The 54,454-nt window shown below is 73.7% G+C and carries 45 protein-coding genes, 3 pseudogenes and 1 riboswitch (1 of these 49 running past the window's edge); of the genes and pseudogenes, 27 read left to right on the top strand and 21 right to left on the bottom strand.

The window, feature by feature from the left end; all coding sequences use genetic code 11:
- Positions 1–662 carry the 5' portion of a 4'-phosphopantetheinyl transferase family protein gene (locus RND61_RS19440; RefSeq protein ID WP_315879321.1) on the bottom strand. Its footprint begins 4 nt before the window's first position, so the window shows 662 of its 666 coding nt (coding positions 1–662); it begins with the start codon at positions 660–662; its stop codon lies off the left edge, out of view.
- 184 nt (positions 663–846) lie between these two features.
- Here RND61_RS19440 and RND61_RS19445 point away from each other — a divergent pair, with 184 nt between their 5' ends.
- On the top strand, positions 847–1,995 hold the full coding sequence (locus tag RND61_RS19445) for a calcium-binding protein (protein WP_315879276.1): 1,149 nt from the start codon (positions 847–849) through the stop codon (positions 1,993–1,995).
- A gap of 229 nt (positions 1,996–2,224) precedes the next feature.
- Here the strand turns inward: RND61_RS19445 and RND61_RS19450 are convergent, their stop codons facing one another.
- Positions 2,225–2,422 carry a hypothetical protein gene (locus tag RND61_RS19450; protein WP_315879277.1) on the bottom strand — a complete coding sequence of 66 codons (198 nt, stop codon included), beginning with the start codon at positions 2,420–2,422 and terminating at the stop codon, positions 2,225–2,227.
- A 148-nt stretch (positions 2,423–2,570) separates the two neighbouring features.
- A complete protein-coding gene (locus RND61_RS19455) occupies positions 2,571–3,947 on the bottom strand; it encodes a GH1 family beta-glucosidase (protein WP_315879278.1) in 1,377 nt (458 codons plus the stop codon).
- 213 nt (positions 3,948–4,160) lie between these two features.
- Here RND61_RS19455 and RND61_RS19460 point away from each other — a divergent pair, with 213 nt between their 5' ends.
- The 3 genes from RND61_RS19460 to RND61_RS19470 all read left to right on the top strand — a co-directional run bounded on the left by RND61_RS19460 (position 4,161) and on the right by RND61_RS19470 (position 8,494).
- Positions 4,161–5,120: an ROK family protein gene (locus RND61_RS19460; RefSeq protein WP_315879279.1), complete on the top strand. Its 960-nt coding sequence runs from the start codon at positions 4,161–4,163 to the stop codon at positions 5,118–5,120.
- Positions 5,121–5,239: 119 nt separating this feature from the next.
- Positions 5,240–6,430, top strand: a complete 1,191-nt coding sequence (gene manA, locus RND61_RS19465) for a mannose-6-phosphate isomerase, class I (protein ID WP_315879280.1) — start codon at positions 5,240–5,242, stop codon at positions 6,428–6,430.
- A gap of 426 nt (positions 6,431–6,856) precedes the next feature.
- Entirely contained in the window at positions 6,857–8,494 is a 1,638-nt protein-coding gene (locus RND61_RS19470) for a cellulase family glycosylhydrolase (protein WP_315879281.1), read from the top strand.
- A 67-nt stretch (positions 8,495–8,561) separates the two neighbouring features.
- Here the strand turns inward: RND61_RS19470 and RND61_RS19475 are convergent, their stop codons facing one another.
- Together RND61_RS19475 and RND61_RS19480 are read right to left on the bottom strand one after the other, a co-directional pair.
- Positions 8,562–9,608 carry a LacI family DNA-binding transcriptional regulator gene (locus RND61_RS19475; protein ID WP_315879282.1) on the bottom strand — a complete coding sequence of 349 codons (1,047 nt, stop codon included), beginning with the start codon at positions 9,606–9,608 and terminating at the stop codon, positions 8,562–8,564.
- On the bottom strand, positions 9,605–12,037 hold the full coding sequence (locus RND61_RS19480) for a glycoside hydrolase family 2 protein (RefSeq protein ID WP_315879283.1): 2,433 nt from the start codon (positions 12,035–12,037) through the stop codon (positions 9,605–9,607). The genes RND61_RS19475 and RND61_RS19480 overlap by 4 nt, the downstream gene beginning before the upstream one ends.
- 273 nt (positions 12,038–12,310) lie before the next feature.
- Here RND61_RS19480 and RND61_RS19485 point away from each other — a divergent pair, with 273 nt between their 5' ends.
- The 4 genes from RND61_RS19485 to RND61_RS19500 all read left to right on the top strand — a co-directional run bounded on the left by RND61_RS19485 (position 12,311) and on the right by RND61_RS19500 (position 17,547).
- Positions 12,311–13,630, top strand: a complete 1,320-nt coding sequence (locus tag RND61_RS19485; RefSeq protein WP_315879284.1) for an ABC transporter substrate-binding protein — start codon at positions 12,311–12,313, stop codon at positions 13,628–13,630.
- A 77-nt stretch (positions 13,631–13,707) separates the two neighbouring features.
- Positions 13,708–14,709 (top strand): carbohydrate ABC transporter permease, encoded by a 1,002-nt coding sequence (locus RND61_RS19490; RefSeq protein ID WP_315879285.1) that lies wholly within the window; start codon positions 13,708–13,710, stop codon positions 14,707–14,709.
- The gene (locus RND61_RS19495; protein WP_315879286.1) at positions 14,706–15,569 is read left to right on the top strand and encodes a carbohydrate ABC transporter permease; all 864 of its coding nucleotides are present in this window, start codon (positions 14,706–14,708) and stop codon (positions 15,567–15,569) included. Before RND61_RS19490 ends, RND61_RS19495 begins: the two co-directional genes overlap by 4 nt.
- A 211-nt stretch (positions 15,570–15,780) precedes the next feature.
- Positions 15,781–17,547, top strand: a complete 1,767-nt coding sequence (locus tag RND61_RS19500; protein WP_315879287.1) for an ABC transporter ATP-binding protein — start codon at positions 15,781–15,783, stop codon at positions 17,545–17,547.
- A 32-nt stretch (positions 17,548–17,579) separates the two neighbouring features.
- Here the strand turns inward: RND61_RS19500 and RND61_RS19505 are convergent, their stop codons facing one another.
- Entirely contained in the window at positions 17,580–18,170 is a 591-nt protein-coding gene (locus tag RND61_RS19505) for a GNAT family N-acetyltransferase (RefSeq protein ID WP_315879288.1), read from the bottom strand.
- Positions 18,171–18,212: 42 nt separating this feature from the next.
- On the bottom strand, positions 18,213–18,692 hold the full coding sequence (locus RND61_RS19510; RefSeq protein WP_315879289.1) for a GNAT family N-acetyltransferase: 480 nt from the start codon (positions 18,690–18,692) through the stop codon (positions 18,213–18,215).
- Between the two features lie 413 nt (positions 18,693–19,105).
- On the opposite strand from RND61_RS19510, the gene RND61_RS19515 reads away from it, so the two are divergent.
- Positions 19,106–20,752, top strand: coding sequence for a hypothetical protein (locus RND61_RS19515; protein ID WP_315879290.1), 1,647 nt, complete (start codon positions 19,106–19,108; stop codon positions 20,750–20,752).
- Between the two features lie 49 nt (positions 20,753–20,801).
- On the opposite strand, the gene RND61_RS19520 is transcribed toward RND61_RS19515, so the two are convergent.
- Positions 20,802–20,987, bottom strand: coding sequence for a DUF397 domain-containing protein (locus tag RND61_RS19520; RefSeq protein WP_315879291.1), 186 nt, complete (start codon positions 20,985–20,987; stop codon positions 20,802–20,804).
- Positions 20,984–21,868, bottom strand: a complete 885-nt coding sequence (locus RND61_RS19525) for a helix-turn-helix domain-containing protein (RefSeq protein WP_315879292.1) — start codon at positions 21,866–21,868, stop codon at positions 20,984–20,986. Before RND61_RS19525 ends, RND61_RS19520 begins: the two co-directional genes overlap by 4 nt.
- 183 nt (positions 21,869–22,051) lie before the next feature.
- Between RND61_RS19525 and RND61_RS19530 the strand changes: the two genes are divergently transcribed.
- Positions 22,052–22,552 (top strand): ATP-binding protein, encoded by a 501-nt coding sequence (locus RND61_RS19530; protein WP_315879293.1) that lies wholly within the window; start codon positions 22,052–22,054, stop codon positions 22,550–22,552.
- A gap of 121 nt (positions 22,553–22,673) precedes the next feature.
- Here RND61_RS19530 and RND61_RS19535 read toward each other — a convergent pair whose 3' ends face one another.
- From RND61_RS19535 to RND61_RS19545, 3 genes and pseudogenes are all read right to left on the bottom strand, one after another.
- Complete coding sequence (locus RND61_RS19535; protein WP_315879294.1) at positions 22,674–23,171, bottom strand: iron chaperone; 498 nt, start codon at positions 23,169–23,171, stop codon at positions 22,674–22,676.
- A 427-nt stretch (positions 23,172–23,598) separates the two neighbouring features.
- Positions 23,599–23,829 (bottom strand): annotated as a pseudogene (locus RND61_RS19540) (AraC family transcriptional regulator); the annotation flags it as partial.
- A gap of 53 nt (positions 23,830–23,882) precedes the next feature.
- Complete coding sequence (locus RND61_RS19545; protein ID WP_315879295.1) at positions 23,883–24,293, bottom strand: VOC family protein; 411 nt, start codon at positions 24,291–24,293, stop codon at positions 23,883–23,885.
- A gap of 1,821 nt (positions 24,294–26,114) precedes the next feature.
- On the opposite strand from RND61_RS19545, the gene RND61_RS19550 reads away from it, so the two are divergent.
- From RND61_RS19550 to RND61_RS19585, 8 genes and pseudogenes are all read left to right on the top strand, one after another.
- The gene (locus RND61_RS19550; protein WP_315879296.1) at positions 26,115–28,424 is read left to right on the top strand and encodes a beta-L-arabinofuranosidase domain-containing protein; all 2,310 of its coding nucleotides are present in this window, start codon (positions 26,115–26,117) and stop codon (positions 28,422–28,424) included.
- Between the two features lie 285 nt (positions 28,425–28,709).
- Positions 28,710–29,219, top strand: coding sequence for a hypothetical protein (locus RND61_RS19555; protein WP_315879297.1), 510 nt, complete (start codon positions 28,710–28,712; stop codon positions 29,217–29,219).
- 372 nt (positions 29,220–29,591) lie between these two features.
- Entirely contained in the window at positions 29,592–30,518 is a 927-nt protein-coding gene (locus RND61_RS19560) for a phosphorothioated DNA-binding restriction endonuclease (protein WP_315879298.1), read from the top strand.
- A gap of 851 nt (positions 30,519–31,369) precedes the next feature.
- A riboswitch (cobalamin riboswitch) is annotated at positions 31,370–31,549 on the top strand.
- A gap of 30 nt (positions 31,550–31,579) precedes the next feature.
- On the top strand, positions 31,580–32,623 hold the full coding sequence (locus RND61_RS19565) for an ABC transporter substrate-binding protein (RefSeq protein WP_315879299.1): 1,044 nt from the start codon (positions 31,580–31,582) through the stop codon (positions 32,621–32,623).
- The gene (locus RND61_RS19570; RefSeq protein ID WP_391653762.1) at positions 32,620–33,732 is read left to right on the top strand and encodes a FecCD family ABC transporter permease; all 1,113 of its coding nucleotides are present in this window, start codon (positions 32,620–32,622) and stop codon (positions 33,730–33,732) included. Before RND61_RS19565 ends, RND61_RS19570 begins: the two co-directional genes overlap by 4 nt.
- A complete protein-coding gene (locus tag RND61_RS19575) occupies positions 33,729–34,547 on the top strand; it encodes an ABC transporter ATP-binding protein (protein ID WP_315879300.1) in 819 nt (272 codons plus the stop codon). Before RND61_RS19570 ends, RND61_RS19575 begins: the two co-directional genes overlap by 4 nt.
- Before the next feature lie 298 nt (positions 34,548–34,845).
- Positions 34,846–35,241, top strand: a complete 396-nt coding sequence (locus RND61_RS19580; RefSeq protein WP_315879301.1) for a substrate-binding domain-containing protein — start codon at positions 34,846–34,848, stop codon at positions 35,239–35,241.
- An 84-nt stretch (positions 35,242–35,325) separates the two neighbouring features.
- Positions 35,326–35,581 (top strand): annotated as a pseudogene (locus tag RND61_RS19585) (substrate-binding domain-containing protein); the annotation flags it as partial.
- Between the two features lie 277 nt (positions 35,582–35,858).
- On the opposite strand, the gene RND61_RS19590 reads toward RND61_RS19585, so the two are convergent.
- Positions 35,859–36,776, bottom strand: coding sequence for a LysR family transcriptional regulator (locus RND61_RS19590; protein ID WP_315879302.1), 918 nt, complete (start codon positions 36,774–36,776; stop codon positions 35,859–35,861).
- Between the two features lie 126 nt (positions 36,777–36,902).
- On the opposite strand from RND61_RS19590, the gene RND61_RS19595 reads away from it, so the two are divergent.
- The 9 genes and pseudogenes from RND61_RS19595 (at position 36,903) to RND61_RS19635 (ending at position 45,500) form a co-directional block, all read left to right on the top strand.
- Positions 36,903–37,904: a fumarylacetoacetate hydrolase family protein gene (locus tag RND61_RS19595; protein ID WP_315879303.1), complete on the top strand. Its 1,002-nt coding sequence runs from the start codon at positions 36,903–36,905 to the stop codon at positions 37,902–37,904.
- Complete coding sequence (locus RND61_RS19600; RefSeq protein ID WP_315879304.1) at positions 37,901–38,893, top strand: cyclase family protein; 993 nt, start codon at positions 37,901–37,903, stop codon at positions 38,891–38,893. Before RND61_RS19595 ends, RND61_RS19600 begins: the two co-directional genes overlap by 4 nt.
- 34 nt (positions 38,894–38,927) lie before the next feature.
- The gene (locus RND61_RS19605; protein WP_315879305.1) at positions 38,928–40,058 is read left to right on the top strand and encodes an FAD-dependent oxidoreductase; all 1,131 of its coding nucleotides are present in this window, start codon (positions 38,928–38,930) and stop codon (positions 40,056–40,058) included.
- On the top strand, positions 40,055–41,104 hold the full coding sequence (locus RND61_RS19610) for an amidohydrolase family protein (RefSeq protein ID WP_315879306.1): 1,050 nt from the start codon (positions 40,055–40,057) through the stop codon (positions 41,102–41,104). Before RND61_RS19605 ends, RND61_RS19610 begins: the two co-directional genes overlap by 4 nt.
- A 3-nt stretch (positions 41,105–41,107) precedes the next feature.
- A complete protein-coding gene (locus tag RND61_RS19615; RefSeq protein WP_315879307.1) occupies positions 41,108–42,040 on the top strand; it encodes a VOC family protein in 933 nt (310 codons plus the stop codon).
- Positions 42,041–42,204: 164 nt separating this feature from the next.
- Positions 42,205–43,175: pseudogene (locus RND61_RS19620) on the top strand (fumarylacetoacetate hydrolase family protein).
- Entirely contained in the window at positions 43,172–44,002 is an 831-nt protein-coding gene (locus RND61_RS19625) for an SDR family NAD(P)-dependent oxidoreductase (protein ID WP_315879308.1), read from the top strand. Before RND61_RS19620 ends, RND61_RS19625 begins: the two are co-directional and overlap by 4 nt.
- Before the next feature lie 14 nt (positions 44,003–44,016).
- Positions 44,017–44,853: a CoA transferase subunit A gene (locus RND61_RS19630; protein ID WP_315879309.1), complete on the top strand. Its 837-nt coding sequence runs from the start codon at positions 44,017–44,019 to the stop codon at positions 44,851–44,853.
- A complete protein-coding gene (locus tag RND61_RS19635) occupies positions 44,850–45,500 on the top strand; it encodes a CoA transferase subunit B (RefSeq protein ID WP_315879310.1) in 651 nt (216 codons plus the stop codon). The genes RND61_RS19630 and RND61_RS19635 overlap by 4 nt, the downstream gene beginning before the upstream one ends.
- 350 nt (positions 45,501–45,850) lie before the next feature.
- Here RND61_RS19635 and RND61_RS19640 read toward each other — a convergent pair whose 3' ends face one another.
- The 8 genes from RND61_RS19640 to RND61_RS19675 are packed head-to-tail and all read right to left on the bottom strand — an operon-like array spanning position 45,851 to position 53,620.
- The gene (locus tag RND61_RS19640; protein WP_315879311.1) at positions 45,851–47,155 is read right to left on the bottom strand and encodes an NADase-type glycan-binding domain-containing protein; all 1,305 of its coding nucleotides are present in this window, start codon (positions 47,153–47,155) and stop codon (positions 45,851–45,853) included.
- The gene (locus RND61_RS19645) at positions 47,152–47,709 is read right to left on the bottom strand and encodes a phage tail protein (protein ID WP_315879312.1); all 558 of its coding nucleotides are present in this window, start codon (positions 47,707–47,709) and stop codon (positions 47,152–47,154) included. The genes RND61_RS19640 and RND61_RS19645 overlap by 4 nt, the downstream gene beginning before the upstream one ends.
- Complete coding sequence (locus RND61_RS19650; protein ID WP_315879313.1) at positions 47,706–49,664, bottom strand: putative baseplate assembly protein; 1,959 nt, start codon at positions 49,662–49,664, stop codon at positions 47,706–47,708. The genes RND61_RS19645 and RND61_RS19650 overlap by 4 nt, the downstream gene beginning before the upstream one ends.
- Positions 49,664–50,104 (bottom strand): GPW/gp25 family protein, encoded by a 441-nt coding sequence (locus tag RND61_RS19655; protein ID WP_315879314.1) that lies wholly within the window; start codon positions 50,102–50,104, stop codon positions 49,664–49,666. The genes RND61_RS19650 and RND61_RS19655 overlap by 1 nt, the downstream gene beginning before the upstream one ends.
- Positions 50,105–50,141: 37 nt before the next feature.
- Positions 50,142–52,046: a VgrG-related protein gene (locus RND61_RS19660; protein WP_315879315.1), complete on the bottom strand. Its 1,905-nt coding sequence runs from the start codon at positions 52,044–52,046 to the stop codon at positions 50,142–50,144.
- Positions 52,046–52,777 (bottom strand): CIS tube protein, encoded by a 732-nt coding sequence (locus tag RND61_RS19665; protein ID WP_315879316.1) that lies wholly within the window; start codon positions 52,775–52,777, stop codon positions 52,046–52,048. The genes RND61_RS19660 and RND61_RS19665 overlap by 1 nt, the downstream gene beginning before the upstream one ends.
- Before the next feature lie 13 nt (positions 52,778–52,790).
- The gene (locus tag RND61_RS19670) at positions 52,791–53,216 is read right to left on the bottom strand and encodes a phage tail protein (RefSeq protein ID WP_315879317.1); all 426 of its coding nucleotides are present in this window, start codon (positions 53,214–53,216) and stop codon (positions 52,791–52,793) included.
- A 59-nt stretch (positions 53,217–53,275) separates the two neighbouring features.
- Positions 53,276–53,620 carry a hypothetical protein gene (locus RND61_RS19675; RefSeq protein WP_315879318.1) on the bottom strand — a complete coding sequence of 115 codons (345 nt, stop codon included), beginning with the start codon at positions 53,618–53,620 and terminating at the stop codon, positions 53,276–53,278.
- Positions 53,621–54,454 lie beyond the last annotated feature (834 nt).

Here is a 54,454-nt window from a genome sequence, read left to right on the forward strand (position 1 = left end):
CCCTGCGGGGGCGGCTCGTGCGGCGGCACCGTCACGGCGGTGACCGCGAGGGCCCCGTCGACGGCCCACCGTCCGGTGAACCCCTCCGCCGGCACCCGCGGGTCGTGCGCCAGGAGCCGCGCCGCGAACGTCCCGTCGGCCGCGAAGACCAGCTCGGCCTCGTCGTGGCCCAGCCAGCGGCGGGTCAGCGGGAACCACGCCTTGTACACCGATTCCTTCGCACTGAACAGCAGCCGGTCCCAGTGGACGCCGGGCCGTACCCGGGCCAGCTCCGCGAGGTGCTCCCGCTCGCCCTCCGACGCGACCAGGCCCAGGACGCCGTCCGGCAGCGGCAGGTGCTCCTCGGCGTCGATCCCGAGGGACCGCAGGTCGGTGTCGCGCGCCACGGCCGCCGCCCGATAGCCCTGGCAGTGCGTCATGCTGCCGACGATCCCGTCCGGCCACACCGGCGCCCCGCGCTCACCGCGCGGTATCGGTACGGGTCCGATGCCCAGCCCGGCGAGGGCCCGCCGCGCGCACCACCGGGCGGTGGTGAACTCCCGGCGCCGCTTGTCCACCGCGCGGCTCACCTCCTCGGCCTCCGTGCCGAGCAGCGGCAGGTCGGGCGGGTCGTGGAAGGCCTCGGCGACGGACACCCCGGACGGCAGCAGCAGGTCGATCACAGACGTTCGTCCCCCCATGGCACGGCGGTGGCGCCCCGGCGGGGCGCCTTCGCACACGGACACGCGTACCGATTGTTCAGATCATTATCTGAACGGATGAAAACACTGGGCGTCTTGCGGTGGCGCCCCCCGGTGATGGAAGGGATCACGCGGCAGTGACCCCACCACCCCCAGGGAGTGAACCATGCTGTGCGAGCAGGGAAGAAGACCCGGCCGCCGGGGCGTCCTCGCCGTCTGCGTCCAGATCGTCGCCGCGGCCGCCCTGATCGGTTCCGCCGCGCCCGGCGCCGGGGCGGCCGACACCGGGGCGACCGACGCGCGGACGTGCTTCGGCGCTGCGGCCACCACCCCCGGCACCACGGGCACGCCCGGTGACGACGTGATCGTCGGCACACCGGGCGCGGACGTGATCGACGGCGGCGGGGGCGACGACGTGGTCTGCGGCGGAGGCGGCGACGACCGCCTCACCGGCGGCACGGGCGACGACCGGCTGTTCGGCGACGCCGGGGACGACCGGCTGGACGGCGGTGCGGGCCACGACGTCCTGGTCGGCGACCACGGGGCGAGGGCCGGCGACACGACCGGTCCGGCCGGCGCCGACCGGCTGGACGGCGGCCCGGGCGTGGACACGGTGGTGGGCGACGCCTACGCCCCGCAGGGCACCGCCTCCGGCGCCTCCCCCGACGTGCTCCTCGGCGGCCCGGACGACGACTCGCTGGTCGGTGACAGCCGCGGCGAGCACGCGGCCGGCGGCGGCGACGACATCCTGGAGGGCGGGGAGGGCCACGACAGCCTCGTCGGTGACGCGCTCGGCGTGTACGGGGCGTCCGGGGCCGGCGACGACGTCCTGCGGGAGGGGCCCGGCGAGTTCGGTGACGCGACCGGGGACAGCGCCGCCCAGGCGGGGGGCGCCCGGGGCGCGGGCGGTGACGACTTCATCGACCTGGGCGAGGACGGCGGCTTCGGCGCGTGGGGCGACCACAACGCGCCCACCGGCACGGCGGTCGGCTCCGGCGACGACCGGATCCTGGGCGGCTCGGCGGCCGAGTACGTCCTCGCCGGGGACAGCGCCTTCGGCGACCCCGCCGGCGCGACGGGCGGGAAGGACCTGGTGCAGGGCCGCGGCGGCGACGACCGGCTGTTCGGCGACAACGTCGACGGCGCCACCTTCGCGTCGGCCGCCGCGGGCGGCTCGGCCGACCGCATCGAGGGCGGTGCGGGGGACGACCTGCTGCGCGGCGGCCCCGCCGACGACCGCCAGGACGGCGCGGTCGGCAGGGACGACTGCGACGGCGAGGCCGGCGCCGACACCGAGATCGCCTGCGAGACCTGACGCGCCGGGACCGGACGCGCGCCGGCCGTGCCGGGGCCGGACACACGCCGGACGCGCCGGGACCGGCCGTGCGCCCGTCGGCACGGGAACCGGCCCGGACGGCCCGGACGGCCCGAACCGCTCGACCGGGCCTGCCCGGACCGGGCGGCCCGAGCCGAACCGGCCGGTCCGGGCAGCCCCGGCCGGGCGGCGCCGCCGCGGTACGGTCCGCCCCGGGGCCCGCGTCGCGTCAGGTGATGTTCTTCTTCGCGGCCTCCGACCCCAGTTCCGTCTCGCCCTCCTCGGCGCTCCGCTCGCCCTCCGCCTGGGACGGGGTCGACCGGGCCACGTCGGGGTGCTCCTCGGCACCGGGATCCCGCTCCCGCTCGCCCTCCGCCTGGGACGGGGTGGGGTAGCCCCACGGGTCGCTCGTGCGGTCGCTGCTCATGTCTCGCCTCCGGGAATTCGCCGGGTTCCACCCGCCCCGGCACGGGGCGGCGGAGGCACGGGTACCCGGGCCGGCGGCTTCCCCACCCCCTCACCTCCGGTCACTTCCGCCCCTCACCCCGGGCCGCTTCCGCGCCCGCCGCCCCGGATCACCTCCGCGCGGCGATCAGCCGCCGGTACCAGTGGTAGCTGTCCTTCGGGGTGCGCCGCTGCGTCGCGTAGTCCACGTGGACGATGCCGAAGCGCTTGCTGTAGCCGTGGGCCCATTCGAAGTTGTCGAGGAGCGACCACACGTAGTAGCCGCGCACGTCGACGCCGTCCGCGAGGGCGGCGGCCACGGCGCGCAGGTGCCCGTCGAGGTAGGAGATCCGGTCGGTGTCGTGCACCGTGCCGTCGGGGGCGGGCTCGTCGTGCTCGGCCGATCCGTTCTCGGTGATGTGGATCGGCGGGAGGGCGTCGCCGTAGCGGTCCCGCAGGGAGACCAGCAGCGCGTGCAGGGTGTGCGGGGCGACGGGCCAGTCCATGGCGGTGTGGCGGACGCCCGGCATGCCGACGGCGGCGAACCGGTTGTCGTCGGCGGTGCGCAGCCGCGGGTCCGGCTCGCGGTGGGGGGCGTCGCGGACGACGGCCGGCGTGTAGTAGTTGATGCCGAGGAAGTCCATCGGCGCGGAGATCAGTTCGAGGTCGCCGGGGCGGCGGAACGTCTGCCGGGTGATCAGCTCGCCCCAGGTGTCCTCCTCGGACTCCGGGTAACGGCCCGCCAGCAGGGGCTCGGTCCAGACGAGGTTGCGCTGCGTCTCGGCGCGCAGGGCGGCGGCGGTGTCCTCGGGGCCGGGGGTCGCGGGGGTGACGTGGTCGGGGTTGAGGGTGATCCCGGCCTCCCGCACGCCGGCGGCGCGCAGGGCGCCCATGGCGTGGCCGTGCCCGACGAGCAGGTGGTGGGCGGCGGCGAGGGCGGGGGTGCCCTCGCGGGCCCCGGGGGCGTGGTGGCCGTTGGCGTAGCCGAGGAAGGCGCTGCACCACGGTTCGTTGAGGGTGATCCAGCGGGGCACGCGGTCCGCGAGGGCCTCCGCGACCACGGAGGCGTACTCCGCGAACCGCAGCGCCGTGTCCCGGTTCCGCCAGCCGCCCCGGTCCTCCAGGGCCTGGGGCAGGTCCCAGTGGTAGAGGGTGACGGCCGGTTCGACACCGGCCTCCAGGAGGCGGTCGACGAGGCGCGCGTAGAAGTCGAGCCCGGCGGGGTTGGCGGGGCCCGTGCCGGTCGGCTGGACGCGGGGCCAGGCGATGGAGAAGCGGTACGAGTCGACGCCCAGCTCCTTGAGCAGGGCGATGTCCTCGGCGTGGCGGTGGTAGTGGTCGCAGGCGGTGTCACCGGAGTCGCCGCCGTCGACGCGGCCGGGGAGCCGCACGAAGGTGTCCCAGATGGAGTCCCCGCGCCCGCCCTCGCGGACGGCGCCCTCGATCTGGTACGCGGCGGTCGCGGCGCCGAAGACGAAGTGGCGGGGGAAGGAGGGGAAGTCGGTCATCGGGGTGTCGGTGCCCTTCGAGCGGTGGGGACGGCCCTCCGATACTGAACCGATCAAGTGGCGTCGTAAAGGGTGGTCCGACCCATGGGAGAGGGATTTACTAAACCTATGCTGAACTCCGCCGACCGGCTAGACAACGTTGTCACCTTCCAGGCACAGTGATCCCTCGCGGGGCGCCCGGCCCCGCGCTACCCGTGACGAAAGGCTGACGCGATGGTGTACGGGGCTCTGGACATCGGCGGTACGAAGATCGCCGGGGCGCTCGTCGACCCGGAGGGCCGTCTCGTGGCCCGGGCGCAGCGGCCGACGCCCGCCCGCGAGCCGGCCGAGGCGCTGATGGGAGCCGTCACCGCCGTCCTGGACGAGCTCTCCGCGCACCCGGCCTGGGCGTCCCTGGACCGCGTGGGGATCGCCTGCGCGGGCCCGGTCGACACGGCCGCCGGGACCGTCAGCCCGGTCAACATCGCCGGGTGGCGCGCGTTCCCGCTGGTCGAGCGGGTGCGGACCCATCCGCGGATGCCCGCCGGCATACGGCCGGTGCTGGTCGGCGACGCGGTCGCCATGACCGCCGCCGAGCACTGGATGGGCGCGGCGCGGGGCAGGGACAACGCGCTGTGCATGGTGGTGTCCACGGGCGTCGGCGGCGGGCTCGTCCTCGACGGGCGGCTGCACACCGGCCCCTCGGGCAACGCCGGGCACATCGGCCACATCTCCGTGGACCTCGACGGCGATCCGTGCCCGTGCGGCGCGCGCGGGTGCGTGGAGGGCCTGGCGAGCGGTACGGCGATCGCCGCCCGCGCCCTGGCCGCCGGGTGGACGCCTCCCCCGGGCACCGCGGCGACCGCCGCCGCCGTCGCGGACGCCGCCCGCGCGGGCGACGCGACGGCCCGGGCCGCGTACGACCGGGCCGCGCAGGCCCTGGCCGCCGGGATCGCGGCGACCATCACCCTCGTCGAGCTGGACGTGGTGGTCATCGGCGGGGGCGTGGCGCAGGCCGGTGACACGCTGTTCGCCCCGCTGCGGCGGTGGCTGGACGCGTACGCGGTGCTGGGCTTCGCGCGCGGCGTGCCGGTCGTCCCCGCGGAACTGGCCCTCGACGCCGGGCTCATCGGCGCGGCGGCCGCGGCGGCCCGCACCGGATCCGTCCCCGCGCCGCGCGTACCGGCGGGCTGACCGCGCCCGCCGGCGGGCCGGCCCCCGGCCCGCCCTGCCCGTAGTTCCCCGTCTCCCCCCTCCCTCCCGCCGCCCCGGGTGGCACGTCCCTCGGCCGGCCGGTCGAAAGGAACCCACCCGTGGACCTCCTCAGCAACACCGTCCGCCCCTACGCCTGGGGCTCCCCCACCGCGCTGCCCGAACTGATGGGGACCGTCCCCGACGGCACGCCGCAGGCGGAGCTGTGGATGGGCGCCCACCCCGCGGCCCCCTCCCGGGTGTCGCGCGGGGGCCGCCCGTCGCCGCTCGACGAGGTCATCGCCGCCGACCCCGGTGCCGAGCTGGGCGACGCGACCGTGCGCCGGTTCGGGCCGCGGCTGCCGTTCCTGCTCAAGCTCCTCGCGGCCGACGCGCCCCTGTCGCTCCAGGTGCACCCCGACGCGGCGCAGGCGGCGGCCGGTTACGCGCGCGAGAACGCCGCCGGCGTCCCCCTCGACGCGCCGCACCGCACCTACCGGGACGCCCACCACAAGCCGGAGATGATCGTCGCGCTCAGCCCGTTCGAGGGCCTGTGCGGCTTCCGTCCGGCCCGCGAGTGCGCCGAGCTCCTCGACGCACTCGGGGTGGCCGGCCTCGCCCCGTACGCGCACGCCCTGCGCTCCGGCACCGAGGAGGACGCCCTGCGCGAGGTGTTCTCCGCGTTCCTCACCTCCCCCGACCCGGCCCTGCTCGCCGAGGTCACCCGCGCGCTGGGGCGCGTGGCGCGGGGCGGGGGCGCGTGGGGGCGGGAGTGCGCGGTCTACGAGGACGTGGCCCGCGTCCACCCCGGCGACCCGGGGGTGCTCGCCGCCCTGATGGTGCGGCAGGTCCGGCTCGCCCCCGGCGAGGCGCTGTTCCTGGGGGCGGGTGTGCCGCACGCGTACCTGCGGGGGCTCGGCGTGGAGGTCATGGCCGGCTCGGACAACGTGCTGCGCTGCGGGCTGACGACCAAGCACGTGGACGTGGAGGAGCTGTTGCGCGTGGTGCGCTTCGCCGCCGGGCCGACCGGCGCCGTGCGCCCGGTGGTCCTCGACGGGGGCGAGGAGGTCTACCCGGCGCCGGTCGGCGACTTCCGGCTGTCCCGGCTCCGGCCGGGCACGGCCCGCGCCGCGTACCACCTCGACGGGGCCGGCCCGCAGATCCTCGTGTGCACCCACGGCCGCGTCCGGCTGGCGGGCCGGGAGGGCGAACTCGCCCTCGGGCCGGGCGCCTCGGCGTACGTCCCGGCCGGCGAGGAGATCGAGGTGACCGGGGACGGAACGGTCTTCAGGGCCACCGCCACGGCGGGATGAAACACCCCGACCGGACATCCGGAACACCTCCGCAAGGTGAACGACAACTAAACTTAACCGGTTTCGCCCCAACGGTTGTCCCGGTCGTGACTGCGTTCTAGCCTCTCTTCCAGTCGCCGGTCGGACCATGAACCACCGTCGGTCACACGCCCTTTACCCGGGGCGCGTGCCGCGTTCCCCGCCGGCGCCCGCTCCCCCGCTGTCCGGTCTTGGAGCCGCAATCTCGGACCGGACAGCGGGAATCCATCCCGGCTCTCCGACGCACCATTTTCGTGAATGCGCGACACCCACCGGACATTCTCCGCCCCAAGTACCTCCGGGGAATGTCCGCGGGGGCCGGGAGCACAGCCCCGCAAGGGAACCGCCAGCCGTACGCCGGGAACGCACGCGTCCGCGGCGTACGTGCGACCACGTTGGGAGCAAGCGATGAGAAACAGACTGGCCACCGCGGCGGGAGCGCTGCTGGCCATGGCGGCCTCGGTGTTCACCGCCCCCTCCGCCGCCCAGGCGGCCGACGCCGGGGCGACTGCGGCACCGGGCTTCCAGGTCAGCGACGGCCGACTGCTGGACGCGAACGGCAACGACTTCGTCATGCGCGGCGTCAACCACGCCCACACCTGGTACACGGCCACGACGCCGAAGGCCCTGAAGGACGTCAAGGCGCTCGGCGCCAACACGGTCCGCGTCGTCCTCGCCACGGGCGACCGCTGGACGAAGAACGACACCGCCGACGTGGCGGCCGTCGTCGCCCAGTGCAAGGAGAACCGGCTCGTCTGCGTCCTGGAGGCGCACGACACGACCGGGTACGGCGAGCAGGCCGGCGCGGTGTCGCTGGACCGCGCCGTGGACTACTGGGTCAGTGTGCAGAGCGCCCTCAAGGGCCAGGAGAAGTACGTCGTCCTGAACATCGGGAACGAGCCGCACGGCAATTCCGGATACACGGCGTGGACCTCGGACACGTCCGCCGCGATCAACCGGCTCCGCACCGCCGGATTCACCCACACCCTGATGGTGGACGGCCCGAACTGGGGCCAGGACTGGTCCTTCACCATGCGGGACAACGCCCAGCGGGTGTTCTCCGCCGACCCGGCGCGGAACACGGTGTTCTCCATCCACATGTACGGCGTGTTCGACACGGCGGCCGAGGTGCGGGACTACCTGAACCGGTTTGTCTCCGCCCGACTGCCGATCGTCGTCGGCGAGTTCGGCCACGACCACTCCGACGGCAACCCCGACGAGAACGCGATCATGGCCACCACCGAGGAGCTCGGCCTCGGCTACCTGGGGTGGTCGTGGAGCGGCAACGGCGGCGGCGTCGAGTACCTCGACATGGCCGTCGGCTTCGACCCCTCCCGCCTCTCCTCGTGGGGCGAGCGGATCTTCAACGGCGCGAACGGCATCAAGGCGACCTCCCGCGAGGCGAGCGTCTACGCCGGTGGCGGCGGTGGCGACACCAAGGCCCCCACCGCGCCGGGCACCCCGACCGCGTCGGACGTCCGTTCCACCAGCGTGACGCTCGGCTGGGCGGCCTCCACCGACGACACTGCGGTCACCGCGTACGACGTGGTGCGCCTCGACGGCACCGCGGAGACCCGCGTCGCGACGGCCGCCGTGAACAGCGCGACCGTCACCGGCCTGACGCCGTCCACCGCGTACTCCTTCGCCGTCTACGCCCGCGACGCCGCCGGCAACCGCTCCGCGCGCTCCGCCCCGGTCGCCGTCACCACGGCGCCGGCGCAGTCCACGGGCGCCTGCGCGGTCACGTACCGGATGAACGAGTGGAGCGGCGGCTTCAACGCCGACGTGACCATCCGCAACACCGGGACGACGGCCGTCAAGGGCTGGCAGCTCGACTTCGCCTTCCCCGGCTCCCAGACGGTGCACTCCGCCTGGAACGCCAAGGTCGTCCAGCAGGGCGCCCAGGTCCGGGCCACCCCCGAGTCGTGGACCGAGACCATCCCGGCGGGCGGCTCGGTGAGCTTCGGCATCAACGCCTCGTTCACCGGTACGAACGGCGTGCCGGCCGCCTTCACCCTCAACGGCGCCCCCTGCGCCAAGGGCTGACCCGGCGCCGCGGAAGCCGGGTACGACCAAGGGCCGCGCCCCCTCCGGGGCGCGGCCCTCCGCCGTGTCAGGCCGGCCGGCCGTGCGACGCGGGCGCCGGCGCGGTGGAGCCGCGCGGAGTCAGCGTCGGCGTCGGCACCTGGTGCGGGCCGGTGTGCGTGCCCTCGATCACCTCGAACAGGACGCGCGCCACCTCCGCGCCGAAGCGGTGCACGTCGTGGCTCATCGCGGACAGCGTCGGATGCGTGATCCGGCAGAGCTGCGAGTCGTCCCACGCCAGCAGCGACAGGTCGTCCGGTACGACCAGCCCCATCTCCGCGGCGACGCCCGCGCCCGCGACGGCCATGATGTCGTTGTCGTACACGATCGCCGTGGGCCGGTCCGCGGCGAGCAGCAGGGACCGGGTGGCCCGGGCGCCCTCCTTCTCGTCGAAGCCCGTCGCGATCTGCCGGCCCTCCTCCAGTCCCAGCCCGCGCACCGTGGACCGGAACGCCTCCGCGCGGATCGCGCTGTGGCCGAGCTCCGCCGGACCGCCGACGCGGGCGATCCGGCGGTGCCCGAGGGCCGCCAGGTAGCGGACGGCCTCGCCGACCGCCGTGGCGTCGTCCGTCCACACGGCGGGGAAGGAGCCCGTCAGGGACGGGTGGCCGACGGCGACGGCGGGCAGCCCGATGGCCTGGAGCGACGGGACGCGGGGGTCGTTCTGCCGGAAGTCGACGAGGACGGCCCCGGCGATCATGCGACCGCGCCACCAGTTCCGGTAGAGCGCGATCTCCTCGTCGACGTCGCGGACCAGCCGCAGCAGCAGGGAACAGGAGCGGTCCGCGAGGACGCTCTCGATGCCGGAGATGAAGTCCATGTAGAACGGCTCTATGCCCAGCAGCCGGGCCGGCCTGCACAGCGCCAGCCCGACGATGTCGACCCGCTGGCTGGAGAGGCTGCGCGCGGTCGCGCTCGGTGCCCAGCCCAGCTCGCGGGCGACCGCGAAGATCCGCTCGCGGGTGGCGTCGGACACGCCCGGCTTGTGGTTGAACGCGAGCGACACGGCGCCCTTGGACACCCCGGCCCTGGCCGCGACGTCCTTGATGGTGACGCGCTCCGGCGGGCCGCTCACATCACGTCCACGCAGAACAGGGCGGAGCGGACGTCCGTGACCTCCGGGGCGCCGCAGCCGGAGACCCGGATGCGGGTCTGCTCGCCGGGCAGCAGGGTCTGCGGGCCGCGGTCGGCGGTCGCCGTCGTGCCGAGCCGGTCGGCCTGGAGCAGGAGGTCTCGGACAAGAGTGTGCGCGCTCACCACGACGTCGACTCTATCCTCCTGGCCCGGCACCGGCTCCACCGCGACGTCGAACCGGGGCCGCAGGTAGGCGAAGTCCTTGTCGGGGACCGGGAAGTGCACGGCGCGCAGCCCGTCGGCGTCGGCGACGAGGAACTCCTTCGCGGACCCCGCGGCGGGCGCGGCATCGGCGGGCACGGGCAGGCGGACGACGGAGCGCGGTTCCACGGCCACGTCGACGGTGGTGCGGTGGAGGGCGGTGCCGTCCGCCGCCAGGCGGCGCAGCGTCACCGCGGCGCGCCAGGGCTCGGCGGACTGGTTGACCACGGCGAGGGTCGGCCCCTCGGCGTCGGGCAGCAGGGTGAGGAGCCGGTCGGCGTAGACGCGGCGCAGCTCGTGGTAGAGCGGCTTCAGGTGGCCGTCCCCGTCGATCGCGGCCCAGGAGCTGACGGGCCAGCAGTCGTTGAGCTGCCAGACGACGGTGCCGGCGCAGACGGGCCAGTGGGCCCGCCAGTGCTCGATGCCGGCGGCGACGGCGCGGGCCTGGACGATCTGGGTGAGGTAGTGCCAGCGGTCGAAGTCGTCCTCGGGGAGCGGGAAGTGGCGGGCGACGCCCCGGTTCAGCTTGCCGTTGCCGTCCTCGGCCTTCTGGTGGTGCAGCATGCCGGGCGAGTCGGGCGCGAGCCGCTCGCCGGGCAGGGCGCGCCGCAGGGTGGCCAGGGCGGGCGGCGCCTGCCAGCCGAACTCGGCGACGAACCGGGGCACGCTCGCCCGGTACTCGGCGTAGTCCTGGCGGTTCCACACCTCCCACGAGTGGTGGGTGCCGTGGGCCGGGTCGTTGGGGTGGTGGTCCCAGGAGCCGGACCAGGGGCTGCCGGCGGCGTAGGGGCGGGTGGGGTCCAGTTCGGCGACGATCCGGGGCAGCAGGCCCAGGTAGTAGCCCTCGCCCCAGGAGTCGCCGGCCAGGGCGGGCTCCCACTCCCAGTCGCGGAAGCCCCACAGGTTCTCGTTGTTGCCGTTCCACAGGACCAGGCTGGGGTGCGGCATGAGCCGGACGACGTTGTCCCGCGCCTCGGCGTCGACCTCGCCGCGCAGCGGCTGCTCCTCGGGGTAGGCGGAGCAGGCGAAGAGGAAGTCCTGCCAGACCATCAGGCCCAGCTCGTCGCAGGCGTCGTAGAAGGCGTCGTCCTCGTAGATGCCGCCGCCCCACACCCGTACGAGGTCGATGTTGGCCTCGGCGGCCTGGGTGAGGCGGGTGCGGTACCGCTCGGGGGTGATGCGGGAGGGCAGGACGTCGTCGGGGATCCAGTTGACGCCGCGGGCGAAGACGCGGACGCCGTTGACGACGAAGGTGAAACCGGTGCCGTGCTCGTCGGCGGAGCGGTCCAGCTCGACGGTGCGGAAGCCGATCCGGCGCTGCCACGCGTCGAGCGGGCCGTCGTCGTCGGCGAGGGTGACCTCCAGGTCGTACAGGGGCTGCTCGCCGTAGCCGCGGGGCCACCACAGGCGCGCGTCGGGCACCTCCAGCCGCAGGACGGCGCCGTCGCCGGTGGCGACGGCCTCCGCCTCCGCCGCCTCCGTCTCCGTCTCCGTCTCCGCGCCGGTGCCGGTGACGCGGGCGCGGACGGTCAGCGGGCGGCCCTCGCCCCGCGCGGTGCGCTCCAGGTCCAGCCGGACCTCGACGCGGCCGGTGCCGCCGTCGACCGTGACGAGGGGGCGGACGTCGGCGATGCGGGCGGTCGACCAGTGCTCCAGCCGGACGGGGCGCCAGATGCCGGCGGTGACCACGGTCGGCCCCCAGTCCCAGCCGAAGCTGCAGGCCATCTTGCGGATGTACTGCGACGGCTCGGGGTAGACGTTGGGCCGCTCCCCCGTCACGGCGCGGACGGCGGCCGCCTCGTCGTAGGCGGAGGCGAAGCGGACCTGGAGCTCGCCGGTGCGTCCGGTGACGTCGAAGCGGTAGCGGCGGTGCATGTTGCGGGTGGTGCCGACCGGTTCGCCGTCGAGGGTGATGTGCGCGGCGGTGTCGAGGCCGTCGAAGACCAGGTCGGTGCGCTCGTGGGCGCTGTCGTGGGCGAGCCGCGTGGTGTAGGTCCACTCCTGCCGGCCGACCCAGGCGACCTCCTTCTCGTTGAGGCCGATGAACGGGTCGGGGATGACCCCGGCGGCCAGCAGGTCGGTGTGGACGCAACCGGGTACGCGGGCGTCGAGGAGCGCGTCGCCGTGGCGCAGGCTCCAGCCCTCGGTGAGCTGCGTGATGTCCTTCATGGTGCGGCTCCAATCGCCTGACTCAGGCCGGGTCGGATGTACGACGGCGGACAACCTAACCTGCCGATCACCCTCTGTCCATAAACCGGTCTAGCTCCCGACAACCAGGGCGGGGCCCGGCCGCTGCACGGCCGAGACCTGCTCGGACACCGGGTCGAGAGTAACGATTAGGCATCACGCTGGAAACCGGAGCTTTACCGGTTCACATCCGACTGACATAGTGCCGACATCCCACCGGCAGAGTTGAGCCGCAATCCTGAAGGAGCTGGGCACATGGGGAAGAAGAAGACGCTCACGGGGGCGCTTCTCGCCACCGCGATGCTGACCGTCGCGGGGTGCAGTGGCGGGGGCGCCCCCTCCGGGGAGACGGCTGCCGCGCCGTCCTCCCCGGGTGACGTCTCCGGCGAGATCAAGGTCCTCACGCACCGTACGGACCTCGTCCAGAACGGGACGATGGACAAGTACGCCGCCGAGTTCAACAAGACCTACCCCAAGGTGAAGGTGTCCTTCGAGGCGCTCACCGACTACGAGGGCGAGGTCAAGATCCGGATGAACACCGAGGACTACGGTGACGTCCTCATGATCCCGGCCGCCGTCGCCAAGAACGACTACCCGAAGTTCTTCGCCCCCCTGGGCACCCGTGAGGAGCTCGGCTCGAAGTACCGCTTCAGCGACAAGACCGAGGTCGGCGGCAAGGTCTACGGCATCGCCCAGTTCGGCACCGCCAACGGCTTCGTCTACAACAAGGCCGTCTGGAAGAAGGCCGGCATCACCGACTGGCCGACCACCCCGCAGGAGTTCCTCGCCGACCTCCAGGCGATCAAGGCGAAGACGGACTCCGTCCCGTACTACACGAACTTCAAGGACAACTGGCCGATGACGGCCTGGAGCAACAACATCGGCTCGGTCACCTGCGACGCCAAGGCCAACGACAAGCTGGCCGGCCCGGTCTCCCCCTGGAAGGAGGGCAGCGAGCTGCACGTCATCGACTCGCTGCTGCACGACATCGTGAAGGGCGGCCTGTCGGAGAAGGACCCCAACACGACCAACTGGGAAGCCTCCAAGGGCATGATCGCCAAGGGGAAGATCGCCACCATGCACCTGGGCTCCTGGGCGATCACGCAGATGCAGGACGCGGCGAAGAAGGCCGGCGCCGACCCCGCCGAGATCGGCTTCATGCCGTTCCCCGTCCAGAAGGACGGCGTGTTCTGCGCGACGGCCGCCTCGGACTACCAGCAGGCCGTCAACGCCCACTCGGAGCACAAGTCCGCGGCGCGCGCCTGGATCGACTGGTTCACCGAGAAGTCGGGCTACTCGGCGAAGGAGGGCGCCATCTCCGCGGTGAAGGCCGCCGCCATGCCGGACACCCTCAAGGACTTTGGTGACAACGATGTCAAGGTGGTGGAGCGCTCGGAGGCGGAGACCGGGAAGGTGAACGCCATCGACAACGCCGCCGAGATCGGGCTGGCCAAGCCCGACTACCGGCAGAAGCTGGTCGACATCGCCCGCGGCGCGCAGAAGGGCAACCTCCAGGAGTTCTTCGCCGACCTCGACAAGCGGTGGAACGAGGCCGCGAAGACCGCCGGCTCCTGACACCGGCGGACCGGGCCCCGGCCGCACGACACCGGCCGGGGCCCTTCCGCCCGCAGACGCGGACACGAAAGGCCGACATGACCGAAACAACCGACACCGCCCCCGGGCGCGCCGCCACGACCGGGCGGTCCGCTCCGGAGAAGACCCGTACGGCGGGCCGGCGGGCCCGCCGCGGCGGCGCGCCCGAGGCCCCCCGGCAGCGCTCCTGGCGCGACAGCCCGCTGCGGCGGGTCACGCCGTGGCTCTTCCTGGTGCTGCCGCTCGCGCTGCTGATCACGTTCACCTACGTCCCCGTGGCGAACATGGTCTACTACGGCTTCACCGACTGGGACGGGGTCAGCCCGGACCGGAACTTCACGGGCTTCGACAACTACGTACAGATCTTCACCCGCCCCGAGCTCTTCCGCGTCTTCTTCGTCAGCGGCTACTACCTCGCGGCGTCCTTCTTCCAGATCGCCGTCGCGCTCTACTTCGCCACCGTCCTCAGCTTCAACCTGCGGTTCCGCAACTTCTTCAAGGGGATCCTCTTCTTCCCCTACCTGATCAACGGCGTCGCGATCGGCTTCGTCTTCCTCTACTTCTTCCAGGACGGCGGCACCCTGGACTCCGTGCTGTCCTGGCTGGGCGTGACCACGGACCACTCGTGGCTCGGCGACCCCACCTCCGCCAACACCTCCCTCGCGGGGGTGTCGATCTGGCGCTACACCGGGCTGAACTTCGTCCTCTTCCTCGGTGCCATCCAGTCCATCCCCGGCGAGCTCTACGAGGCCGCCCAGTTGGACGGCGCGAGCAGGTGGCAGCAGTTCCGCCACATCATCGCCCCGAGCATCAAGCCCGTCCTCAGCCTCAGCGTCATCCTGGCGATCTCGGGCTCCCTGTCCGTGTTCGAGATCCCCTACATCATGACCGGCGGCGCGACCGGCACCTCGACCTTCGTCATCCAGACGGTCAAGCTCGCCTTCCAGTTCAACAAGACCGGCCTGGCCTCCGCCGCCGCCGTGGTACTGCTCGCGATCATCCTCCTGATCACGTGGATCCAGCGCCGGCTCGTGCCCGACGACAAGGTGGATCTCGTATGACCTCCGACCTCACCGCCGCACCGCCCGCCCGGCGCCGCCGTCCGCCCATCGGGACCGCGCTGACCTACCTGTCGCTGGTCGCCGCCTCGGTGGTGGTCCTGCTGCCGCTGGTCGTCGTGTTCCTGATGTCCCTCAAGACGTCGGAGGAGGCCACGGAGGGGGGCGCGCTCTCCCTGCCGGGGAACTGGCTGAACTTCGACAACTACGTCACGGCCTTCACCGACGGCAACATGCTGTCCGCCTTCGGCAACACGGCCTTCATCCTGTTCTTCTCCATCGGCGGGACCGTCCTCATCGGCTCGATGACCGCCTACGCGATCGACCGCTTCGACTTCCGGGCGAAGAAGACCGTCATGGCGCTGTTCCTCGTGGCCACCCTGGTACCGGGTGTCACCACGCAGGTCGCGACCTTCCAGGTGATCAACAGCTTCGGCCTCGTGGACACGCGCTGGGCGCCGATCCTGCTCTACATGGGCACGGACATCGTGTCGATCTACATCTTCCTGCAGTTCATCCGTGGCATCCCGACCTCGCTGGACGAGGCGGCCCGGCTGGACGGCGCGAACGCCTTCACGATCTACCGGAAGATCATCTTCCCGCTGCTGAAGCCGGCGATCGCCACCGTCGTCATCATCAAGGGGATCACGACCTACAACGACTTCTACATCCCCTTCCTCTACATGCACTCCGAGGACCTCGGCACCATCTCCACCGCCCTGTTCCGCTTCAAGGGTCCCTTCGGCGCCCACTGGGAGGCCATCTCGGCGGGGGCGATCCTCGTCATCGTGCCGACGCTCGTCGTCTTCCTGCTGCTCCAGCGGTGGATCTACAACGGCTTCGCGCAGGGGGCCACGAAGTAGACGAGGAGGACGCGGTGGACGGAGGAGGACGCGCCGACCGGCCCTCGCGCCGGTCCCCCGCCCGCCGGTCCACCGCCTCCCGCCACCCGCCTCCCGCGCCACCAGGCGCGGGGGGCTCCGCGCGTGCCGGACGCGCGTACCGCCCCGGCCCCGGCACCGCGCCGTCGTCGCGGGCGCGGGGTTCCGGACCCCGAGAGAAGGAATCAGCCCCATGCACACGCCGGAGACCCCGCTGGACCACCGCTACCGGGGAGAGCATCCGCTGCGCACCCTGCTCTACCTCTTCGGCCCCGCCCGTGCGCGGCTCGCCGGCGCGGTGGCCGTCTTCTTCGGCAAGCACGCTCCCGTGTGGCTGCTCCCGCCCGTGACGGCGAACGTCATCGACGTCGTCGTCGAGCACCGGCCGCTGGCCGAGCTGTGGTGGAACTGCGCGGTGATGTTCGCGGTCCTGGCCCTGAACCCGCCGCTGCACCTGCTGTACGTGCACTGGATGCACGGTTCGATCCGCCGTGTCGGGCGCGATCTGCGGTCGGCGCTCGTGCACCGCATGCAGCAGCTCTCCATCGGCTACCACAGCCGCACCAACTCCTCGGTGCTCCACACCAAGGTCGTCAGGGACGTCGAGACCCTGGAGACCGGACTCCAGCAGACCGCCGACAACGGGCTCACCGCCGTCGCGACGCTGGCGGGCGGACTCGGCGTGATCACCGTGATCACCCCCGCCTTCCTGCCGGTCTTCCTCGTCCTGGTGCCGGTCTCGGTCCTCCTCGTCGGGATGCTGCGCGCCCGGCTCGGTGAGCGCAACGCCTCGTACCGCCGCTCGGTCGAACGCATGTCGTCCAGCGTCAGCGACATGACCACGCTCATCCCGATCACCCGCGCCCACGGCCTCGAACGCACCGCCCTGGGGCGCGTCGGCCGGGACCTGGACACCGTGCTCCACGAGGGTTCCCGTCTCGACCTGCTCAACGCGCGCTTCGGGTCCCTGTCCTGGGTGGTCTTCAACGCCCTCGGCACGGGCTGCCTGGTGGGCACCGCGCTCGTCGCCTACCACGGCTGGCTGGACGTCACCCCGGGCGAGATCGTCATGCTGAGCGCCTACTTCTCGACCCTCACCGGTTCGGTGACGGCGCTGCTGACGCTGGCGCCCGTCGTCGGCAAGGCCGTCGAGTCGGTGCGGTCCGTCGGGGAGGTCCTCCAGGACCCCGACCTCGAACACAACGACGGCAAGGTCCGGGTGACCGCCGTGGAGGGCGCCTTCCGCTTCGAGGACGTCAGCCTGACCTACGACGGCGAGAGCCGGCCGGCGCTGAGCGGCATCCGGCTCGACGTCCCCGTCGGCCGGACCGTCGCGATCGTCGGCGGCTCCGGTGCGGGGAAGTCCACGCTGCTCAACCTCGTCCTCGGGTTCCACCGTCCGACGGGCGGGCGCCTCCTCCTCGACGGCCGCGACATGAGCGAGCTGGACCTGCGCGACTACCGCAGGTTCGTCTCGGTCGTCCCCCAGGAGTCCGTCCTCTTCGAAGGGAGCGTCCGCGACAACGTCACCTACGGCCTGCCGGACGTCGACGAGGAGACCGTCCGCCGCGCGCTGGCGGACGCGAACGCCGCCGAGTTCGTCGACGGGCTCCCCGAGGGGCTCGACACGGTCGTCGGCGAGCGCGGCACCCGGCTGTCGGGCGGCCAGCGCCAGCGGCTGGCCATCGCGCGGGCCCTCGTACGGGACCCCCGCGTCCTCGTCCTCGACGAGGCGACCTCCGCCCTGGACTCCCGCTCCGAGGCGCTCGTCCAGGAGGCCCTGGCCCGCCTGGTCGCGGGCCGGACGGTCTTCGTCGTGGCGCACAGGCTCTCGACCGTCAGGAACGCCGACCGCATCGTCGTGATGGACCGGGGCCGCGTCCAGGAGACCGGCACCCACGCGGAGCTGCTCGCGCGCGGCGGGGCCTACGCCCGGCTCCAGGCGACGCAACTGGCCTGATCGCGCCCGGGCGGTACGGGAACCCGCCCGGCTCAGGGCCGGGGAAGCGGCATGCTCATGTAGAGCGCCTGCTCGCCCTCGGAGGCGGTCCCGTCGTACAGGGCGGTGTCGAGCCCGCAGAGGGAGAACCCCATCCGCCGGTAGGCGTGGACGGCCGGGGCGTTGACGTTGCTGACCTCCAGCCACAGGTGCCCGGCCCCGCACTCCCGCGCGAACTCCACGGCGCACCCCATCAGCCCGCGCCCCACCCCGCGTCCCCGGTGCGCGGGGGCGACCTCGATGTCCTCGACGACGAGCCGCCGGTTCCACGCGGAGTGGGAGACGGCGGCGAACCCGGCGATCCCGCCGTCCCCGGCGACGGCGACGAAGACCCGCCGCCCGCCACCGCCGTCGCCGCCGTCACCACCGCCGTCGCCGCCGCCACCGTCGGCCCCCTCCGTCCCGGCGTCGGGGAAGACCTTGGTCAGGGGCGGGTCCACGGCCACCTCCCGCACGAAGAACCCGTCCTCGCGCACGGCGACCTCGAACACGGTGGCGGTGGCGAAGGACCCGTCGACCGCCTCGACGGCGGCGGCGTCCCCGGGGCGGGCGGTACGGAAGGTGTAGGGGTCCGCGGAGTCCATGCGGTCGACGCTACGACGGCCCCGCCTCCCGGCCGCCGTCTTTCAGCCGGCGGTCCAGTGGTAGGTCACGTCGGGCTCGTTCTCCTCGTTGCGGCTGCCGTCGTCGAACGCGCCTGCGGTGAAGCCGTGGCGCTCGTAGAACGCGCGGGCGTCCGCGTTGCGCTGGAAGACGTGGAGCGACAGCCGCTCGGGGGAGGCTTCCCTGACGGCCTCCAGGAGGGCCGACCCGATGCCCCGGCGCCGCACGTCGGGCCGCAGGTACAGGTGGTCGAGGACGGTCCCGTCGAGGGCGGCGAAGCCGACGACCTCCGCCGGGTCGCCCGACTCGGCCACCCAGACGGCGCTGCCGGGCAGGACCACGGCGTCGATCCAGGCGCGCGTCTCCTCGTCGCTGTGGAGCCTCGGCAGGTACGGCATGGCCGCCGCCCGCGAGGCGAGGAAGACGGCGGTGATCGCCTCGCCGTCGGCGGGCGTGGCCTCGCGGACGCGCGGGGTCGCGGCGCTGCCGGGGTGGAGCGGCATGGGGACTCTTCTCCGTCGTGGGCGTACTGGACCGAAAACCGCCGGCCCGGGGGCCCGCACCGACCGGTCGCGCACCGGCGCGGGCGGCGGACGCCCCGTGGGGCCGCTTCCGGACACCGCCGTCCCGGGTCGCGCGGCGGCACCGGCCCGCCGGGCCCCCGCCCCGTGCGGGGACGGGGTCCGGTACGGCACTCGGCGCCGTGCCGAGGAGCCGACGCCCGCCGCGCACGACCGCGCGACCGCGAGCGGCGCCACCCTGGACAACCTCCTGGCCGATGCCAAAAACTACACGTCCACCCGCACCCCCCTCGGGCCGCGCCCCGACACAGGCGGGGGACCGATCCGTTGATCCCACAGTTCAGCCACGCCGAGTGGCCGGTCAGCGCCGACCGGCCGCTTCGAAAGGATCGCCCATGGAACCCCGCGGCTACCGCATGGTCATATCGACCCAGCAGGACTTCGTCACGGCTTCCGCCTACGCCGAACGCCAGCTCTACGCCTGGCTGGAGGGCAAGGGGTACGACACGTCGGCGCTCGACGAGGGCCGGAACGACATCGCCCCCCACGTGATCCTGGACTGCGACTCGTCGTCCGGCCGGCACGGCGCGCACACCCGCTGGCGGATGCGCGAGACGCCCTCACCGGAGGACGGTACCTGGCAGTCCACCCTGGTCGTCCGGGCGGACCCGAAGGACGACCGGCGCCGCACCTGGCTCCAGGTGGACATCGAGCACCGCCCCGCCTCCCCGGACCAGGTGCCCAAGCGCGCGAACACGCCCGGCGTCGCCCGTCTGCTCCTGGACTCGCTCGGCGCCCGGGACGGTCTCGCCGAGGTGAAGGCCACACCGGTCTTCATCGAGCCGGAGGACGTCGCGGAGGTCCTCGAGGAGCTCTGCGACGGCGAACGCCGTCTGCCCGTCGTCGTCGCGAGCGTCCCCTACGGCGTGGACGTGGACGACTGGGCGGAGTTGACCGTGGAGAGGGCGTACAAGTACCTCCCGGGCCTGGCCGTACTGTACGTGCTGTCCCCCGAGGCCCAGCCCGACTTCAACCGGGCCCTGGAGTTCCACCCGGTCTTCGGCGGCGGCATCCGCACGTACCTCCCCGGCCTCGACCCCGCCTGGAAGCCCGACGCCCAGCGCCACCCGGTGATGTCCCGCAGGACGATCGAGGCCAACGTGCACCGGGCGGCGTCCGTCCTCGCCTCGCTCCCCCAGCGCCTGGCCCTGCGGCAGCCCCTGCCCGGCGCCCTGGATTCCCTGCCGATCCTGCGGACCAGACCGCGCGCCCGGGAGCACGGTACGGACGTCCAGCGGCTGACCGGCGAGAACACGACGCTCCACGCGATGCTCAACGAGGCCGAGCAGACCGAGGCCGCGCAGGCGAAGAAGATCAGCGACCTCAACGCCGACCTCGACAAGGCGGAACGCACCACCCACGAACTGCGCGGCGAGAACGAGGAGTTGTACGACCAGTTCCAGCACGCGCAGCGGCAGGTCCGCTTCCTCCAGGAGAGGTTGGCGGAAGTCGGCCGGTACGGGGCCTCGTACGCGGTACCCGACGCGCCCGACATCACCTATCCGGAGACGTTCGCCGACCTGCTGGAGCGGTTCGGCGAACTGACCCACCTCGCCTTCACCGGCAAGGCCAAGCCCACCCGCGACCTCGACAGCCAGTCCGTGGACAACTGGCTGCGGGTGGCCTGGGACGCCCTGCTCGCCCTGAACCACTACGCCAGGGCGTCGGCCGGGGGTTCGGCGGGCGGTGACTTCCTGAGCTGGTGCAAGGGGGAGGAGTCACGCGACTTCCCCTTCCCGGCGGCGAAGGTGGCGATGCGCGAGTCCGACACCGTCGCCCGCACGGACAAGCTGCGCCGGGAACGCATGCTGCCGGTCCCGAGGAAGGTCCACGCGGACGGCGTGGTCTTCATGCAGGCACACCTGAAGATCGGCTCCGGGAACACCATCGCGCCCCGGCTGCACTTCTACGACGACGGGCCCCGGACCGGCCGCGTGTACGTCGGGTACCTCGGCCCCCACCTGCGCAACACCCTGACCTGAGGCTCCCGCCCCGTCGGCCCGGCCGCGCGCCGGGCCGACACCCGCACCGTCAGCGGTCCGCCGCGTACCGCACGAACCGCCCCCACCCCTCACGCCCGACCGCGAGGGCGGGACGGCCCGTGTCCTTGGAATCCCGGACGTGGACGGCCTGTTCGGTGAGGGCGACTTCCACGCAGTCGTCGCCCTGGCTGCCGCTGTAGCTGGACTTGAACCAGGCCAGTTCCGTCGTGCTCATAGCTCTCCTCGCAGTTGCTCCAACAGACCCCGCGAGACGTCGGAGTTCAGGGCCTGCGAGCGCAGTGTGTCATAGCGCTGTTGGAGGAGACTCACCTCTTTCGGGTCGGAGATGAGACGGCCGTTCTGCTGCCCCTCGGAGTACGCGAGCCGTTGCCCCTTGGGGGTCTCCAGCAGTCGGAGAGGACCGTCGAGGCACGCGTGTAGCCCGGCATTCAGCGGCACGATCTGAAGCGTCACATTGCGTGGTCTGCTGAGCTCAAGCACGTGGTCGAGCAGCTCCCGCATCTGAGCCCCGTCCCCGAACCGCCGCCGCAGCACGTGTTCCTCGATGATGAAGCTGAACGGCGTGGTCGACCGCTCGAAGATCATCCGCTGTCGCTCCATCCGCCTGTCCATGAAGCTCTCCAGCTGGTCATCCGGCGCCACCGGCACGGTGCCCTCGAACACCGCCCGCGCGTACGCCTCCGACTGCAGCAGTCCCGGCACCAGCCTGCACTCGTACGTGCACATGCTCACCGCCGCCTTCTCCAGCCGGGCCCACCGCCGGAACCACACCGCGAGGCCCGGTTCGCCGCGCGTCAGGTGGCGGGCCGCCTTCCGGAGCGCGCCGGTGTTGCCGAGGGCCTCCTCCGCCCGTTCCACGAACGCCTCGTCCGGCATGCGCCGGCCCAGTTCCACCGACTCCACCGTGTGCTTGGAGAACCGGATCCGCGTGCCGAACTCCACCCGGCTGAGGCCCGCGTGTTCACGCAGCGCCTGGACGACGGCGCCGAACGTCCGCAGGCTGTCCGACGGGGCGGGTTCCCGTTCCCCGTCGCCCGGCCCCGCCGGGCCCCACTCCCCCGCCCCTCCACCGGCCTCCCCCTCGATCACCGTCATACGCGGCCACCTCCACACACCTGCCCACACGAACGCCTGCGCTGGTCGGCCGATCTTCGCGGCGCGACCGATCAAGCGTGGCGGCAGGCACACCGTACTGTCCACCCTCAGTGCCCGTACGCTGACTCTGCGTACGGGGTGTGGCTCTCGCGCGGCAGCGGGCGGTCCCGCCACCGTGGCCCCATGAACCCGAGCACTTCGCAGCTGTCCCCCACAGCGCACGCCTTCAGCCAGCTGTTCTCCTCCACCCGCCGGGGCGCCCGGCTCGCGCGGCTGCTGGCGGTCCTGGAGCTCCACGCCTGGGGCTGCCCGCAGGACGCGTCCGAGCGCGCCGAGTGGATCGTCGCCGAACTGGCCGCGAACGCCGTCCTGCACGGGCGGGTCCGGGGGCGCGGCTTCCGGCTCGGGCTCGCCTTCGACCCGGGTACCGGGACGCTCCGCATCGAGGTGACCGACGCACGCGGCGAACGGGCGCCACACCTCGTGGACGCCGACGCCGACGGCGAGGGCGGTCGCGGTCTGCTCCTGGTCGGCGCGTTCGCCGACCGGTGGGGCAGCGCCGCCTATCCGCCCGGCGGCAAGACCGTGTGGGCGGAGGTGTCCGCCCATGGCGGCCCGGCCGGACGCGCAGTCCGTTCTCCGGGTCCGGTGCGTTCGTCCTGGCGGCCCGGCGTGGTCGGGTGAGCCCGTCTTCCCGGGTCCCGTCCCGGCCGTCGTGACCGGGGCGGCTCCGCGTACCGTGCGGCCGGTACCGCGCCGGGTCGGCGGGTGGTGGACCGCAGGTGCCGCGGCGGGCCGGTCGGGGTCAGGAGGCGGCCTGTTCGACGAGGGCGGCGATGCGCTGCTCGACGGCCGGGGTCAGGTCCGTGAGAGCGAAGGCGGTGGGCCACATCTCGCCGTCGTCCAGGTTCGCCGGGTCGTTGAAGCCGAGGGTGGCGTAGCGGGACTTGAACTTCCCGGAGCTCTGGAAGAAGCAGACGACCTTGCCGTTCTTGGCGTACGCCGGCATGCCGTACCAGGTCTTCGGGGCGAGGGACGGGGCGACCTTCTTGACGATGGCGTGGACGCCCTCGGCGAGGACCCGGTCCGTGCCCTCCATCTCCGCGATCTTCGCGAGGACGTCGGCCTCGCCGTCCGCCTTGGCGCGCGAGCCGCGGCCCTTCGACGCCTTCAGCTCCTTCGCGCGCTCCTTCATCGCCTCCCGCTCCTCCGCCGTGAAGCCGTCGTGGCCCTCGGCGGAGTCCTTCGCGGTGGTCTTGGCGGTGGTCTCGGCGGTGGTCTCGGTCGAGGTCTTGGTGGTCATCGCTGTTCTCCTCGTGGTGTGGATCGGTCGCGCCGTTTCAGACTAGGTTTCGGGGCCCCTGCCCGCTTCTCCGAAACTGACCGGATCAGCCGAGCCGTCGGCCGTCCCGCGCCGGCCCGGGGCCCGGGCGGGCCAGCCGTCCGCGAGCGGGCCCCGGGTGGCGGCTAGGGCGCGGGGACGGGGCCGGGGGCCGGGGCCAGGGCTCGGGGTCGAGGCCGGGGCGCGGGCCCCGGTCGATGGCCGGGGGCGAGGCCGGGGCTGGGGTCCCGGGCCGTCCCGCCGCCGGGGGCCGGGGTGGGCCGTGGGGATCCCGGGGCCGCCGCCCGGAGGCCGACGTCGTTCTCCGGCCGGGCGAGGGTGCCCTTCAGTCGCTCCCCGCGTCCGCGCGGCGGTGTGGCGGTGGGGCGGAAGCCAGTGCGGCGAAGCGGGCGCGCTCGGCCCGACGCTGCGTCAGATAGCCGTACGGGGACGTGCCGTACGCCAGCCGGAACCGGCGGCTCAGCTCCCCGGTCGCCATGCCCGCCTCCCTCGCCAGCGCCAGGACGTCCAGCGGCCTCGCGTACTCCCGGTCGATGCGGTCACGGACCCGGCGCAGCCGCGCCAGTTCGTGCAGCCGTATCGCCGCCGTGCGGGCGCGGGCCCACGCGGGACGGCACATGCGTACTCCCCCTCTTCCGTGACTCTCTTCCGTGACCCTCTCCGGGGCTGCCGTCAGCGGAGTTCCTGGATGCGGATCAGGTTGCCCGCCGGGTCGCGGAAGGCGCAGTCGCGCACGCCGTACGGCTGCTCGGTCGGTTCCTGGACGACCTCGGCTCCCCCGGCCCGCACCTTCTCGAAGACCTCGTCGAGGTCCGGGGCGGCCAGCAGGATCCAGCCGTACGTGCCCTTGGCCATCATCTCGGCGATCATGCGGCGCTCGTCCTCGGTGATGCCCGGATCGGCGGCCGGCGGGGCCAGGAGGATGGAGGTGCCGGGCTGGCCGGCGGGTCCGACCGTGATCCAGCGCATCTTGCCCTGGCCGACGTCGCTGCGGACCGTGAAGCCGAGGACGTCGCGGTAGAAGACGAGCGAGGCGTCCGGGTCGTCATGCGGCAGGAAGGTCGTGTGAATCGTGATGTCCATGCCCGTCACCGTAGGCGCGGACCGGCTCCCGCGCTTCTCCGATCCTGATCGTTTCCCGATCGGCCGCCCCGGGCGCACGAACGGGCCGCCGCGGATCCGGATCAGGGACGCCGGATCGCCCGGGCCACCCGGGCGATCCGGCCTGCCCGAGCGGTCCGGGCTACCAGGGCGGTCCGGCCTGCCCGGCCTGCCCGGGCGGTCCGCTCGTGGCTCGCCGAGGTGGGGTCCGGGTCGTGGACCGCGCGTTGCGGGGCAGGGAGCCGAATCGCCGCGCGGACCGCGGCAGCGTCCGGTACGGGGCCTGGCGCGTACGGGAGTTCGCGTACGGCTCGGGCACCCGGCCGGCAGGGCCGGTCGGCGGCGGTCTCCCCGGCCTCGGCCGGGAGGTGCCCCGGTCGGCGGCGTGCCGTCCAGGATCACGGGGGCTTCGCGGGAAGCGGCCCGCGCGGCCCCGGCGAGGCCGGGAGCGGGGGCGACCGGCTTCCCGGCCGGGAACCGCAGGACGAACCGGGCAGGTCGCCCCGGAGGGTCCTGCGGGCCCTGCGGGGAGACGAGCACACGAGGCTCCGGGCGGACGAGGTCGGTCCTGGGCGGCAGTCCTCTCCCAGGGGTTTCACCTCTTCCCGTATCCGCCCCTCACGCCCTCACGTCCACGCGCCCACCGCCCCCGGCAAGGGGGAAAACGACTCTCGGCGAGAAGGCGCGCCGAATACGCGTGCGCGATGCCGGACAGCCGCCGTACGCCGGGAAAACGGCAGGGCGAAGCAGCGGCGGGGAATTCCTCCGGTGGCCGCGCTTTCGGCCGGACATCGCTTTCCCGGAGCGTTTTCTCTCGCCTTCCGCCCGGCGTCGCCCACGGGCCGGCGCGAGGTGGTGCGGCGACTCGGTGCGGTAACCCGCACCGTAAGCGGAGTCGGCGGCGCGGGCGGGCCGGGCGCTCAGGGAAAGGGAGGCGCCAGGGTCACCGGGGTGGCCGCGGCGGCACCGGGGAAGAGCGGGCGCGGGGGCGCGTGGGACGGGAGGGGGGCGGACGGGTCCATCGGCTCTCCGGGCTCGTGGGGGGAGGGGGGCGGGCACGGTGGACAAGCGGATGCGAGAAGCCAGTTCGACGACACCACCATGTCCGGTATATCGAATGCGATTCGAGAAGCCGATCAGACCGTAAAACCCCGCCGAGAGCGCGTCAATGCCTCCGGCGCGCCGAATTCCCTTTCCCCCGCGCTCTCCGAACCCGAACCCGCGCGCCTCCCCTTCCGGCCGCTACGCCTTTACCCTGCGAGGCGATTGCGGATGTCGTCGACATTGACGGCCGCCCGTTCACGGAACTATGGTCTCGACGATTCGACGAACGCCGTTCGATATGACGAACAATTGGGTGCTGCCCCACCCCCTGCCGCCTCCGCGGCAGGCCGCCGGTGGTGAACGGCTCGGCGGGGCGGCGCCAGACACGCCACCCAGGTGCTCGACTCCCCTCTCCGCACGAGGAGACGTTCATGCGTGTCCGTACACCGCCCGGCGCCTCGGCGCACCGGCCCTCCCCCTGCCTGTCCCGACCGTTCGCGCCCGACGGGTGAGAACCCCGCCCACCGCGTTGCTCGTCCTCGGCCGCGGGGTGGCCGCCCGGGAAGCGGTGGCCCCGCAGTCCCGCGAGCACCCGCGCCGCCACCCGGGCCACCGGAACCACCAGCTCCGGCCCGACACCCCCGGACCGGCGAACCGTACGCCCCCGACCGGACCTTCCTCCTCGCCCGAGCCGTACGCCGGGCGTGCGAGCACACCCGTACCCAGGCCCTTGCGCGCCCTCGTCGAAAAGGTGCACCCATGTCCTCCTCCGTCAGCAGACGACGCCTCCTCCAACTCGCCGGGATCACCGCCGCGGCGACCGCCGCGGGCCCCCTCGCCGGCCACTCCCCCGCCCGAGCGGCCATCCCCCCGGCCCGGGCCGACATCGGCGCCCTGGCCTTCCCCTTCGACCTCGGCCAGGTCCGGCTGACCGCGAGCCGGTGGCTGGACAACCAGAACCGCACCCAGAGCTACCTGCGGTTCGTCGACGTCGACCGGCTGCTGTACAACTTCCGCGCCAACCACCGCCTGCCCACCAACGGCGCCTCCCCCACCGGCGGCTGGGAGGCTCCCGACTTCCCCTTCCGCAGCCACGTCCAGGGCCACTTCCTCACCGCCTGGGCGCAGGCGTACGCCGTGACCGGGGACACCGTCTGCCGGGACAAGGCCCTGTACATGGTCGCCGAGCTGGCCAAGTGCCAGGCCAACAACGGCGCGGCGGGCTTCGGCGCCGGATACCTCTGCGGCTACCCCGAGTCCGACTTCACCGCCCTGGAGGCGCGCACCCTGACCAACGGCAACGTGCCGTACTACACGATCCACAAGACCCTGGCCGGTCTGCTGGACGTGTGGCGGCACATCGGCAGCACCCAGGCCCGTGACGTCCTGCTGGCCCTGGCGGGCTGGGTCGACCGGCGCACCGGCCGTCTCAGTGCGGCGCAGATGCAGGCCATGCTGGGCACCGAGTTCGGCGGCATGAACGCCGTCCTGACCGACCTCTGCCAGCAGACCGGCGACACGCGGTGGCTCGCCGTCGCCCAGCGGTTCGACCACGCCGCGGTGTTCGACCCGCTGGCGGCGAACCAGGACAGGCTGGCCGGTCTGCACGCCAACACCCAGGTGCCGAAGTGGATCGGGGCCGCCCGCGAGTACAAGGCCACCGGCACCACCCGCTACCGGGACATCGCCACCAACGCGTGGAACATCTGCGTCGGCACGCACACGTACGCCATCGGCGGCAACAGCCAGGCCGAGCACTTCCGCGCCCCGAACGCCATCGCCTCTTACCTCCGGAACGACACGTGCGAGAGCTGCAACACCGTCAACATGCTGACGTTGACGCGCGAGTTGTTCGCCCTCGACCCGAACCGGGCCGCGCTGTTCGACTACTACGAGCAGGCGTGGCTCAACCACATGATCGGCCAGCAGAACCCGGCCGACCCCCACGGCCACGTCACCTACTTCACCCCGCTGAATCCCGGAGGCCGGCGCGGCGTGGGCCCCGCCTGGGGCGGGGGCACCTGGAGCACCGACTACACGACCTTCTGGTGCTGCCAGGGCACCGGCCTGGAGATGCACACCCGGCTGATGGACTCCGTCTACTTCCACTCCGGCACCACGCTGACCGTGAACCTCTTCGTCCCCTCGGTCCTCACCTGGACCCAGCGCGGGATCACCGTCACCCAGACCACGTCGTACCCGGCGAGCGACACCACGACCCTGCGCGTCACCGGCAACGCCACCGGCACCTGGGCGATGCGCATCCGCATCCCGAGCTGGACCACCGGGGCGACCATCAGCGTCAACGGCGTCGCGCAGAACATCACCACCACCCCGGGCAGCTACGCCACCCTGTCCCGCGCCTGGACCTCCGGCGACACCGTCACCGTCCGCCTGCCCATGCGCGTCGTCATGCGGGCGGCCAACGACAACCCCGGCGTCGCCGCGATCACCTACGGCCCGGTCGTCCTGTCCGGCAACTACGGCAACACCGCCCTCGCCTCCCTGCCCTCCCTGGACACGTCCTCGATCAGGCGGACCAGCTCCACCGCGCTCGCCTTCACCGCCACCGCGAACGGCGCCACCGTCCCCCTCGGCCCCTTCCACGACGCGCACGGCCACAACTACACCGTCTACTGGAACACCGGCGGCCTCGCCTCCGTCCGCCTCGCCAACGCCGCCAGCGGCCTGGTGCTCGGCGTCCAGGACATGTCCACCGCCGACGGCGGCCGGGCCCTGCAGTGGAGCGACTCCGGCACCGCCGACCACGACTGGGAGATGATCCCCGACGGCGGAGCCTTCCGCTTCCGCAACGTCCACAGCGGCAAGGTGCTCGGCGTGCTGAACATGTCCACGGCCGACGGCGCCGCCGTCCTGCAGTGGGCGGACAACGGCACCGCCGACCACCGCTGGACCCTCCTCGACCAGGGCGACGGCACCTACAAGATCCGCAACGTGCACAGCGGGAAGCTGCTCGCCATCGAGAACGGCTCCACCGCGATCGGCGCCTTCGCGGTCCAGGACTCGGACAACGGCACGGCCGACAACCGGTGGCGCATCGTGCGGTGACGACCGGCCGGCCCCCGTGCCCGCGCCGACGGCACCGGGCGGCGGCCACCGCCGCGGCGGGCGCTCCCGTAGCACCCGGCCGGCGGGGGCCGCCGAGCCGGCCGGGCGGCGACGGCGCAGGGGCGGTCGCGAGATCTCGCAGTACGATGCCAGGCCAGGCGACGTGATCTTCGCCTACTACACCTCGTCCAAGAGGTGGAACCACGCGGGTGTGGTCACCGTCAACAAGAGAGGGAACATCAGCATCACGCAACACGGAGCGGTCCACCACACGACACTGAACCAGTGGTTCTACAGGAACTCGAAGCTGAGCGCCATCAGCATCATCCGTCCCGGGAGCCGGAGTTGAGGCGCGTCGGCAAGTCGGTCTGCACGGCCGCAGCGCTCGTGTTGCTTCTCGGGGGCTGTGACTCCTTCTCCACCGACGAGACTCCCGAACGCGTCAAGAACGGTACTTCCCAGCTTGACCTGACCGTCACCGGACGCCCCACGCCCGGCAGTCTCTCCCTCACCGAGCACGTCCTGGCCCGTCTCAGGGCGCGCGATGCCGCCGGCTTGGCCGAGTTCGCCAGGAAGGACGGCGAGACGGAGAACGACGCGAAGCGCTGGGTGGCTCGCTGGGGGGACGCCGCCCAGCGCCCGGCCACGGCGGACTTCAGCCTCGGGGAGAAAGACGCCTCCGTCGACGTCCGCTTCACCGGAGAGCCCTCCACGTTGTCGCTTCTGTTGATGCCGGAGGACGAGGGCAACGCCTACGACGACAGGTACGTGGTCGTTCTCCGCGAGGACCGGTGACGTGATGGTCAAGCGCCCCGAGCGGCATCGCCCGGTCGGCCTCCACGTGCCCGGCCGTCGCTGAGTCCGCCAGCCGTCCCACGGCGACAGCGCAGGTCCTGTGCCCCCGGTCGGTCCCACCGGCCGGGGGCACAGGCGCACCAGAGCCGTGTCCCGGCGCACGCGCCCGGCGGCCCCGGCCACCACGGTCCCGCCGGCCACGAGACCGCCCTGGCGGTCCGGCCACCGCACCGGCGGTGCCCACCAGGCGGAACGCATCCCTCCCGGCATCCGGAGCGCCCCGCCCCGTCCCCTGCGGATGATCAGCGCTCCCGGTGCCTGCGACAATCGGGGCGCACCACCGGGTGGGGCTCGGAGCATGGGGGGATTTCCGTGACGCGAGACGAGTTGCTGAGCGCGCTGTCGGCGCTTCGGCGGGCCCAGATGGGCGGCCGGCGGGCGCCGCACAAGCCCCTGCTCGTGCTGTGGCTGCTGGGGAGGTTCGCCACGTCCGGCAGCACTGCCGTCGCGTACGACGAGGCGGAGGAGCCGGTCAGCCGGCTGATCAACGACTTCGGGCCCGCCGTGACCAGCCCCGCGCGGGCGCGGGAGCGGGCGGCGATGCCGTTCGTACACCTGGAGCGGGAGCTGTGGGAGCTGCGGGACCGGGACGGCAACGCGATCGGCCCGGACGCGCCGGAGCGGGGCGGTGCGCTGCGGGCCCGGGGGGCGCACGGCCGCCTCCGCCCCGACGTCGAGGCGCTGTTGGCCGACCCGGGCACGCTGACCGCGGCCGTACGCCTCCTGCTGGAGCAGCACTTCACCCCCGCGCTGGAGGCGCCCGTCTGCGACGCCGTCGGGCTCGACCTCGCCGTCGACCTCGGCGACGCCGCGTACGCCCCCGCCGGACGGAAGCGACGCCGGCGCCGGGCCGGTTTCGCCGAGGAGGTACTGCACGCCTACGCGTACGCCTGCGCCTTCTGCGGGTTCGACGGCGCCCTCGGCCGCAACCCCGTCGGCCTGGAGGCGGCGCACGTGCGCTGGCACAGCCAGGACGGCCCGGACGAGGCGAACAACGGCCTGGCCCTGTGCTCCCTGCACCACGCCCTCTTCGACCTCGGCGCCCTCGGGCTCCTGCCCGACCTCCGCATTCAGGTCTCCGAGCTGTACGTCGCCCGTGGCGCGGCCGGCCGCGCCGTCGACGAGCTCCACGGCCGTCCCGTCGCGGCGCCCCGCCCCGGACGCCCCACCGTCGACCCGCGGTTCGTCCTCTGGCACGGCCAGCAGGTCTTCAAGCGCCCCGGGGCCCAGGCCGCGTAGCCCTCGGCGGACACGTCGGCGCGGGGGCGGTCGTGTTCGTCGTCCGAGGTGCTGTTCCCCGGCGCCACGGCCTGCCGTTCGAGGCCCGGACGTCCTCGGGACCTCCGACCGCCGCGCCCTGCCGTTCGAGTCCGGGATCCCGCAACGTCACCGACCACCGCGCCCCCCTGGACCGCGGTGTGCCCAAGAGGCCGGAGACGAGGGCGGCCCCGCGCGGACGTCTCGTCCGCCGGGGGCACCGGGCCTGAGCGCCCGCGGACCTCTCGGCACGCCGTCGGGGCACCGGGCCGGGCCCTCCACGGTCCTCTCCGGCACACCCGCCGCGGGGCGATGGCGGTCGCCGCCCTCGTGCCCGGCGCCGCCCGCGCCGACGCGGCCGCACCGCTACGAGTCGTGAGTCCGTCCGGGCCCCGAGGAGCTCCACGGAGCGGCGCGCCCGCGCCGCGCAGGACACGGCCACCGGGGCCGGGGGCGCCGGGGCCGCCCTCCCCCGACACCCGGACGCCGGCGCCGACGGTAACCGGACGTGCGACGTCGGGAAACCGCCGGCGCTGTTCCAGGTCGCCACCGCGCGCGTGTGGGGGTGGCCCGGCTCCAGCCCGTCGATGTGCGCCGAGTCGGCCCTGGCCCCTGTCCCTTCGACGAACGCGCCGGGAGTGTCCTCGTCCCGGGTGACGACCTCGTGGCGTTCGATCGTCTCGGTGGGCTTGTCGGTCGGCGGTGTCCACGAGACGTCGACGCCGTGGCCCTGGTGACGATGACGGTCGGCGCCGGGGCGGTCCGTGCGGCGTGGCGGAGGGCGCGGGGCGTGCGCGCGGGCCCGCGCCCCCTTTGACCCGGGCTGGACGGACCGTAGTATCACCTGGTCATCGCCGCGACGGGAAACAGGAAGCCGGTGCGAATCCGGCACGGTCCCGCCACTGTGACCGGGGAGTACACCCTTCGACACGCCACTGCGCGCCGCGCGGGAAGGCCAAGGGAAGGAGCGTCGATCCGGGAGTCAGGACACTGGCCTGTCGCGGGCCCGTTCCGAGGAGCGCGGACTCCCCAGGAGGCTTCACGTGTACGACGGCACGTCCCGTCCCCCGCTGTTCACCCCTGCCCGCCGACGCCGCGCCCTGCGGGTGGCGGCCGCGGCCATGGCCCTGTCGGCGGCCCTGCTCGCCGCCGGCTGCGGATCGTCGCACGACACCGCCCGGGACCCGAGGGTCACGGCCCCGTCGGCCGACGGCTTTCCCGTCACCGTCGACAACTGCGGCGTGAGGACGACGTACGAGGAGCCGCCCTCCCGCGTCGTCACCATCCACCAGCACCCGGCGGAACTCATGCTCGCCCTCGGCCTGGGGGACCGCATGGTCGGCACCGCCTTTCCCGACTCCGCCGTCCTGCCCGAACTGCGGAAGGACTACGAGTCGATTCCACAACTGGCGGAGAAGGAACCGTCGTTCGAGACGGTCCTGGAGGCCGAGCCAGACCTCGTCTACGGCGGCTACGGCAGCGCCTTCGCCGGGAACGAGGGCCGCTCCCGCGAGGCGTTCACCGACGCGGGCATCGACACCCACCTCAACCGCGAGTACTGCGGCGAGAAGCGGGTCACGATGGACGACACCTACGACGAGATCCGCACCGTCGGCACGATCTTCGGCGTGCCCGACCAGGCGGACGAGTTGGTCTCCGACCTCCGGGCGCGGGTCGCCAGGGCCGCGAAGGCCGTCGAGGGCCAGCCCGCGGTGCCCGTCTTCGTGTACGACAGCGGCGACAAGGCCCCGTTCACCGCGGGTGGCAGGAGCCTGGGCACCGAAGTGATCCGGCTGGCCGGCGGCACGAACGTCTTCGCCGACCTCGACGACGTCTTCGGCGACGTCTCCTGGGAGCAGGTCGTCGAGCGCAAGCCGGAGGTCATCGCGATCTACGACTACGCCGGTGCCGGGAGTGTCGAGCGGAAGAAGGAGTTCCTGCTGTCGCAGCCCGCTCTGAAGGACGTGCCCGCCATCAGGAACAAGCGGTTCGTCGTCCTGCCGCTGACCGCCACCCTGGTCGGCGTGCGCTCCGCGTACGCGGTGGAGGACCTGGCCCGCGGCATCCACCCCGAGAGCTTCGCGTGACGGCCCCGGTCACCGGCACCGGCACCGGGCGGGTCGCGCGGCGGCGGCAGGGCGGCGGGCGGGCGGGCCGGGCCGGCCTCGCCGTCACCCTCGCCGCCTTGGCCGTCCTGCTGGTGCTCTCCGCCACGGCGGGCCTGGCCATCGGCTCGGTGCGGGTGCCGCCCGGCCAGGTGTGGGGCATCGTGACCCACGCGCTGGGCGCCGGTTGGTCGACCCCGGACTGGTCCGGGGCACGGGAGACGATCGTGCTGGACGTACGGGCGCCGCGGGTGCTGCTCGGCGCGGTGGCCGGCGCCGGGCTCGCCGTGGTGGGCACCGCCTTGCAGGCTCTGATCCGCAACCCGCTCGCGGAGCCCTACCTGCTCGGCGTCTCCTCCGGGGCGTCCCTGGGCGCCGTCGTGGTGATCGTGTTCGGGGTGACCCTGCTCGGTCCGGTGTCGCTGTCGGCCGCCGCGTTCGCGGGCGCGCTGGGCGCGCTGCTGCTCGTCTACGCCACCGCCCGCACCGGCGGCCGGATCACCTCCACGCGGCTGGTCCTGTCCGGGGTGGCCATCGCCGCGGTGCTCACCGCCGTACTGGACCTGCTGCTGCTCACCACCGACCGGGGCAACGAGGCCCGCGCGGTCCTCGCCTGGACCCTCGGCGGCCTCGGCGGCGTCACCTGGGACACCCTGTGGCTGCCCGGCGCCGCCCTCCTCCTGGGCACCGGCACCCTCATGGCGCAGGCCCGCAACCTGAACTTGCTGCTCGCCGGTGAGGAGGCCGCCACCACGATGGGACTGGACGTGGCCCGCTTCCGCGCCCGCATGTTCGTCCTGCTCTCCCTCGTCACCGGCACCCTCGTCGCGGCATGCGGACCGATCGGATTCGTCGGCCTGATGCTGCCGCACGCCGTCCGACTCGTCGTCGGCGGCGACCACCGCCGCGTCCTGCCGACGGCCGCGCTCGGCGGCGCGGTCTTCCTCATCTGGGCCGACATCACCGCACGCGTCGTCGCCGCCCCGATGGAGATACCCGTCGGCGTGCTCACGGCCCTGTGCGGCGGGCCGTTCTTCCTGTGGCTGATGCGCCGCGACGCCCGGCGGGCCACCGACCGGGGAGGGGCATGACCGCCACCGAACTCGTCATCGACGGCGTCACCCTCACCGCCGGCACGCACCGCCTGGTCCAGGACGTCTCCCTGACGGCCCGCCCCGGCGAGGTCATCGGCCTGGTCGGACCGAACGGCAGCGGCAAGTCCAGCCTCCTGCGCGCCGTCTACCGCGTCCTGCGCCCCACGGCCGGCCGGGTCAGCGTCGACGGCGCCGACGCCTGGTCGCTGCCCGTACGGCAACTCGCCCGGACGGTGGCGGCGGTGGTGCAGGAGGCGGGCGTCGACTTCGACCTCACGGTGCGTGAGGTCGTCGCGATGGGCCGCACCCCGCACAAGCGGCTGCTCGACGGGGACACCCCCCGGGACGCCGATCTGATCCGGTCGGCGCTCGCCGCGGTGGACGCCACCGACCTGGCCCACCGCCCCTTCGACCGGCTCTCCGGCGGCGAACGCCAACGCGTGCTCATCGCCCGCGCCCTCGCCCAGCAACCGTCCCTCCTCGTCCTGGACGAACCCACCAACCACCTCGACATCCGCCACCAGCTCGACGTCCTCGGCACCCTGCGGCGGCTGCCCGCGACGGTCCTGGTCGCCCTGCACGACCTCAACCTCGCCGCGTACTACTGCGACCGCCTCTACGTCCTGCGCGACGGCGAGGTCACCGCCTCCGGCCCGCCCGCCGACGTCCTCACCCCCCGGCTCCTCGCCGAGGTCTACGGCGTGACGGGCGAGGTCGCCATCCACCCCCGCACGGGCGCGCCCCAGGTGACCTTCCTCCCCGGAGCACCGCTCCCGACCGCCCAGGCCGAGGCGGATCCCTCCGTCCCGTGATCGTCGGTGCCGCGGCGACGGCCGACGGGTCAAAGACCCCTCACGGCGGGCTCCGGGATCACCGCGCACGGCTCGCTCCGGCCGCGCCGCGGTGCCGTGCCGGTGGCCCCGGTGCGCCGGGTGCCGGTGGGCTGAAGACCGGCGGCGTTCGCACCGCCTACTGGGACTGTCGCGCCGGGGGTTGCCGCGTGGACGGGCCCGGGACGGTACGCATAGCCCTGGACGGTGATCTCCGTGTCCCGCGCGTCGGGCACGCCGAGGAGGGAACAACCGGCCAGCAGCGCGGTCACGCGGCCGAGTGCGAGGGCGGCACGGGTTCGCGCGCGTCCACCACACCGCCTACTCCGACGACGGGGGCTTCAAGGCCGGCATGACGCTGCTGACGGCCGACCGTCCGCCGACCGCCGTCATGACCGGCGCGGACCTCGCCGCACTGGGCGTCTACCGCGCCGCCCACGAACTCGGCCTGCGGATCCCGGACGACCTGTCGCTCGTCGGCTACGACAACACCGCCCTCGCCGCCCTGGCGCCCGTCCAGTTGACCAGCGTGGACCAGGCGGGGCACACCATGGGGTCCGCCGCCACCCGGATGCTCGTCGAACGCGTGGAAGGCCGAAGGGACAGGGCCGTGCAGACCACGATGACCCCGCGACTGGTGGTGCGCGCCACCACCGCGGCACCGCGGGGGCGTTAGGCCGTGGACCGGCGGGCGGCGGCCGCGTCCGCGGCACACCGTGACCGTGGTCCCGAAGGGCGGGCAAAGACGACCGGGCGTCCCGTCCTCCAGGCCCTGTACGAAGCCGGTCTGCGCGTCCCGGAGGACATCGCGGTGGTCGGCTACGACGACATCGAGTTCGCCGCGTCCGCCGTCGTCCCGCTCACCTCGGTACGGCGGCCGGCCGTCGCCGTGGGGCGGCAGGCCGGCCGCCTGTTCATCGAGGACACGGCTGGCGGCCCCGCACGAACACGCCCATGTCGTGCTACGGCCGGAACTGGTCGTGCGCCGGTCCGCCACGGCGGTTCCGGCGCGGTGACCCCGGCCTGCCGCGGCAGGCCGGACCGCGCCCGCCGCAGCCGGCGGGCGGGGCGGCGGGGGCGGGCACGACGGCGCTCCGGAACGGGGAACGGGAGGTCGGTACCGGAGGGCAAGGGCGCCCGGCCGACGACGGACGCGGGTGCGGGGGCACCCGACGCACCACGATCATGCCCTCCGCCGACCGCTCTGCCCACCCCCGGCACGATCCGCGTTCTGGATGGCTTCGATCCATCCGGTGGATGGCCCGTGGCGGGACGCGCCCGCCCCGGGCCGGTTCACTCCCCGGGCGCGTCGGCCATCCGCCTGCCGACGCGGGCGACCGTCTCCCGCAGCCAGATGTGGGCCGCGTCGTGGGTGTGCACGGGGTGCCACCACAGGGCCTCCCGCAGCGGGACCGCCTCGTACGGCGGCTCCATCACGCGCACGGCGGTGAGGGGTGCGAGGATCCGGGCGAGGCGGGCCTGGACCAGGGCGATGCGCCGGGTGCCGGCCACCAGCAGCGGCATGATCTGGAAGCTGTCCACGGACACCTCGACCCGGGGTTCGATGCCGAGCATGCCGAGTTGTCGCACGGCGGGGGCGTCGTAGGTGCGCTGGTAGGTGACCCAGGGCAGTCGGGCCAGGTCCTGGCGGGTGAGGCGGTCGTCGACGCTCGGGTGGTCGTCGGCGACGAGGAAGACCCAGCGGTCGTCGTAGAGGTCGGTGGCGGGGAAGTCGCTGATGACGCCGTGCGGCATGAGCAGGCCGTCCGTGGCGCTCAGCAGGGTCGCGGTGTCGTCCACCACCGTGGTCGGGGTCTGCGCGAACCGCAGGCGGATGCCGGGGGCCTCCTCGTGCACGACGCGGGCGAGTTCGGCGCCGAAGACGGCGATGGCGTAGTCGGAGGCGATCAGCTTGAACTCGCGGCTCTCCCTGGCCGGGTCGAAGTCGGCCTGGCTGGCGAAGAGGCGCTCCAGCACGTCGTAGGCGGTGGAGGCCCGGTCGAGGAGGACCTGCCCGAGGGCGGTCAGCTCGTAGTGGCCGCCGACGCGGGCGAGCAGGTCGTCGTCGAAGTGGCGGCGGAGCCTGGACAGGGCGGCGCTCATGGCGGGCTGGCTGAGCCCGACGCGCTGCCCGGCGCGGGTGACGTTGCGCTCCTCCAGCAGGGCGCGCAGGGCGACGACGAGGTTGAGGTCCAGGCGGCTCAGATTCACGGGCTTTCCCCAGGTGTACGGCACTGACCAGGGAGAATCTACACCGTGGATGCCAGTCATCCACAGAATCGATTTCCCCGATCGCGGGCGGCGGGTCCAGATTGGTCCCACCGCAATCAGGAGGACATGTCCGTGAAACCTGAAGCCGCGTCCGCACTCTTCGCCGGACCCTTCGCCCTCGCCACCCTCTCGCTCCCGGACGGGCCGGTCTTCCCCGCCCTGGTCACCCCCGACGGCCGGGCCCTCGACCTCCGAGTCGCCTTCGACGACCGGGAGTTGACCGTCCGCGGTCTGCTGGAGGCGTGGGACACGGCCGCCGCGCGGCTCGCCGCGCTCGCCGGTGACGGCGGCCCGGGGAAGAGGCCGCTGACGGAGTTCCGGGTGCACGCGCCGGTCGAACCGCGCCAGGTGTTCCAGTCGGGCGCCAATTACCGGCAGCACGTGATCGACCTGCACGTCGCGCACCGGGCGCCGGGTGACGACCGCCCGGAGGAGGAGCGGCGCGCCGAGGCGGCGGAGATCATGGACCGGCGGGCGGCGGAGGACCTCCCGTACGTGTTCATCGGCCTGCCGAGCGCGATCACCGGTCCGTACGACGACGTCGTGCTCCCGGCCTGGGCCGAGCAGCCCGACTGGGAGCTGGAGCTGGCGGCCGTGATCGGCCGGGCCGCGTACCGGGTGTCCGTAGAGGAGGCGCTGGAGCACGTCGCCGGTTACACGATCGCCAACGACCTGACCGACCGGGCCACCGTCTTCCGCCGGGACATGCCGCAGATCGGCACGGACTGGCTGCGCAGCAAGAACGCGCCCGGCTTCACCCCGCTCGGCCCCTGGATCGTGCCCGCCGGATCGATCGCGGACCCCGGTGACCTGCGCCTCACGCTGAAGCTGAACGGCGGGACCATGCAGGACGAGTCCACCAAGGACATGATCTTCAACGTGGCGCGGATGGTCTCCTACGCCTCGCAGACCGCCCGCCTCCTCCCCGGCGACCTGGTGCTCACCGGCTCCCCCGCCGGCAACGGCATGCACTGGGGGCGCCTGCTGCGCGACGGCGACGTCATGGACGCCTCGATCACCGGGCTCGGCGCGCAGCGCACCCGATGCGTGGCGGAGGCGACCCGGTGACCCCGGACCGCACCGACCCGGAGGGCGCGATCGCCCGGGCCGCCGAGGCGTACTCGAACTGGGGCCGCTGGGGCGAGGACGACGTGCTCGGCACGCTCAACTTCCTCGACGAGGCCAAGCGCCGCGAGGGCGCCGCGCTGATCCGCCGGGGCGTCAGCTTCTCCCTCTCTCAGCGCTTCGACATCAACGGCCCGCAGAAGGGCTGGCGGCGGCGCACCAACCCGGTGCACACGATGCTGGACACCGGCACCGACGCCGCCCTCGGCAACCAGGGCCTCCCACACGGCATCGGCGGCGCCGACGACGTGATCACGATGCCGTTGCAGTGCTCCACCCAGTGGGACGGGCTCGGGCACATCTTCGACCACGGCAAGGCGTGGAACGGACGCCCGGCCGAGCAGGTCGTCACCTCCGACGGCGACCGGGTGACCGGCATCGAGCACATGGCCCCGCACGTCGCCGGTCGTGGTGTCCTGCTGGACGTGGGCCGGGTGATCGGCGAGGAGGGGGAGCTCCCCGACGGCTTCGCGATCACCTCCGAGCACCTGACGGCGACGGCCGAGGCGCACGGGGTGCGCGTGGGACGGGGCGACATCGTCCTCGTCCGCACCGGGCAACTCGCCCGCGTCCGCCGGTCGGGTTCCCCCCGCGCCGAAGGCGGCGGGGGAGGCTGGGGCGACTACGCGGGCGGCCCGGCACCCGGGCTGTCCTTCACCACCGCGGGCTGGCTGCACGGCAGCGAGATCGCCGCGCTCGCCACCGACACCTGGGGCTTCGAGGTCCGCCCGAACGAGTTCGAGAACGCCTTCCAGCCCCTGCACCAGGTCGTCATCCCCAACATGGGCCTGCTCATAGGCGAGATGTGGGACCTGGAGGAGCTGGCCGAGGACTGCGCGGCGGACGGCGCGTACGCGTTCTGGCTCACCGCCGCTCCCCTGCCCATCACCGGAGCGGTCGGCTCCCCCGTCAACCCGATCGCCGTCAAGTAAGCCCCCCAGGAAGCGCGGAACGAAGGAGTTCCCCATGAGCACACCCCGTACGGTCCTCGTGGTCGGCGGCGGCGCGGCCGGCAGCGCCGTGACGATCCTGCTGCGCCGCGCCGGCCTCGCGGTGGACCTGATCGAGGCCAAGGACGACTGGAACGCCACCGCCGGGTCCGGCATCACCCTCCAGGGCAACGCCCTGCGCGTCCTGCGGGAGCTCGGCGTGTGGGAGCGGGTGGAGGAGTCCGGCTACGGCTTCGGCTCCGTCGGCATCACCGCCCCCGACGGCACCGTCCTGCACGTCCAGGACGACCTGCGCACCGGCGGCGACGACCTCCCCGCCAGCGTCGGCATGCAGCGTCCCCGGCTCCAGCGGATCCTGATCGACGCCGTCCGCGCGAGCGGGGCCCGGATCCGCCTGGGCACCCGGGCCGAGACCTTCGAGCAGGACGCGGGCGGCGTCTCCGTCCGCTTCACCGACGGCACCGGGGGCCGCTACGACCTGGTGATCGCCGCCGACGGCCTCGGCTCCACCACCCGCACCGCGATCGGCATCCCCGACAGGCCGGAACCCACCGGCATGGCCATCTGGCGCATCGCCGCCCCGCGCCCGACGGGCGTGGTCCGCACCGACCTCGCCTACGGCGGCCCGGCCTACATCGCCGGCTACTGCCCCACCAGCGACACGACCCTCTACGCGTACGTCGTCGAGGCCAACCGCGACCGGGCCTCCATCCCGCCCGAGTCGTACGCGGACGAGATGCGCCGCCTGGCCCGCGCGTACGGCGGCCACTGGCCGGAGATCACCGGCCACATCACCGACCCGGCGCAGGTCAACTACGCCTGGTTCGACCGGCTGTTGGTGGAGGGCTCCTGGCACCGCGGCCGGGTCGTGCTGATCGGTGACGCCGCGCACTGCTGCCCGCCCACCCTCGCACAGGGCGCCGCCCTGTCCCTGGAGGACGCGTGGGTGCTCGCCCAGCTCCTGACCGGCGCCGACCACTGGGACGACGCGCTCCTCCGGGCGTACTACGAGCGGCGGATCGCCCGCGTCCGCCCGGTCGTCGAGGCGTCCGTGCAGATCGGGCGGTGGCAGCTCGACGGCGTGCGCGACGCCGACGTGCCCGGCCTGATGGCCCGCACCATGACGATGCTCCGGGAGCTGCCGTGACCGCCCACCCGTCGCCCGGCCACCACCCCTCGTCGAGCACCGGCGCGCCCCCCTCCCCCACCGTGGACGTGCACGCCCACGTCCTGCTGCCCGAGGTCGAGGCGCTGGTGGAGGGCCGGCCGGGGCTCGCCGGGGCGAGGGCGCTGGACGCCCGCCGCAACGGCCCCGCCGCGCTCGCCGTGAACGGCCCCATGGTCCGCGGGCGCCTCCCCCGGCTGACCGACGCCGCCGTGCGCCTGGCCGCGATGGACGCCCAGGGCGTGGACGTCCAACTGGTCAGCCCCTCCCCCTCTCACTACCACTACTGGGCCGACGAGGAGACCGCGGAGAAGCTGTACCGGCTCGCGGGCGAGGCGACGGCCGCGCACTGCGCGGCCGACCCCGACCGGCTGCGCGGCCTCGGCCTCGTGCCCCTGCAACACCCGGACCTGATGGTGCCCGCACTCGACCACGCCCTGGCACGGGGCCTGTCCGGTGTGGAGATCTCCAGCCACGCCCCCGGACGGGAACTGTCCGACCCGGCCTACGAGCCGTTCTGGACCCGCGCCGAGGAGACGGGCGCGGTCCTCTTCCTGCACCCCTTCGGGTGCACGCTCGACGAGCGCCTGGACCGGTGGTACCTGTCCAACACCGTCGGCCAGCCCACCGAGAACGCCGTCGCCCTCTCCCACCTGATCTTCTCCGGGGTCCTGGACCGGCACCCCGGCCTGAAGCTGATCGCGGCACACGGCGGCGGCTACCTGCCCACCCACATCGGCCGCTCCGACCACGCCTGGTCCACCCGCCCCGACGCGGGGGCGGGCTGCGCGCACCCGCCCAGCAGCTACCTGAAGCGGCTGTACTTCGACTCCCTCGTCCACGACCCGCACGTCCTGCGCGAGCTGGTCCGGGTCGCCGGGGCCGACCGGGTGCTGCTCGGCTCCGACTTCCCCTTCGACATGGGCACCGAGGACCCGGTCGGCGCGCTGCGCGCCGCGCGGCTGTCCGAAGCCGACTTCCACGCCGTACGGGGCGGCAACGCCGCCGCCCTCCTCCGGAAGGACTGACACATGCGCCTGCTCACCCACCTGCGGCACGTCGACCTGGCCGTGCCCGACTACGACAAGCAGCTCGACTTCTACGCGGGCGTCTGGGGCCTGACCAAGGTCGCCGAGGACTCCGGCATCTCCTTCCTGGCCGCCGAGGGCTCCCCGGAGCAGTACGTCGTCCGGTTGCGCAAGGCCGACGAGAAGCGGCTCGACCTCGTCTCCTACGGGGCCGCCTCCCGCGAGGACGTCGACGCCCTCGCGGAGGAACTCCTCGCGGGCGGCGTGCGGCTGATCTCCCGGCCGGGTGCGGTCGACACCCCCGGCGGCGGCTACGGCTTCCGCTTCTTCGACGTCGACGGACGCACCATCGAGGTCTCCGCCGACGTGGAGGTGCGGCGGCACCGCAAGATCGAGGAGAAGGAGTCCATCCCGGTCAAGCTCTCCCACGTCGTCCTCAACTCCCCCGACCTCGACCGCACCCGCGCGTGGTACGAGCGCCACCTCGGCTTCCGCCTCTCCGACACGCTCAGCTCCCCGCACATGGGCGAGGTCATGCACTTCATGCGGATCAGCACCCAGCACCACTCCATGGCCCTCGCGAAGGGCCCGCACACCTCCCTGCACCACATCTCCTTCGAGATGCGCGGCATCGACGAGTACATGCGCGGCTCCGGCCGCGTGATGCGGGCGGGCTTCCGGAAGATCTGGGGCCCGGGGCGGCACATGGCGGGCGACAACACCTTCACGTACTTCCTCGACCCGCACGGCAACACCGTCGAGTACACCACCGAACTGGAGGAGCTCGACGAGGACACCTGGCACCCGCACGTCTACGACTTCTCCCAGCCCGAGGTCACCGACCAGTGGGGCACCGCCAACCCCATGAACGAACTGGTCGCCAAGGAGTCGTTCAACGACCCCGACCGCGGCGTCTTCATCGCCCCGCCGGTCTGATCCCCCGACTCCGGGGGCGCGACAGCCCTGTCACCGCCCTGACTCACCCTGCCGCGCCCCCGGGCACCGGCGCGTTCCCGCCCGCGCCTCCCCCGGCTCCCGCGCCGATGGCGCCCGGGGGAGCCGCGCCCCCTCGACCGACCACTCCCGTCAGGAGCCGCCCCATGCGCTTCGCCTCCTACGAGCACCAGAACCGCCGCCGCGTCGCCCTCGTGGAGGAGGACGGCACCCTCTTCCCCCTGCCCGGCGTCACCTCGCTCACCGCGCTGCTCCAGGAGGGCGACGGGCTGCCCGGCCTGCTCGCCGCCGGCGCCGCGGCTCTCGACGTGCCCCCGGCCCGCACGTCTCCCAGGTCCGGCTCCTGCCCCCGCTCCAACCCGCCTCGGTGCGGGACTTCGTGACGTTCGAGGAGCACGTCGAAGGCGTCCGCAGGTCGGTGGAGGGCACGGGCGGCGTGCCCGAGCAGTGGTACGCGGCGCCGACCTTCTACTTCACCAACCCGCACGCGATCCACGGCCCCCACGACGGGATCCCGGTGCCGCCCGGCTCGGCCGTGCTCGACTTCGAGCTGGAGGTGGCCGCCGTCATCGGCCGCGAGGGCCGCGACCTCACGCCCGAGCAGGCCCGCGACCACATCGTCGGCTACACCGTCCTCAACGACTGGTCCGCCCGCGACCTCCAGTCCGCCGAGATGAGGGTCGGCCTCGGCCCCTGCAAGGGCAAGGACACCGCCACCACCCTCGGCCCGTACCTCGTCACCGCCGACGAACTGGAGCCGCGCCGCGACGCCGACGGCTTCCTGCGCCTGGCGCTGACCGCCGAGGTCAACGGCGAGACCGTCGGCGAGGACCTGCTGTCCAACATGAGCTGGACCTTCGAGGAGATGACCGCCTACGCCTCCCGCGGCACCCGCGTCGTGCCCGGTGACGTGCTCGGCTCCGGCACCTGCGGCAACGGCGGCTGCCTCGCCGAACTGTGGGGCCGGCGCGGCGAGCGGACCCCGCCGCCGCTGGAGCCCGGCGACACCGTCAGCCTCACGGTCGAGGGCATCGGCACGCTCACCAACACGGTCGTGCCCGGCGTCGAGCCGGTTCCCCTGCCGTCCGGCCGGCGCCGCACCCGGGAGCGACCGTGAACGCCCCGCACCCCGGCAGGCTGGCCGGCAAGGTCGTCGTCGTCACCGGCGCGGCCCGCGGCCAGGGCGCCGCCGAGGCCGAGGCCCTCGCGCGGGAGGGCGCCCGCGTCATCGCCACCGACGTCACCGACGCGCCCGGCTGCCGACGGCTCGACGTCACCCGCGAGCAGGACTGGGCCGACCTGGCCGACGACCTCCGCGCGTCGTACGGACAGGTGCACGGGCTGGTCAACAACGCGGGCATCACCTGGCGCGCCCGCCTCGGCGACGTGCGCCCCGAGGACATGGCCCGCGTCCACGCCGTCAACGTCACCGGCCCGCTGCTCGGCATCCAGCACCTCGCCCCGCTCATGCCGCCCGGCTCCGCCATCGTGAACGTCGGCTCCTCGGCGGCCCTCACCGCCCACTACCCGGTCGCCTACACGGCCAGCAAGTGGGCGCTGCGCGGCCTGTCGAAGACCGCGGCCCTGGAACTCGGGCCGCGCGGCATCCGCGTCAACACGGTCCACCCCGGCTACGTCGAGACCGACATGACCGCCCTCGCCGCCCCCGCCTTCCGCGAGGCCAACGTCCGCGAGACGCCGCTGGGCCGCACCGGAACCGTGGACGACGTGGCTCCGCTGGTCGTGTTCCTGCTGTCGGACGAGTCGTCGTTCATCACCGGCGCCGAGATCCCCGTCGACGGCGGGCTCACCGCGCACGGCGGCGTGAAGTCCGTCTCCGACGCGCTGCGCGCGGAGGCCGCGGACGCGTTCGGCGGCGCCGGCCTCGTCGTCGACGGCGGTCGGTCCGCCGTCCCGCCCGGCTCCCCCGGCTCCCCCGGCTGAAAGGAAACCCGCACATGGACAAGGTCCGCGACAGCGCCGCCGAGGCGGTCGCCGACATCCCCGACGGCGCCTCGCTCGCCGTGGGCGGGTTCGGCCTCAGCGGCGTGCCCGAGATACTGATCCGTGCCCTGCACGAGCAGGGCGCGAGCGGTCTGAGGGTGGTCTCCAACAACTGCGGCGTCGACGGCCGCGGCCTCGGCATCCTGCTCGCCGCCGGCCGGATCGCCCGCGTCACCGGCTCCTACGTCGGTGAGAACAAGGAGTTCGCCCGCCAGTACCTCAGCGGTGAACTGGAGGTGGAGCTGACCCCGCAGGGCACCCTCGCGGAACGCCTGCGGGCGGGCGGCGCGGGCATCCCCGCCTTCTACACCCCGGCCGGCGTCGGCACCCAGGTCGCCACCGGTGGCCTGCCCTGGCGGTACGCGCCCGGCGGCACCTCCCGGGCCGAGGCCGGGGAGACCGGGGAGACCGGGGAGGCCGGGGAAGGCACGGTCGCCGTCGCCTCCCCGGCCAAGGAGGTACGCGACTTCGGGGGTCGCCCGCACGTCCTGGAGCACGGCATCACCACCGACTACGCCCTCGTCCGGGCCTGGCGCGGCGACCGCCACGGCAACCTCGTCTTCCGCAGGGCCGCCGCCAACTTCAACCCGCTCGCCGCCATGGCCGGCCGCGTCACCGTCGCCGAGGTCGAGGAGCTCGTCGAGCCGGGCGAGCTGCGCCCCGACGAGGTGCACCTGCCCGGCATCTACGTCCGGCGGATCGTGGCGCTCACCGCCGACGAGGCCGCGGACAAGCAGATCGAACGCCTCTTGACGTCCGCGTCTCCGACACGAGGGATCGCCCACCCATGAGCTGGACCCGCGACCAGATGGCCGTCCGCGCCGCCGCCGAACTCACCGACGGCTCCTACGTCAACCTCGGCATCGGCCTGCCCACCCTCGTCCCCGGCAACCTCCCGCCCGGGGTCCACGTCGTCCTGCACTCCGAGAACGGCATCCTCGGAACCGGCCCCTACCCCACCGAGGACGAGGTCGACCCGGACCTGATCAACGCCGGCAAGGAGACCGTCACCGTCCTGCCCGGTGCCTCCTTCTTCGACTCGGCGCTCTCCTTCGGCATGATCCGCGGCGGCCACATCGACACCGCCGTCCTCGGCGCCATGCAGGTCTCCGCCCGCGGCGACCTCGCCAACTGGATGATCCCCGGGAAGATGGTCAAGGGCATGGGCGGGGCCATGGACCTCGTCCACGGGGCCCGCCGGGTCATCGTGCTCATGGAGCACACCGCCAAGGACGGCAGTCCGAAGGTCGTCGAGGAGTGCACGCTCCCCCTCACCGGCGAACGCTGCGTCCACCGGATCATCACCGACCTCTGCGTCCTCGACGTCACCGGCGACGGCCTCGTCCTCGTCGAGACCGCCCCCGGGGTCACCGTGGAGGACGTGAAGACCCGCACCGACGCCCCCCTCCACGCGGACGGCGCCGCTGCCGCCCGCTGACCCGGGGCACCCCGCACGACCACGGCCGCGGCGGGCCTGCTCCCGGCCCGCCATGCGCACGGGGGCGGCCCCTCCCCCGTACCCCCCGGCCGTTCGGGCCGGTCCGCCCGGGCTGCTGCCGGGTCCACCGCCCACCGGGTGCCGGACGAACTGCCGGCTCGGGGGCGGTGGACCGACGCGCAGGGGCGTCACCGCGTCGGGTTGCGGCTGTGGGAGGTCGCGTCCCCGGCACCGCGCGGTCGGGTTCCGCGCGGCTCCCCGCCCGACCGGGGCGTCCTCCACGCCCGCAAGGACCTCGACGGCACGTCACGCGGTGGCGGGCGGGGCGGCGGGAACGGTGGGGCCCGCGCCTACGACCGGTTGTTCGACGGGCCGAAGAACTCGACCTCGGCGATGGCGACCTGCTTGTCGGGGGAGGCTCCGTAGGCCGAACGCAGGACGAACCGCACGGCGGTGACCTCGCCCACCCGGAACGCGCGGTGCTGGCCCCCGGCGCCCTGGTCGAGGGTGAGGACCCGGGTGACGGTCTTGCCGTCGGCGGTGGTGACCACGGCGTCGACGCGGTGCGGCAGGGCCGAGCGCGAGAGCTGGTCGGGACGGGTGGAGACACCCGGGGTGATCACGAGGTCCAGGAGGCGCGTGGGGCGGTCGAAGCGGGCTTCGAGCCACTCGCCGTCTCCGGACTGGGTCACTCCCGGCCCCCACCAGGTGTTGTTCAGCTTGTCGAAGGCGAGCTGCGGCGCGTGGCCGGGGAAGGACCGCGAGGCCCTGAAACCGTCCGGCCCGACCGGGGCGCGCTTGGCGAAGTGGTCCCGGACCGCGTTCACGGCCCGTTCCGTGTTCAGTCCGGCGGTGACCAGCAGCGCCAGCACCAGCACGCCCACCACCACGTTCGACACGCGCCCGAAGCCGCGCCGCAGCCGCGGCCGGTCGCCGGCCCAGGGCGCCTCTCCCGCGCCGGGCCCGAACAGCCGCCGCCACCAGGGCCGGTGGGGCCGGCCCGGCGCCTCCGCCGAACGGGACATCGGCATGGCGCAGCGCCCGCAGAAGTGCCGGTCGGGCCGGTTGGGCGTGGCGCACCAGGGGCAGGGCACGCCGCCTTCGGTGCCCGTCTCCTGGCCCGGGGCCCGTACCCGGGGGCGGTTCGCGACCGGGCGGCCCGGCAGGACGGGCTCCACGGACGGCCCCGCGGCGGGCCGGGAGTCCGGCTCGGTGACCGGTACGAGCAGGGACCTGGCCGTGTCGTCGGGGGCGGCCTCGGGAAGCGGCCGGGTGGGGGCGGTGTCGTCCGCCCGTGCCGGTACGGGGGCGGTCCGCTCGTCGGGCGAGGGCTCCACGGGCCGGGGGACGGTGGAGGCCCGCGGCGCTTCCGTCCGTTCCGGGTCCTGGCCGGCGGGGGCCGGGGCGGGGGCGGGGGTGGTACCGGTGCCGGTGGCCGTGCTCGGCGGTGCGGCGACGTCCCCTCCGGGCCGCGTCCCACCGGCGGCCGGGTCCGGGGCCGTGGCACGCCCGGACCCGGCCGCCGGGGCGGGCCGTTCCGGCGCTTCGGACGTCCAGCCCAGCACCGCGCCGCAGGAGTCGCAGAAGGACTGGCCGGGTTCCGCCCGGGTCCCGCACTCGGCGCAGTTCGCGGCCCCGGGGGTTCGCCTGGTCATCTCTCGGGGTTCCTTTCGGAGACGGTCACCTGGACCGTGTAGGGCATGTGGGCGGGGCGGGCGGCCGCCACGAGGCGGTCGAGCCGGTGCTCGGCCGCCGGGGTCGGGTCGGGCAGCCGCAGGGTGACGTGGAGCCGGGGGCGGCGCTCGCCGGGGACGGGGCCGAGGGGGCGGGCGTGCCAGTCGGCGGCCCCGCTCTCGCTGATCTCCGGTTCCACCCCGAAGGCCAGCCGGACCGCCTCGGACAGGCCGCGGCGGGTGCCCCGTACGCGGTGCAGGTACGCGGCGGCGGCGACGGCCGCGCGCAGCCGCGCCTCCGGCTCCGTACCGTCGGTCTCGGCGCCGACCCAACCGCCCAGCCACCGGGTGAAGTCGGCCGGGGCCAGGGCCGGGGTGAAGTAGGCGTCCAGGCAGTCGAGGACGCCGAGGATCGGCGCGATGACCTCGTCGAGCCCGGCGACGAAGCGCTGCGCCAGGTCGTCGTCGGCGAAGACGGCCGGCAGCATCGCGCCGATCGGCGCGGAGGACCCCATTCCGTCGATCGAGCCCCTCACGCGCCGTCCCCGATCACGCGGACCCGGTGGTCGAAGGAGAAGACCAGCGACGGCGCTCGGAGATCGATGCGGTCCGTCGCCTCGCCGCGCTTCCCGGTCAACGGGTCGGCGGGGTGGAGGCGGACCTCGTCGACGAGTTCGACTCCGGGGACCCGCTGGAGCACGGCGAAGACCTCGCCGGACTGGACCGGGCGGCCGAAGGGCCACCCCGTGCCGTCGGCGCCGCCGGTGAGCGGGTCGAGGTGGCGGTAGAGCGCGTCGTGGGCCCGGCGGCGTACGCGGTCCGTGTCGACCCCGCGGAAGGCGTGCACGGTGGCGACGACCGTGACGCCCTGGTAGAAGGGCGGGCCGACCGCCAGCCGGGTTCCGATGAGCCGCCGTTCGTCGAGGTGCCGGGTGATCCGGCTCAACAGGTCCTTGCCGGGGACGAGCTGTTCGAAGCGCAGCCGTCCGCCCGGGTCCGGCACCGCCTGCGGGACCACCAGGACCCGTACGGCATAGGCGCCGTGCTCGCCCTCGTCGCCCTCCAGGCAGGTGATGCGGGCCGTCTCCGGAGCGGCCCGGCGGGCCAACTCCTCGTAGTCGCGCAGCGTCACGGCCCGTTCCTGCGCCCGCAGGGTGATGGGGGCGCGGACCTTGGCCTCCTCGACCGTCTCGCCGTCGACCCCGCCGCGCGCCGCCTCCCGGTTGACGACCTCGGCCACGTACGGGACGGAGCTGCGCAGCACCTGTACGGCGCCGCGGGCGACGTTCCCGGCCCGCCCCCCGCCGGTGCGGTAGCGGCGCGCCCGGACGACGGCGCCCTTGGGGGGTGCCGCCCCGTACTGCCGCAGGGTGCCGTCGGGTTCCCGTACGGCGGGGCCGAAGGCGATCTCGCCGGTGGCGGCGTCCAGGGTGATGTGGCGGTCGTGCGGTCCGGAGGCGGCGAAGTGCGGCACGACCGTCCAGTCGGCCCACCCGTCGTGCTCGGCGGTCTGCAGGTGCAGCGGCGGGTCGTCGCCGACGACGGGCGCGTGGGCCAGCCGCAGCCGCTGGCCCGGCAGGCCGGTGGACTCGCCGAGGGCCTCGTCGTGGACCGTCTCGGCGTGCACGGCGCGGGTGGTGCCGCCGATGGTGAAGGCATCGGCGGACCGTACGGTCGGTGACGTGGTGTAGAAGGGCTGGCCGGCCAGCGGTTCGGTGACCCGGCAGCGCAGCCAGCCGGCCCGGCGGCCGCCGGTGCGGGAGACCGCGTGGCCGCCCGGGACGTGGAGCACGACCTCGCCCGGCCGGTTGAGGCCGCCGGTGCCGTCCCGGTCGACCTCGCACTCCGCCCAGCCGTCCTCGGTCCACGCCTCCCACACGAGCGGCGGCTGCCGCGGGTCGACGCCGACGCCGTCGACCCGGCTGTCGAGTTCCAGCGCCACCGCGCAGTGCGGCACCGCGGCGCTGAGCCCGAACAGCAGGCAGTCACCGGCCTGCGGGGCCTCGGCGAAGCACCGGACGTCCTTGCCCTCGGCCAGGTCCGCGGTCCGGTCCTCGACGGCGTCCCCGCTCCTCTGCACCACGACGTGCGTCAACTCGCACGACGTGATGTCGAGTTGCCGTTCGGTGGCGAAGACGACGGCCTCCTCGCTTTCGGTGCGCAGCGTGGCGACCTCGGTGCCGGCCGGCAGGACCACCACCTCCTCCTGGGGGGCGGAGAGCCAGAACGTGACGTCGGTGCGGGCGGCCGAGGGCGGGAAGAGGGTGATGCCGACGAGGTCCAGGAACGCCAGGTGGTTCTTCTCGGGGACGCGGTTGAGCCGGTAGACGATCTGGTCGGCCATGTGGGCGACGGTTTCCACGAGGGTGACGCCGGGGTCGGACACGTTGTGGTCGGTCCACTCGGGGGCGCGCTGCTGGATGTAGCGCTTGGCGTCGTCGACGAACTGCTGGAACCGGCGGTCGTCGAGGTTCGGGGAGGGCAGGGCCATCAGTGGTCGCTTTCCGGAAGGGTGCCCGGGTCGCCCGGGCCGGGCTCGCCGTGGGAGGGGATGACGTAGAAGGGGAAGACGAGGCTGCGCGGGTTGTTGGTGCCGCGGATCGAGTAGCGCACGTCGATGTAGAGGACGCCCTGCTCGGCACCGGCCGTCACCTCGACGTCGTTCACCTCGATCCGGGGCTCCCAGCGGTCGAGGCTCGCGTACACCTCGTGCTGGATGCGGCCCGCGGTGGCTTCGTTGACCGGGGCGAAGACCAGGTCGTGGATGGCGCAGCCGAACTCGGGGCGCATGGGCCGCTCGCCCGGCGCGGTGGCCAGCACGAGCCGGATCGCCTCCTCGATCTCCCGTTCCCCGCTGACCAGGGCGATGGCTCCGGTGGGACCGATCCGCAGCGGGAACGCCCAGCCCGATCCGACGAACTGCTCGGCCATCAGCGGTCCACTCTCCTTCCGGGTGGCTTTCCGGCCGTCACGGCAGCGGATACGGCTTGTTGTTGACCAGCACCACGCCCTGCAACAGGAGGGTCGCGGCCCGGATGCCCACGTTGGCGACGGAGTTGACCTGGACGGTTCCGCCCGCGCTGACCGTCGCGGCGCCGAGCGCCTTGAGGCTGAGCGCGCCCACCGCGTCCACGTTGACCGCGCCGCCGAGCGACTTGAGGTTGACCAGGCCGTGGCCCTCGATGGTGAGGGGCCCGCCGCTCTTGATGGACAGGGCCCGGCGGGCGCTCAGGGTGAGGTCGGTGCCGGCCTCGATCGACACCGAGCGGGAGCCGGTGATGCTGACGGACCCCTTGCTGTCCACGGTGATCTCGGTCTTGGCGCGGTCGAGGTGGATGGTCAGCCGGTCGTTGCCGGTCGCGATCCGTACGCCTTGCTTGCGGGACCCCGTCTGCTGGCTCAGCAGGTCGACGCGGTTGCCCTGCCGGTCGGACAGGGTGTGCCGGATCGCCCGCTTCTTCAGCCCGTCGTGCAGCGGCACGTCCTTGACGACGGTCGGCTGGTCGCGGCCGTTGTAGAGGCCGCCGATGACGAACGGATGGTCCAGGGCGCCACGGTCGAAGGCGACGAGCACCTCGTCGCCGACGTCCAGGGGGAAGAGCCCGCCGCCGCCCTTGCCGCCCAGTTGGACGGTGCGCGTCCAGTCGCTGACGTACGTGTCGTCCAGCCACGGGAACTGGAGCTTCACCCGGCCCTGCTTGAGCGGGTCCTGCACGTCGGTGACCAGGGCGTTCGCCACGCTCGGCAGTCGGGGAGCGGTGGCCGCCGCGCCGCCGGAGGCGAGGCCGAAGAGGGAGCGCCACTGCCGGCCGCTGACGGTCACCCACGTCACGTACTCGCCGTCGTCACCGAAGACGTGCCGCGCCGAGGTGACGGTGTACTTGCCCTCGAACGGGGCGCCCACGTCCCTGAGCGTGACCGGCACTCCGGGGCGCAGCCTGGGGTTGCCGCGCACCGTGACCTCCAGTTCCGCGAAGGAGGAGGTGATGTCGTCGGCGAGCGCCCGGGCGGCGAAGCCGACTTCGGACTGGCGGTCGTAGGGGGTGTCGGTCTCGACCAGTTTGGCCGCCTTGAAGCGGGCCCCCGCCTTCCCGGGGGTGGTGCCGATGGCGACGGCCGCGTTGGTCGTGGCGGGCGCGAGGGCCGTGAGCTTCCGTTTCGTCGTGACGTCCCAGCCGCGGGATTCGACCTTGCCGACCTGGTCGGCGGCGGTGACCGCGGCCCGGCAGCGCAGCACGTCCTGTCCCGCGTGCAGCACGAACGGGCTCTTGTCGCCGTCGGTGCTCGTCGGTGGCGCGCCGGACGCCGGGTCGGGCCGGACGAACCGGAACCTGCCCTTGCCGTCGAGCGACATCACCATCTCGTTCTCGTCGGCGAGCCGGACCAGGAAGTCCCAGTCCGTCACGTTGGCCTGGCTGAGGAACTCGTAGACCGTCTTCGTGGCCTGCACCTCGCCGACCGGGATGCCGCTCGTGCCGGCCAGTTTGCGGGCGATGTCGGAGGCGGTCTGGTTGCGGTACGCGGCGACCCGGCGCTGCCGCATCAGCCGGTGCCCGGGGTCGTAGCCGCGGACGACGGTGAAGGTGCCGGTGCCGTCGTAGTCGGTCTCCATGCCGGTGACCTCGCCGGTGAGCAGGGGGGAGGCGGCGCCCTGCCCGGCGGAGACGGGGGCCAGGACCACGGTGGAGCCGAACTGGACGTTGAGTTTGCCCAGGAGCAGCCCGTGCGGGTCCCGGAAGGTGAGCCGGAAGGCACCGGGCACCCCGGCCCCGAGGTCGACCCAGGCGCCGACGAGGTCGTTGGCGAACTCGTCGGGGAGCCTGGCGCCGTCCAGGGTGAGGTGGATGACGTTGGAGAAGGAAGCCTGCACCATCAGGGACCACCGACCTCTTCGGCCGCGGGGAGCACCAGTTCCGTACCGGTCCGCAGCCGTGACGGGTCGTCGATGCCGTTGGCCTCGGCGATCGCCCGCCAGGCGGTCGCGTCGCCGTACTCCCGCCAGGCCAGCGACTCCAGCGAGTCGCCCGCCACGACGCGGTGCACGCGCTGGGCGGTGAGCGCGCCCGACGTCGGGTTCTGTCCCTTGGTGTTGCTGGGGATCTCGTGCAGGTTCACCCGGCAGGTGGCCCGGATCGGCACGCCGGTCGTCCCGAAGAGGGAGTAGGTGGCGTCCACGGAGGAGACGTACGCGGTGAAGCGCGCGGTGGAGAACGCTCCCCACTGGAAGACCACCCAGGGCGTGGACGGCTGCTTGGCGGCGATGCTCTTCGAGGTCACCTCGCAGCAGGAGAAGAGGGCCTCGACCTTCTTCAGGACCGCGTTCCCGCTCGGGTCGTCCGAGGAGTCGAGGAAGATCTCCACCGTCATCTCCCGGGGCTCCGGCCCCATGAACTCGGGCAGGGCGCCGTCGCGCACGGCGGCGGTGGGGGTCGTCTTCCAGCGTGCGCGGCGGCTCAGCGCGAGCTGGGAGGGGTTGAAGTCGAAACCGAAGTTCTTGATGAGCCCGCCGGGTGTCGTGCTGTGCCCGATCGGCGGCTCGTGAATGGCCAGGGTGGCCCGTACGAGACTCTTGCCCGCGCCACCCCTGGCGCCCTTGCCTGCCATGTGCCGCGACCCCTCAGTCCGTGAACCCGTGGTGCGTGATCTCCAGGACCTCGGTGGCGACACCGGGGTTGGCCGGGTCCAGGGACGGCCCCCGCCAGTTGACGGGCAGCACGTCGATGAGTCCCCAGCGGGCCACCTCGGACCCGTCCGCGCGCAGGGCGGCGATCTGGGCGGTCGGCCGGGTGACCCCGGTGGTGACGGAGGAGATCCAGGCCGCGACCTTGGCGGTGTCCGGGGTGAGGGGCCGGGTCAGCCGGATGGTGGAGAAGGTCACCCGGGACGGAAGCTGCCAGACGAACCCGTTGTTGCCGCCCTCCTGGTGCTGCTCGATCTCCACGGAGGAGGCGAGCCCCTCGCACCCGTTGAAGAACCCGAGGCTCTCGCCGTCGATGGTGAGGGTGAAGAAGACGGTGGATCCCGGGTCGAGATCGCTGGGCATCGGGTGCGCCTTTCAGGGGACGGCGGGTGGGGGTGGGGACCGGGGCCGGGTCGGGGGCTTCAGTTGCGGGGGTCGCGGAGCCTGCCGACCCGCTCCCGGTCGAGCCGGAGCTCGGTCCGCAGCAGCCGGGTCAGCGGCCCGATGAGCCGATGGGTCAGCTCGTCGACCTGGGCGCCGGTGAGGGCGCGGGCGTCGAAGTCGACGGGGGTGTGGGCGGGCGGGGGCTCGTCGGGGGTGGGAGCGGTCGGCGAGGGAGGGGAGTACGGAGGCGGGGGCTCCGGGCTCCGGGTGCGCTGGACGGTGGGAGGCGCGGTGGTGGTCGACGCGAAGGGCGGGGGTGCGGGGAACGGGAGTCGTGGCTGAGGGGCCTGCGGCACCGGGCGGCCGGGGGCGTGCACGCGCACGGGCCCGGCTTCCGCGGCACGCTGGACCGCAGGCACGGACCCGGACGCAGGCGCGGACCCAGACGCGGACGCAGGCGCGACGGGTGGAGCCGGTACGGGAGCCGCTACGGGTGTCGATACGGGTGCGGGGGTGGGCGTCGGGGGCGTCAGGCGCACCGCCGGTCCGGGCACGGACCCCGAAGCTCGTACGGGAGCCGGTACGGGTGCGGGTGCGGGGGTGGGCGTCGGGGGCGTCAGGCGCACCGCCGGTCCGGGCACGGACCCCGAAGCTCGTACGGGAGCGGGCGCGAGCCCCGCCGTCGACGGAGACGGGTGGGCGGCGCTCGCACGCGCCTGACCGGGCACGGCCACAGCACGCTGCACCGAAACCGCCTCCGCGACGCTCCCGCCCCCGGCCGCCGGGGCGGGCGGTGCCGGACGGCCGGACGCGGGCGGGGGCGCCGGGCGCACCGCCGCCCGGGCCTCCGGTCCGGGCCCGCGCCCCGGAGCCGGTACGGGCAGGGGCACACCCGGCGCCGGGTGGCCGGACGGCAGCGGGGGTGCGAGCCCCGGCCTCGGCGGGGGCGTGGCGGTGGTCGCCCGGGCGGGCGCGGCAGCCGCAGCACGCCGTGCCACCGGCGTTGGAGCGGTGACCGGCGCGTGGACGGGCGGGATCGGGGCCCTCTCCGGGGCGGCGGCGGGAGCGGGCGCCGCCGTCGCGGCACGCTGCACCACCGGTACGGGGCCGGACCCCGAAGCCGGGTCCCCGGCGGCGGATCGCCCCGGTGCCGTGGCGGGCGGGACCGGATCGTCACCGGCAGCGGTGAGCGGCCCGCCCGGCGCCGCGTGGCGTCC

Source organism: Streptomyces tamarix, assembly GCF_032423885.1.
Classification (GTDB): domain Bacteria; phylum Actinomycetota; class Actinomycetes; order Streptomycetales; family Streptomycetaceae; genus Streptomyces; species Streptomyces tamarix.

Bases quoted from the DNA above. Each gene is read 5' to 3' on its own strand.
- RND61_RS19490 (WP_315879285.1), top strand. From the start codon at position 13,708: ATGACCGAAACAACCGACACCGCCCCCGGGCGCGCCGCCACGACCGGG.
- RND61_RS19525 (WP_315879292.1), bottom strand. From the start codon at position 21,868: ATGACGGTGATCGAGGGGGAGGCCGGTGGAGGGGCGGGGGAGTGGGGC.
- RND61_RS19545 (WP_315879295.1), bottom strand. From the start codon at position 24,293: ATGGACATCACGATTCACACGACCTTCCTGCCGCATGACGACCCGGAC.
- RND61_RS19510 (WP_315879289.1), bottom strand. From the start codon at position 18,692: ATGCCGCTCCACCCCGGCAGCGCCGCGACCCCGCGCGTCCGCGAGGCC.
- RND61_RS19630 (WP_315879309.1), top strand. From the start codon at position 44,017: ATGGACAAGGTCCGCGACAGCGCCGCCGAGGCGGTCGCCGACATCCCC.
- RND61_RS19485 (WP_315879284.1), top strand. From the start codon at position 12,311: ATGGGGAAGAAGAAGACGCTCACGGGGGCGCTTCTCGCCACCGCGATG.
- RND61_RS19655 (WP_315879314.1), bottom strand. From the start codon at position 50,104: ATGGCCGAGCAGTTCGTCGGATCGGGCTGGGCGTTCCCGCTGCGGATC.
- RND61_RS19495 (WP_315879286.1), top strand. From the start codon at position 14,706: ATGACCTCCGACCTCACCGCCGCACCGCCCGCCCGGCGCCGCCGTCCG.
- RND61_RS19505 (WP_315879288.1), bottom strand. From the start codon at position 18,170: ATGGACTCCGCGGACCCCTACACCTTCCGTACCGCCCGCCCCGGGGAC.
- RND61_RS19575 (WP_315879300.1), top strand. From the start codon at position 33,729: ATGACCGCCACCGAACTCGTCATCGACGGCGTCACCCTCACCGCCGGC.
- RND61_RS19650 (WP_315879313.1), bottom strand. From the start codon at position 49,664: ATGGCCCTGCCCTCCCCGAACCTCGACGACCGCCGGTTCCAGCAGTTC.
- RND61_RS19455 (WP_315879278.1), bottom strand. From the start codon at position 3,947: ATGACCGACTTCCCCTCCTTCCCCCGCCACTTCGTCTTCGGCGCCGCG.
- RND61_RS19660 (WP_315879315.1), bottom strand. From the start codon at position 52,046: ATGGTGCAGGCTTCCTTCTCCAACGTCATCCACCTCACCCTGGACGGC.
- RND61_RS19460 (WP_315879279.1), top strand. From the start codon at position 4,161: ATGGTGTACGGGGCTCTGGACATCGGCGGTACGAAGATCGCCGGGGCG.
- RND61_RS19550 (WP_315879296.1), top strand. From the start codon at position 26,115: ATGTCCTCCTCCGTCAGCAGACGACGCCTCCTCCAACTCGCCGGGATC.
- RND61_RS19535 (WP_315879294.1), bottom strand. From the start codon at position 23,171: ATGACCACCAAGACCTCGACCGAGACCACCGCCGAGACCACCGCCAAG.
- RND61_RS19640 (WP_315879311.1), bottom strand. From the start codon at position 47,155: ATGACCAGGCGAACCCCCGGGGCCGCGAACTGCGCCGAGTGCGGGACC.
- RND61_RS19670 (WP_315879317.1), bottom strand. From the start codon at position 53,216: ATGCCCAGCGATCTCGACCCGGGATCCACCGTCTTCTTCACCCTCACC.
- RND61_RS19665 (WP_315879316.1), bottom strand. From the start codon at position 52,777: ATGGCAGGCAAGGGCGCCAGGGGTGGCGCGGGCAAGAGTCTCGTACGG.
- RND61_RS19450 (WP_315879277.1), bottom strand. From the start codon at position 2,422: ATGAGCAGCGACCGCACGAGCGACCCGTGGGGCTACCCCACCCCGTCC.
- RND61_RS19530 (WP_315879293.1), top strand. From the start codon at position 22,052: ATGAACCCGAGCACTTCGCAGCTGTCCCCCACAGCGCACGCCTTCAGC.
- RND61_RS19520 (WP_315879291.1), bottom strand. From the start codon at position 20,987: ATGAGCACGACGGAACTGGCCTGGTTCAAGTCCAGCTACAGCGGCAGC.
- RND61_RS19615 (WP_315879307.1), top strand. From the start codon at position 41,108: ATGCGCCTGCTCACCCACCTGCGGCACGTCGACCTGGCCGTGCCCGAC.
- RND61_RS19470 (WP_315879281.1), top strand. From the start codon at position 6,857: ATGAGAAACAGACTGGCCACCGCGGCGGGAGCGCTGCTGGCCATGGCG.
- RND61_RS19480 (WP_315879283.1), bottom strand. From the start codon at position 12,037: ATGAAGGACATCACGCAGCTCACCGAGGGCTGGAGCCTGCGCCACGGC.
- RND61_RS19515 (WP_315879290.1), top strand. From the start codon at position 19,106: ATGGAACCCCGCGGCTACCGCATGGTCATATCGACCCAGCAGGACTTC.
- RND61_RS19605 (WP_315879305.1), top strand. From the start codon at position 38,928: ATGAGCACACCCCGTACGGTCCTCGTGGTCGGCGGCGGCGCGGCCGGC.
- RND61_RS19635 (WP_315879310.1), top strand. From the start codon at position 44,850: ATGAGCTGGACCCGCGACCAGATGGCCGTCCGCGCCGCCGCCGAACTC.
- RND61_RS19445 (WP_315879276.1), top strand. From the start codon at position 847: ATGCTGTGCGAGCAGGGAAGAAGACCCGGCCGCCGGGGCGTCCTCGCC.
- RND61_RS19595 (WP_315879303.1), top strand. From the start codon at position 36,903: ATGTCCGTGAAACCTGAAGCCGCGTCCGCACTCTTCGCCGGACCCTTC.
- RND61_RS19500 (WP_315879287.1), top strand. From the start codon at position 15,781: ATGCACACGCCGGAGACCCCGCTGGACCACCGCTACCGGGGAGAGCAT.